Here is a 56,907-nt window from a genome sequence, read left to right on the forward strand (position 1 = left end):
TCTGCATGCTGCTCGGCTTCTACCTCGCCAGCTCCTCGATCGCCCCGACGATCACCGAGGTCACCTCGAACGTCGCGGGCATGATCGGCGACATCAACTTCTAACACTTTCCCGCACCGCGCGACCTGTCTCCCCGGTGGGGGAGACGGCCCCCTTCGCACGGGGTGCGGAGCACGGCGCGCGCGGTCTTCCAGGCCGTGCGCGCCGGGAGCACGGGGACGAGCGGGGCGCACGCCAGCGCAGTTGATCGCATCAGGATCACAACAAGATCCACCAACCCCACCGTTCTCCCCTCGGCGGCCGGCCGGTCCTCGTAGGCTGTCCACATGATGGAACTGCCCGCCCGGCGCCTGCTGCTCGTGCACGCGCACCCCGACGACGAGTCGATCACCAACGGGGCCACCATGGCCAAGTACGCGGCCGAAGGCGCCCGCGTGACCCTGGTCACCTGCACCCTCGGCGAGGAGGGCGAGGTCATCCCACCCGACCTGGCCCGGCTCACCGCCGACCGCGAGGACGCCCTCGGCGCCCACCGCGTGGGGGAGCTTGCGGCGGCCATGAAGGCACTGGGCGTACACGATCATCGTTTCCTCGGCGGACCCGGCCGCTACCGCGACTCCGGGATGATGGGCCTGCCCCAGAACCGTCGCGAGGGCTCCTTCTGGAGCGCCGACCTCGACGAGGCCGCGGCCCACCTCGTGGAGGTCATCCGCGAGGTCCGCCCCCAGGTCCTGGTCACCTACGACCCGGACGGCGGCTACGGGCACCCCGACCACATCAAGGCCCACCGGGTCGCCGTCCGTGCCGCCGAGCTCGCCGCCGAACGCGCCTACCGCCGCGACCTCGGCGAGCCGCACACCATCGAGAAGGTCTACTGGAACCGGGTGCCCCGCTCCGTGGTCGAGGAGGGCTTCGCCCGACTCGACCGGGCCCTGCCCGACCTGCCCTTCCCCCGGGCGGCGTCCGTGGACGACGTGCCCGGCGTGGTGGCCGACGAGCGGATCACCACCGTCATCGACGGCAGCGCCCACGCCGACGAGAAGGCCGCGGCGATGGCCGCCCACGCCACCCAGGTCGACGTCAGCGGCCCCTGGTTCGCCCTCTCCAACCAGCTCGCCCAACCGCTCTTCGCCGTCGAGTACTTCGAACTCGTGCGGGGCACCCCGGTCGGCACCCCGGAGACCGACCTCTTCGCCGGCCTCGCCCCCGCCCGGCCCCCGCGCGCCGCCGACACCATCGGCGCACCCCGCGCGGGCGGCACCGCCGACGAAGGGGCCGCGGCCCGATGAGCGCCACCCCCGGCGACGCCGCCCCCACCGGGCGCGCCGCGACGGCCGACCTCCCCGGCGGGTTCCTGCTCCAGGGCCCGCCGTCCGCCGGCCGGATCGCCGCCTACCTGCTGCTGTTCGTCCTCGGGCTGCTGATCGGCGGCGCCGGCTCGCTCGTCCAAGGCGCCTGGTTCCCCGGGGGGTTGCTGCTCGCGCTCCTCGGCACGGGCGGGCTGTTCCTGGGCGGCGGCCGTGCGGTCGGCACCCGGGGCGGGGCGGTCGCGCCCGCCGCCGGCTGGCTCGTCGCCGTCATCCTGCTCACCTCCAGCCGGCCGGAGGGGGACTTCCTCTACGCGACCGGCGCCGGCACCTACGTGTACCTGCTCGGCGGGATCGCCCTCGCTGTGATGTGCGCCACCCTCGTGCGGTCGGTGCAACCGGGCAGCGCTCCCGCCCGACTTGGCAAGTGACGTACCGGTTCGCCACCGCGGCGGACCGGGCCGCCATAGCACGGGAGAGCGGATGCGGTACGGGATTCCCCCGTGGCCGCAGCCGCGTGTCGGCGGTGGCCAGTAAGGTGGTGCGCGCCGCCGAACTACCCCAACCCACGACGGGGGAAACCCCGAGTGAGGTCGAGTCGGGCGGTGGAGCCAACCGGGAGAACCTGCCTTGAGTCGTGAAACTGACAGTTCGTCCTCCGGGCCGCACGGGCGCGGAGGAGCCGCCTACCCGTCGGGGACGCCGCCGTACGGCAGCGCCCCCGCGGCCGGAGCGGGCGAGCGCCCAAGTGCCGACGCCTCCGCAGAGGACCGCAAGACCGAGACGACCCTGACCACCCGGGTCCGCATCAACATCCCCGGGTCCCGGCCGATCCCCCCGGTCGTCATGCGCACACCGGTCGCCGAATCCGAGGGGGCCCCGCCGGCGGAGGCCGACACCGGCGCCGTCCGGCGGCCCGGTGCGCCCGACCCGGCCGCCGTCCCGCCGCCCCCCGTCCCGGGGGCTCCGGCCGGAGGGGAGGGGGAGCCGGACAAGGCCAGTGCGTGGTTCGCGCCCCGCAAGCCGTCGGCGCCGCGCCCCGGTCCGGGCGGGACCCCCGCGAACGGGACCCCCGTGCCCCAGGGCCCGACCGCCCCGCCGGGGGTCGGCGCCGCAGCGGCACCCACCGTCACGGGCGGCGGAACCCTGGGCGGGCTGCCCGTCGGCGGCCCCCAGGACACCCACGGTGACCTGCCGTACTTCACCCCCGGCGCGCCGCCCGCCGCCCCGCAGGGCCCCACGGCCCCGGGCGGGGCGCCCCGGATGAGCGACGACACCGCCATCCTCACCCCGCAGCAGCCGGTGCCCGCACCGCCCGCCGGCCCCGGCACCCCCGTGGGCGCGCCCACGGCCACCCCCGGCGGCAACGTCGTGGGCCCGACCCTCACCAGCGGTCTGCCCGTGGTGCCGCCGCCCGGCATCGCCGACGCCTTCCCGGACGACGGCCCCGACGCCCGCGAGGGCGACCGGCCCGCCCCGGCACCGAAGGCCCCGGCGAAGCCCGCCAAGAAGAAGGGCCGCAGCAAGCTCGTCCTCCTGGGCGGCCTGGTCGTCTTCGCCGCCGCCGGCACCTACGGCGCCGGTCTGTTGCTCAACCACTCCGACGTGCCCAAGGGCACCACCGTGCTCGGCGTGGACATCGGCGGCGGCACCCGTGACGACGCCGTCAAGAAACTCGACGCGGCGCTCGGCGAGCGGCTCGCCAAGCCGCTCCGGCTCTCCGTCGACGGCCGGACCGTGCAACTCCGCCCCGACCAGGCGGGCCTGACCTTCGACGCGGACGCCACCGTGGCCTCCGCGGCCGGCGGCGACTACCACCCGGTCTCGGTGGTCACCTCCCTGTTCGGGGAGAAGCGGGTGGTCTCCCCGTCCATGCCGGTGGACACCGAGAAGCTCCAGGTCCAGTTGGAACGGGCGGTCGGGGCCGGCAGCGGCTCCGGCGAGGGCACCATCCGCTTCGAGAAGGGCAAGGCGGTCGCCGTCTACGGCAAGCCCGGCAAGGGCGTCGACGTCAAGGGCTCGATGCCCGCCGTGGAGGAGGCGTACCGCAAGCAGGTCGAGACCGGGCAGTCCGCTCCCGTGCGGCTCGCCGTCACCGAGCAGGAGCCCTCGATCAGCCGGGCCGAGGTCGACCGGATGATGAAGGAGTTCGCCGAGCCGGCGATGTCCGGGAACGTCACGATCACCGCGGGAACGGCGGCCATCCCCTTCGGCCCCGAGGTGTCCCTGCCCCAGATCATCGGCGTCAAGGCGATCAACGGGAAGCTGGTCGACACCTATGACCAAGCGGCCCTGAAGAACCTGTACGGCGGCACCTTCGACGGCGTCCTGATCACCCGGGGCACCGGTGAGAAGACACCGGTCACCCCCCAGGACGTCGCCGCGGCCCTGAAGCAGGCGCTCACCGGCAAGACGGAGGCCGAGCGCACCGTGGCCATCCCGCTGGACCCGTCCTGACGGACCGCTCCGAGGCACTGTCCGGCCCGTGAACCGCTCTCGTCCGAGCGGTTCACGGGCCGGACGCCGCTAGTTCAACCGGGCCCGCGCCGCCCGGGCCTCGCCGCGCACCTGCTCGGCGGCGGTGGTGTCCACCGCCGCCACCACCTCGGCGTACGCCTCCAGTTCGGCGGCCCCCCGCAGGAAGTCCCCGCGCCGCACCAGCACCTGGGCCCGCTCGTGGCGCAGGCGGGCCGGGTGCGAGGGCAGCGCCAGGGCCAGGTCGATGGCCCACAGCGTCACGTCGGAGCGCTCCGGGCGGGCCTCGGCCCACGCCCGGATGTTGTTCAGCACGCGCACCACGGTCTCCAACGGGTCGGCCGGCCGCAGCACTTCGGGATCGAGCGGCGCCCCGCTCGCCCGGAGCACCAGGGACTGCGCGTCAGCCTCGGACAACACCCGTCCACCGTCGAACGGATCGACGAGCACCTGCTCCCCGGGTGCCCCGAAACCCACCACGAAGTGGCCCGGCAGGGCCACCCCGTACACCGGTGCCCCCGCCCGGCGGGCCACCTCCAGCCACACCACCGACAACAGGATCGGCAGACCCCTGCGACGCTCCAGCACCATGTGCAACAGCGAGGACTCCAGCCGCTGGTAGTCCGAGGGATCGCCGCGGAAGCCGTACCGACCGCCGAGGAGTTCGGCCAGTGCGTGCGCCCAGGCGGCGGGGTCGCCCGGACGGTACGGCACCTCACCGGCCAACCGGTCCAGCTCCGCCTGCGAGGCGTCCAGCGCCGCCTCCCCGCCGGCCGCGAACGCCGCATCGGCCTCCGCGCCGACGAGCAGGCACAGCACGGCCAGATCGGGTCGCTCCGCCCGCGCCTCCGCGGCGAACCTCCGTCGCCACCAGGTGTCCCGCACGTGTCCGCCCGCCCGCCTCAGGCGCCCGCGGGCGCCCGGTAGTGGTGATACGCGTGATGGGGGGTGAAGCCCATCCGCCCGTACATCGCCAGGGCGGGCCCGTTGTCCGCCTCCACCTGGAGCCAGGCCGCCGAGGCGCCCTCCGAGAGCGCCTGGCCCGCCAGTGCGGCCATCACGGCCGTGCCCAGTCCCCGCCGTCGGGCCCGGGGCGCCACCTCGACGGCCATGAACCCCGCCCACCGGCCGTCCACCACGCAGCGCCCGATCGCCAGCGGGGGCTCGTCGAGGGCGCCGTCCACCGAGGCGAACCACACCGAAGGGCCGGCCGCGAGCACCGCCCGCACCTCGGGTCCGGGCTCGCGGAAGCGCTGGTACCGGCCCAACCAGCCCTCGTCGAAGCCCCGCGCCAGCCGGACCCGCGCACCGGGGTCCTCCGGGGCCCCCGGGTCGGGGGCGGCGGCGGCCAGCGGCGCCAACGGGGCGATCCGCACCTCCGCGGAGACCTCCCGGAGCCAACCGCGCTCCGCCAGGGCGGCGCACAACTCCTCCTGCGCCCCGCGTGCGCCGGTGGCAGTCTGGAGGTAGGCGGGCAAGCCGCGCCCCGCGTACCACCGGCGCACCCGGGCGAGGGCCTCGTCCAGCGGCAGGCCCGGATCGCCCAGCGGGAGGACCGAGTTGGCCCGGCGGGTGAAACCGCCGGCCGCCCGCAACTGCCAGTCGCCGAGCCGCTCGCTCTCCACCGGTTGCCAGGCCCGGGCGGCCACCCGGGCGAGTTCCGGGTGGTCCGCGGCCGGGCCGCGCCGGCGGGCCGGCGCGGCCGGCACCACCTTGCCCGCTACCAGGGCGGTGGCGTCGACGTGCACCACCTCCCCGGTCCGCCGGGTGATGCTGAGCACACCCCCGTCCCAGGATGTGAGAACGCCGACCGTGTCGGTGAACTTCGCGGCGTCGTCCGTCGCCCGGTGGACCCGCCGAACGGAGACGCGTTTGCCCACGTCAGCCGGGCTGATGCGGATCTCCAGCAATCCTCGTGCGCCGAATTCCACGGTTCTGTCCACCCCTCCTGTTCGGATCATGCCCCAGAACGGAGATACTAGGTGCGGGCATCGACGACGCCGCGCTCCCGCGCGCCAGGCGGCGGAGCCTACGGAGGCCCGCCAGCGCCCTATCGAGGAGGAACGACAGCGTGACCTACGTCATCGCGCAGCCTTGTGTCGACGTCAAGGACAAGGCGTGCATCGAGGAGTGCCCGGTCGACTGCATCTACGAGGGCTCCCGGTCCTTGTACATCCACCCGGACGAATGCGTCGACTGCGGTGCCTGCGAGCCGGTGTGCCCGGTCGAGGCGATCTTCTACGAGGACGACACCCCGGACGAGTGGAAGGACTACTACAAGGCGAACGTCGAGTTCTTCGACGAGCTGGGCTCCCCCGGCGGTGCGAGCAAGCTCGGCCTGATCGAGCGCGACCACCCGTTCGTCGCCGCGCTCCCGCCGCAGAACCAGTAGGCGGCACCAGCAAGCGGCACGGTCCCGTGCGTCATCCGGTCCCGTACGGCAGCCGCCGTGCGGGACCGCGGTGTCGGTGGGGCCCGACGCCCCTCCCACCCGCTCCGCAGAAAGCGATCCGCACCGTGTCCGCGACCGAAGCGCCCGTCGACCGTCTCCCCGCCTTCCCCTGGGACAGGCTGGAGCCCTACAAGGCCACCGCCGCGGCCCACCCGGACGGTCTCGTCGACCTCTCCGTCGGCACCCCGGTGGACCCGGTGCCGGAGTTGATCCAGAAGGCCCTGGTCGCCGCGGCCGACTCGCCGGGCTACCCGACGGTCTGGGGCACCCCGGAGCTGCGCGACGCGCTCACCGGCTGGTGCGAGCGGCGGCTCGGCGCCCGCGGCATGACCCACCGGGGCGTGCTGCCGGTCGTCGGCTCCAAGGAACTCGTCGCCTGGCTCCCCACCCACCTGGGCCTGGGCCCCGGCGACCGGATCGCCTACCCCCGCCTGGCGTACCCCACCTACGAGGTCGGCGCCCGACTCGCCCGGGCCGTGCCGGTCACCTACGACGACCCGCGCGACCTCGACCCCACCGACCTCAAGCTGCTGTGGCTCAACTCCCCGTCCAACCCGACCGGGCGGGTGCTGTCGCGCACCGAACTCGCCGAGGTCGTGGCCTGGGCCCGGGCCCACGGCGTCCTGGTGTTCTCCGACGAGTGCTACCTGGAGCTGGGCTGGGAGGCCGACCCGGTGTCGGTGCTGCACCCCGATGTGTGCGGGGACTCCCACACCGGCCTGGTGGCCGTGCACTCGTTGTCCAAGCGCTCCAACCTGGCCGGGTACCGGGCCGCGTTCATCGCCGGTGACGAGGCCGTGCTCGGCCCGCTGCTCCAACTGCGCAAGCACGGCGGGATGATGACCCCCGCCCCCACCCAGGCCGCGGTGGTCGCCGCACTGGCCGACGACGCGCACGTGGCGGAGCAGCGCGAGCGCTACCTCGCCCGTCGGGCCGCGCTCCGCCCCGCGCTGGAGGCCCACGGCTTCCGCATCGACCACAGCGAGGCGAGCCTGTACCTGTGGGCCACCCGCGACGAACCCTGCTGGGACACCGTCGCCCACCTGGCGGCGCTGGGCGTCCTCGCGGCCCCCGGCGACTTCTACGGCGAGGCGGGCGCCCGCCACGTGCGGATCGCCCTGACCGCGACCGACGAGCGGATCGCCGCCGCCGTCGCCCGACTCGCCTGACGCACGGGAGCCCGGGGCGCGCATCCCGCGCCCCGGGCCCCGTCTCCTCCCGGGCCGGCGACCGTCAGCCGAGCGGCAGACCGCTCTTGCCGGCGGTGAGCCCGCCGAGCAGGCCGCCCGCGCCGCCGGTGGCCTTCTGCGCGGCCGGGGCGGCCTTCTTCGCGCCCTTGCCCACGGCCTTGCCGGCCTGGGGGACCGCCTTCTTGACGACCTTGCTGCCGGTGTTCCCGGCGACCCCGGTGGTGTTGGTCGTCGCCCCGTCCACGGTCTCGGCGACCTGGGCGCTGTCGAGCGCACCGAGGCCGCTGACGGGCGTGTTCATCGGGAGGTCCACCGCGCTCGCGGAGCCGGCCGCACCGACCACGGGCGCCGCTCCCGCCGCCACGAGCAGGGCGACACGGGCGATCCGGCGGGACAGGGGGAGGGACATGATGCTCCTTCGGCAGGCGTTCACGTAAGTCCGTCGACCCGGCGGGCCCTCGGACGCCGTGACTACCGAACGGACGCCCCGGGAGGTTGCGGCGACCGAAGGCAAAGAATCGGTAACGCATCGCATAATCCGGTGGACGCACGAACGGGCGCAGGCGAGCCGGAACGGGGCCGTCCAAGGGCGCGGGACCCGGTGTTCCCAAGGGGACCGACCGGTTCCCGGGGCGTGCGCGGGGCGCGGTTGCCGGCCCCCCGTCCGCCCGCCGTCCGAGCCGGTCCGGATCGCCCGCGCGAGTGAAGCGCGGCGCTACTGTCCGGTGACGATTCGGACGCGCGAGAGGTCCGCGCCGCCCACCGCGGGCCAGCGACCGGAGACCGTGCCGGGGGTCCACCGCCGTCCCGCGTAGGTCACCTCCTCGATGCCGAGCGCCGCCGCGTTGGCGACCGCCCAGTGCGCCAGCTCCCATCCCCGCTGCCGTACGCCGGCCGTGCCGCCGGGCCCGTCCGACACCGGGAGGACCACCTCCCGCGCGCCCGGCTCCGCCGGCGCGGGGGAGGGCGCGGCGGACCCGCCGCCCGCCCCCGGCACCTCTGCGCCCGCCGGCGCCAGCGCCTCCTGGCCGAAGTCCCGCACCAGCGCGGCCCGCACCCCGGCCGGCGAGCCCTTCGCCCGCACCCCGCCGTCGGCGCACGTCAAGGTGGCCTCGGAGCGTCCGGTGAGGGCCGCCGCCAGCAGGGTGGCGTCCGGCTCGTGCTTCGCGTACGCCTGGGGGTACCCGCTGCGCTGCACCCGCTGCGCGGCGACCGTCAGCGGCAGCCGCGAGTAGCCCGGAACCGCCTCCAGGTGCTCGTAGAACTCCGCCGAGGCGTACACCGGGTCCGTGATCTGTTCCGCGGTGCCCCACCCCTGGGAGGGCCGCTGTTGGAACAGGCCGAGCGAATCCCGGTCGCCGTGCTCGATGTTGACCAGCGCCGACTCCTGGAGTGCGGTGGCCAGCGCGATCGTCACCGCCCGCTCGGGCATCCCGAGGGCGGTCCCGACCGCGGCGACGGTCGCCGCGTTCACCGCCTGCTCGGAGGAGAACCGGTACGCCGCGCCGTCGCCCTTGCCCGACACCACGGTGCAGTACGCGCCGCCCCGGCCGCCGCTCGCCTGGTGCACCGCCAGGTAACCGGCCAGCGCGGCCAGCACGGTCACCGCCACCCCGAGGCGGGCCGGACGGCGGCGGCGCGGGGCACGGCGCCGGCCGGGACGATCAGGGGCAACAGGGGCGTCGAACACGCGCCCACCGTACCCGGCGGGGGAGCGCACCCCCAGATCCCGTGCGCCCCTCGCACCGTCCGCCGGGGCCGGGAGCCCGGGCACTAGGGTGGGGGTCCATGGACCGCACCCCTGCTGACCGCCCCGCCGACACCGCCCGCCCGCTCGGGGAAGCACCCCGCACCGCCCTCGACCTGGACCAGGACGCCGCGCTGCTCACCGCCCAACTCGTCGACTTCCCGTCCGAGAGCGGCACCGAGGAGCCGCTCGCCGACGCCATCGAGACGGCCCTGCGCGAGCTGCCGCACCTGACGGTCCACCGGTACGGCAACAACGTGATCGCGCGCACCGAACTGGGCCGCGCCGAGCGGGTGGTGCTCGCGGGCCACATCGACACCGTCCCCATCGCGGAGAACGTCCCCTCCCGGCTCGACGAGGAGGGCGTGCTGTGGGGGTGCGGCACCTGCGACATGAAGTCGGGCGTCGCCGTCCAACTGCGGATCGCCCGCACCGTCCCCGTACCCAACCGCGACCTCACCTTCGTGTTCTACGACAACGAGGAGGTCGCCGCGGAGCGGAACGGACTGCGGCACGTGGCCGAGGCCCACCCGGAGTGGCTGGAGGCCGACTTCGCGGTCCTGCTGGAGCCCTCCGACCAGCAGGTCGAGGGCGGCTGTCAGGGCACCCTGCGGGTGCTGCTGCGCACCCGGGGCGAACGCGCCCACTCCGCCCGCTCCTGGCTGGGCTCCAACGCGATCCACGCCGCCGCCCCGATCCTGGCCCGGCTCGCCGCCTACCAGCCGCGGTACCCGATCATCGACGGCCTGGAGTACCGCGAGGGACTCAACGCCGTCCGCATCGAGGGCGGGGTGGCCGGCAACGTCATCCCGGACCTCTGCACCGTCGCCGTGAACTTCCGCTACGCCCCCGACCGCAGCGAGGAGGAGGCCCTCGCCCACGTGCGGGAGGTGTTCGCCGACTGCGGGGTGGACGAGTTCGTGGTGGACGACCACAGCGGGGCCGCCATGCCCGGGCTCTCCCACCCCGCGGCACGGGCCTTCATCGAGGCGGTGGGCGGCACCCCGATGCCCAAGTACGGCTGGACGGACGTCTCCCGGTTCAGCGCGCTGGGGGTGCCCGCGGTGAACTACGGACCGGGCAATCCGCACCTGGCGCACAAGCGGGACGAACGCGTGCACACCGGGAAGATCCTGGCGGCCGAGGACCGGCTGCGGGGCTGGCTCACCGCCTGATCGGGGTGCGCGATCGCACAGCAGTCCCCCGGACACCCGGAATTCCGCCGCCGGTCATCCCCGTGGATCTAGGCTGAAGCAGCAACACCGTCAGCGGAAGGGGAGTTCAATGGGCGTTCCGGAAGCGCAGGGTCCGCCGGAGGAGCAGATCGTCGGCCCCGTGGTGCGCCGTCGAGGCCAGGTCCAGCCCGGCACCACCGACCAGCGGTTGCTGGACACCGGGCAGGACTCCGGGTGGGTGCACACCGATCCGTGGCGGGTCATGCGCATCCAGGCCGAGTTCGTCGAGGGCTTCGGCGCGCTCGCCGAACTCCCGAGCGCCATCAGCGTGTTCGGTTCCGCCCGCACCCGCCCCGGCACCCCCGAGTACGAGGCGGGGGTGCGGATCGGCCACGCCCTGGTGGACGCCGGTTTCGCGGTGATCACCGGTGGCGGCCCGGGGGCCATGGAGGCCGCGAACAAGGGGGCCCGGGAGGCGAAGGGCGTCTCCGTCGGCCTGGGCATCGAACTGCCCTTCGAGCAGGGGCTCAACCCGCACGTCGACATCGGGGTGAACTTCCGCTACTTCTTCGTCCGCAAGACGATGTTCGTGAAGTACGCGCAGGGCTTCGTCGTCCTGCCGGGCGGCTTCGGCACCCTCGACGAGCTCTTCGAGGCGCTCACCCTCGTCCAGACCGGCAAGGTCACCCGGTTCCCGATCGTGCTGTTCGGCTCCGCCTACTGGAACGGGCTGGTCGACTGGCTCCGCGACACCGTGATCGCCAGCGGCAAGGCCGCCGAGAAGGACCTCCTGCTCTTCCACGTCACCGACAGCGTCGAGGAGGCCGTGCAACTGGTCACCAAGGAGATCGCCCGCTGAGGTGCGGCCGCCCCCGGTACGGGCGTCCGTACCGGGAGGTCAGGCCAGCCCCCGCCGGGCGACCGCCGGCGGGCGGTGACCCGCGATGGACGCCACCATGTCGAGCACCTGCCGGGTCTGGGCCACCTCGTGCACCCGGTACACCTGCGCCCCCAGCCAGGCGGACACCGCGGTCGTGGCCAGGGTCCCGATCAACCGCTCCTTGACCGGGCGGTCGAGGGTCTCCCCGACGAAGTCCTTGTTGGACAGCGACACCAGCACCGGCCAGCCGGTCGCCACCATCTCGTCGAGCCGTCGGGTCGCCTCCAGGGAGTGGCGGGTGTTCTTCCCGAAGTCGTGCCCGGGGTCGATGAGCACCGACTCCCGGTCCACCCCGAGCGCCACCGCCCGCTCGGCCAGCCCCACCGTCACGTCGAGGACGTCGGCCATCACGTCCGGGTACTCCACCCGGTGCGGCCGGGTCCGCGGCTCGGCGCCGCCGGCGTGGGTGCACACCAGGCCCGCCCCGTACCGGGCGGCGACCTCCGCCAGGGCGGGGTCGACCCCGCCCCAGGCGTCGTTCAGCAGGTCGGCGCCGGCCTCGCAGACGGCCTCCCCGACCTCGTGCCGCCAGGTGTCCACGCTGATCACCACGTCCGGGAAGCGCCGTCGGACCTCGGCCACGAACCCGACCGTGCGCCGGGCCTCCTCCTCGGTCGTGACCTCCTCGCCCGGGCCGGCCTTCACCCCGCCGATGTCGATGATGGCGGCCCCCTCCTCGACGGCCTGCGCCACCCGCGCCAGCGCGGGCTCGTCCCGGAACGTCGCGCCCCGGTCGTAGAAGGAGTCCGGGGTGCGGTTGACGATCGCCATGATCACCGGCTCGTGCGCCTCGAACGTGCGCTGGCCCAGCCTGAGCATCTGTGGTGTCCCTCCGGTGCGTGCGGCCCGGGCGCGCGTCCGGCCGGGCCGTGGTGCCGTTGATCGTCGCCTGCGACCTTAACCGTCGGTGGCGCATGGCACGATCGGGGCCGACACCTTTCGTGCCGGCTCCGGGCCGGCGACCGGACCTGGGGCCGCCGAGATGGTCATGTTCTTGTTCCTGCTGCTCGCGCTCGTCGTCGTGGTCGGCGCGGTGACGCTCGCCGTGGTGGGGGGCGGCGAGGGCGGGCCCCTGTCCTCGGTGCCGCCCGAGCGGTACGCGCAACCGCTGCCGCCGGACCGTCCGGTGCGGCGCGCGGACGTGGACGCGTTGCGCTTCCCGCTGGCCCTGCGCGGCTACCGGATGGCGGAGGTGGACGAGGCGCTCGGTCGGCTCGGTGCCGAACTCTCCGAACGGGACGCCCGCATCCAGGAATTGGAGGCACGGCTGGCCGGTGCCCGGGCGGCACGCGCCGCCGGCCCGCAGGACCGGCGGCCCGAGGACCCCGCCGACGGGGGCCCCGAAGGGCCGGCCGCCGGCCCGACCCCCGAGGACGCGGCGTGAGCGCCGCGGCCGAGGGCGCGGTCCCCGGCCCGGACGGACGCCCCCGCTGCCCCTGGGGACTCTCCAGTGCCGACTACGTCGCCTACCACGACGAGGAGTGGGGCCGGCCGGTCCACGGCGACGACGCGCTGTTCGAACGGCTGTGCCTGGAGGCGTTCCAATCGGGGCTGTCCTGGATCACCATCCTGCGCCGCCGCGAGGGCTTCCGGCGGGCCTTCGCCGGCTTCTCGATCGAGGCGGTCGCGGCCTTCACCGACGCCGACGCCGAGCGGTTGCTGGGCGATGCGGGGATCATCCGCAACCGCGCCAAGATCGAGGCGACCCTCGCCAACGCCCGGGTCCTCGCCGGTTGGTTCACGGGCGAGCTGGACGCGCTGATCTGGTCCCACGCGCCCGACCCGACCGCCCGTCCGGCCCCCGGCTCGCTCGCCGACGTGCCCGCCGTGACCGACGAGTCCACCGCCCTGGCCAAGGCGCTCAAGGCCCGCGGCCTGCGCTTCGTCGGACCCACCACGGCCTACGCCCTGATGCAGGCGTGCGGGCTGGTCAACGACCACCTCGCGCAGTGCTGGGCGCGCTCCGGCTCGGGCCCCGCCGGCACCTGACGGGCCCGGGCTCGCTTCAGCGGCCGAGGAACCGCGGGGTTCGCTTGTCGACGAAGGCGGCCACGGCGCCGGCGTGGTCCTCGGAGGCACCGGCCCGGCTCTGGAGCTCGTCCTCCTTCTCCAGGGACTGGGCCAGGGTGTGCGACTGGGCGTAGGCCAGCGACTCCTTCAATGCGGCGTAGGCCAGGGTGGGCCCCCCGGCCAGTTCCCGGGCGACCCGCCGGGCCTCGGCGGCCAGGTCGGCGGCCGGGACCACCCGGGTGGCGATGCCCCAGTCGTACGCCTCCCCGGCGGTGATCGGCCGGGGCAGCAGCAGCAGGTCCGCGGCGCGGCCGGGCCCCACCACCCGCGGCAGCGTCCACGAGAGCCCGGAGTCGGCGCTGAGCGCCACCCCGGCGAAGGCCGTGGTGAAGGTCGCGGTGTCGGCGACCACCCGGACGTCCGCCGCCAGGGCGAATCCGAAGCCCGCCCCGGCCGCCACCCCGTTCACCCCCGCGACCACGGGCTTGGCCATCCCGGTCAGCGCCCGCAGGATCGGGTTGTAGTGGTCCCGCACGGTGCGCATGGACCCGCCGTCGCCGGCGGCCCGGCTCGCGGCGAGCGTCGCCACGTGCTCCTTGAGGTCCTGGCCCACGCAGAAGGCGCGGTCGCCGGCGGCGGTCAGCAGCACCGCCCGCACCCCGCCGTCCGCCGCGGCCTCCTCGGCTGCGTCCCGCAGCGCGACCTTGGTCACGGTGTCCAGGGCGTTCATCGCCCCGGGGCGGTTCAGGGTGATCGTCGCGAGTCCGTCGCTCACCTCGTAGAGCACGGTGTCGGCCATGGCGGGTCCTCTCCGAGTGGGGCTCCCGACGGGGCGCGGGGCGACCGGGGAGCGCGGTCCGAGGCCAGCATGACGGAGATCACCGCCCGTCTGCATGTGACCTGCATCAAAGAATCGCGCCCTCCCGACACCTCCGGGGGACGCCGTGGAGCGCCCGGTATCCCGCCCACGTCGCCGAATTGAGTGGTTTTGCGGGCGTGCGTTGCCCAAGCGATGCCGACCGATGTTGGTCATCGGGTCCTGCCATGCGGGATAATGGCCGGGAAGCAATGTGTTCGATGCCGGACGCCCGCCGTGGAAAAGGGAGCGCCGGCGGCTGACGATGAGCTGGTTTCAGGAAGGGGAACGAGCATGGCGGCCATGAAGCCGCGGACGGGTGACGGCCCGCTCGAGGTGACCAAGGAGGGGCGGGGCATCGTCATGCGCGTTCCGCTCGAAGGCGGCGGTCGGCTCGTGGTCGAGCTGACCCCGGACGAGGCCGACGCGCTCGGCGACGCCCTCAAGAAGGTCGTCGGCTGACACTGAGGCCCGGCCTGTGAAGTCTTCCGGTCGCCCCGGCATCGTACGCGGTGCCGGGGCGGCTGTTTGGGCGAAGTCCGTGCCCCGCGCCTGTGGCGTGCGCCACGGCCACCGCGCGGTGCGTACGGTGCGTCCGCGGCGCCCGCACCCGGTGCCTCAGGGGGCGGTGGTCACCGCTTCACCGCGCACAGCAGTCCGTCCCCCACCGGCAGCAGCGAGGGCACCAGGTCCGCGTTCTCCCGCACCCCGCGCACCAACTCGCGCAGCTTGAGCACCTCCGCCGGCTGCGGCCCCGAGTCCACGGTCCGCCCGTCGGCGAAGACCCCCTCGAAGCAGACCAGCCCGCCGGGTCGCAGCAACCGCAGCGACTCTTCGAGGTAGTCGAGGCACTCCAGTCGGTCGCCGTCGCAGAAGACCAGGTCGTAGCCGCTGTCCGCGAGCCGCGGCAACACGTCCAGCGCCCGCCCCGGGATGAACCGGGCCCGGTTGCTGGCGAACCCCGCGAGGCGGAACGCCTGCTTGGCGAACTGCTGGCGCTCCGGCTCCTGGTCCACCGTGGTGAGGACCCCGTCCGGACGCATGCCGTGCAGCAGGTGGATGCCGGAGACCCCGGTGCCGGTGCCGATCTCCGCCACCGCCTTGGCGGCCACCGTCGAGGCCAGCATCCGCAGGGCGGCGCCGGTCGAGGGCGACACCGGGCGCAGCGCGACCTCCCGGGCCCGGTCCCGGGCCCAGTGCAGCGCCTCTTCCTCGGCGACAAAGGCGTCAGCGAACGCCAAGCCCGTCTGCCGGTTGCCGGTAATGACCCTCTCCTGTCCCCCTGGGATGCCTGGCCGTGACTGTATCCGCTGGGGGCGGGAACCCGCAGATGGGACCAGGCGTTATGGAGGGTGGGGGACGAGGTGCGACGCGAATCACGGAACAACGGGGGTCGGGAATGGTTCGAACCGGGCGGCGGGCCCCGACGCATGACCAGAACCACGTACCAAATTCACGTAAAATTGCTTATCCGGAGCTAACGGGCGGGGTGGCTATGGTAGGGGCTCCACTGGACACCACCAGAGCCGACAGGGGAGGTGCGGCTGCGCCTGCGGATAGGGGAGGAGTGCTGCGGCGCCTTCTCAGATCGGTGGGTGAGCCGAAATCCGTGACCTACACCGCTGACCACGCCGACCGCTCCGCCTCGACCGCGACCTTCACCGCCGGCGCGGACGCCCCGGCGTGGACTCCGCCCACCTGGGAGGAGATCGTCAGCACCCACAGCGGTCGCGTCTACCGCCTCGCCTACCGCCTCACGGGCAACCAGCACGACGCCGAGGACCTCACCCAGGAGGTCTTCGTCCGCGTCTTCCGCTCGCTGTCCACGTACTCGCCCGGCACCTTCGAGGGCTGGCTGCACCGCATCACCACCAACCTCTTCCTGGACATGGTGCGCCGCCGGCAGCGCATCCGCTTCGACTCCCTCGGGGACGACGCCGCGGAGCGCCTGCCCAGCCGTGAGCCCTCCCCCCAGCAGGCGTTCAACGACACCCACTTCGACGCCGACGTCCAGCAGGCGCTGGACACCCTCGCGCCGGAGTTCCGTGCCGCCGTGGTCCTCTGCGACATCGAGGGCCTGTCCTACGAGGAGATCGCCGCCACCCTGGGCGTCAAGCTCGGTACGGTCCGCAGCCGTATCCACCGCGGCCGCTCCCAGCTGCGCAAGGCCCTCCAGCACCGGTCCCCGCAGGCCCGCGCCGAGCGGCGCCAGCCCGTGGCCACCGGTGTCCCCGCCCTGGGAGGAGGAGGCGCGTCCGCGTGAGTGGAACACGTCCCACACCCGTCGAGCAGCACCTCGGCGACCGGCTCGCCTCGTTCGTCGACGGCGAGCTGGGCCATGACGCCCGCGACCGCGTCCTCGCCCACCTCGCCACCTGCCCCCGGTGCAAGGCCGAGGCGGACGAGCAGCGCCGGGTGAAGTCCGCCTTCGCGCAGGCCGAGCCACCGCCGCTCTCCGACAGCTTCCTGGCTCGGCTCCAGGGCCTGCCCGGCGGCGGCCTGTCCGCCGGCCCCGTGTTCGAGTCGAGCGGTGACGCCTTCGGCTACGCCGCGGCGCTCCCCGGCGGCCCGGAGACCGGCTTCCGCATCCACCCCGTGGTCCGACCCGAGGGGGAGCGGCCCGCGGTGCGGGGCCGCCGCCGCTTCGCTTTCGCCGCCGCCGGGGCCGTCTCCCTCGCCGCGATCGCCCTCGGCGGGGTCAGCACCATCACCGCACCCGTCGACGGCGGTGACGCCCGGGGCCCCAGCAGCAACAACGTCACCCCCCTGCGCACCCAGGGCGGAGGCGTCCCGGTGGGTGACGCCCAGCGCCGCCGGGCCGCCACCCCGATGCTGGGCCAGCGCACCGGCGGGGCGCTCGCCGCGCCGGTGGCCCCCGCCTCGGTCACCGCACCGCTGCTGCCCGGGGTGCTCCCCCCGGGTCGTTCACTGGCTGCGGTCCAGGCACTGGCCGCGCCGCTGCTCGCGGGCGCCTCGGCGATCTCCCCGTTGCTGCACCCCGTCCCGGCGGTGCGCTCGCCCTTCCCGCTCGTCCCCCCGCCGGATCCCACCGATCCCCTGGGGAAGGTCAACGGTCCCCCCTCCCGGGCCACCCAGGTCGGGAACGGCACGGTCGGCGTCGACGGGCCCCTGCTCGGCATCCCCCGTTCCCCCCGGGCCACAGCCCCCGGACCCACCCCCGCCCCGGGACCCGGCACGCCCCGTTGACCGGGGCACCGAGCCGTCCCGGGGCCACCCCGGGACGGCCGAGCGCTTCAGGGCCGCGACGGGACCTGGTTGAATTCCGCACGGGACGTGCCGGGGAGGGCGAGCGTCCAGCGGAGAGCAAGCACCAGCGGTGACCGCCGCGCGGCCGGGTGGGGAGACGATGGACGAGGGCAAGCCGACGGGGTGGAACGGCCCCGCTGCCGAAGGAACCGGCGCGGGTCTACCCCCCGAGCCCCCGGCATCCACCGTGCCGCCCGCCCCCGAGGCGCCCCCGGTCGCTGACGGCCCGGGGCCCGCGCCCGGGCCCGCCGTCCCGGACCCCGCGCAGCCGCCCGGGGCCCACCCCCGCCCGCTGCACGCCCCGGACCCCTACGGCACCCCGCCCTACGGCGAGCCGGGCCCCTGGGCCCCGGCACCCCCCGTCCAACACCCCGCTGCCGCCCCGGCGCAGGGCGTCCCCGCGAGCCCACCGCCCCCGCCCGCCTCCACCGCGCCGACGGGGGCCCCGTACCCCGCCGAGGGCGGCGCCTGGGGGCGCTACGACCCCTGGGCCGCGGCCCCGCTCCAACACGCCGGCGCCCCCGCCCCTGGTGGCCGGCCGCCCGCCCGCCGCGGGCTGTGGGTCGGCGCCCTGGTGCTGGGCCTGGTCGCCGGCGCGATCGGCGGGGTGACCGGGGCGCACCTGGAGGCCCGTCGCACCACCCGGGTCGAACTCCCCCAGGCGGGCCCCGAGCCCACCGACCGCGCCCCGGACAGCGTCGCCGGCATCGCCGCCCGTTCCCTGCCCGGGGTGGTCACCCTGCACGTGCGGGGCGGCTCCGACCAGGGCACCGGGACCGGTTTCGTGCTGGACGGACGCGGCCACATCCTCACCAACAACCACGTGGTCGAACCCGCGGGGGCCGCGGGGGAGATCACGGTGACGTTCAGCGGCGGCGAGGTCGCCGAGGCGGAGGTCATCGGCCGGGACAGCGGCTACGACCTCGCGGTGGTCAAGGTCACCGGGGTCACCGGGCTCAAACCGCTGCCGCTCGGCAACTCCGACAACGTGCAGGTCGGCGATCCGGTGGTGGCCATCGGAGCCCCGTTCGACCTGGCCAACACCGTGACCTCCGGCATCATCAGCGCCAAGGAACGGCCCATCACGGCCGGCGGCGAGAAGGGCGACGGCAGCGACGTCTCCTACGTCGACGCCCTCCAGACCGACGCCCCGATCAACCCGGGCAACTCCGGCGGCCCCCTGATGGACGCCCGGGCCCGGGTCATCGGCATCAACAGCGCGATCCGCTCGGCCGACCGCGCGGCCTCCGAGCGCGGCCAGTCGGGTTCCATCGGCCTCGGCTTCGCCATCCCCATCAACCAGGGCAAACGGGTCGCCGAGGAGTTGATCAACTCCGGGAGGGCCACCCATCCGATCATCGGGGTGACCCTCGACACGGAGTTCACCGGCGACGGCGCCCGGGTCGGCGCCGAGGACGGTGCCGGCGGCTCCGCGGTGCTCCCGGGCGGCCCCGCCGCGAAGGCGGGCGTTCGACCCGGTGACGTGATCACCGAGGTCGACGGCCAGCGGGTGCACTCCGCCGAGGAACTGATCGTCAAGATCCGCGCGCACCGCCCCGGCGACCGGCTCCAACTCACCCTGGAACGCGGCGGCCGGGAGCACCGGGTGGCGCTCGTGCTGGGGGCGTCGGGCGGCGACTGACCGCGGCACCCTTCCGCCCCGCCGGCACGGAACGGGCAGTACCGGACGCACGGGGTGGGCGGGTACCGTGGGAGCGGTCCGGGACCAGGGGGACCGCTGCGGGCCCGAGGACTTCGCAAGGGAGCGCTAGGTGTTCAATGACATAGGTTGGGCCGAGGTCCTGACCATCGTGGTGCTCGGCATGCTCGTCCTGGGCCCCGAAAGGCTGCCGAAGGCGATCCAGGACATCTCGCGGACCATCCGCAAGATCCGCGAGTTCTCCGACAGCGCCAAAGAGGACATCCGTACCGAGTTGGGCCCGGAATTCAAGGACTTCGAGTTCGAGGACCTGAACCCGAAGACCTATCTGCGCAAGCAACTCGGCAATGACGACCTGGGACTCCAGGAGATCCGCAACAGTTTCGACCTCCGCAAGGAAATGGCGGAACTGTCGGATTCGGTGAACGGCTACGGCGACCGGTCCGACCGGCCCGACGTCGACGAGGGCTCCCGGACCACCCCGTCCGGGGCCCCCGGGCGGCCCGATCTGGTGAAGAAGCGGGACCTCACCGCCGGGGAGCGTCCCCCGTACGACATCGACGCGACCTGACGCCGTTCCTGACGCCCGCCCCGGCCCGCCCCGGGGCGGGCGTCGTGCGCCCCGGGCACGGAGCCGGCGCGCTCCCCGTGCTCCCCGAACGCCCCCGGTGCGTCCATCCGCGGCGCCGGGCCGCTGACATGGCCTCGACGTGCCGCCGCTCGCCCGGTCGTGCCCGGTTTGCCCGCCGGTTGGGCGATGGAACCGTGGGTGCGGCCGGCCGGGTGGCTATTCTGCCTAGGGCCTTTCTGGAGGGCCCAGCCGTCGTGCGGGCCGACACCAGGTCGCCCGAGGGGGGCGGGCCGCATCCGGTCCGACGAGTGCGAGGAGGCGTCCGCAGATGGAGACGACGAGTCAGGTGGGTGTGCAGACACCGGCCGGAGCGAGCGTGCGACCGAACGCGTCCGTGCGCCGCACGGTCGACGACTTCCTGATGGCGCCGTTCCCCTGGTACGGCCTCGACGGGGCGTTCACCGGCACCCGTTGGCTGCTCCAGGCCGGGGCCTCCGCCGAGGGCGTGGTGGAGCACGGCTCCATCGGCCACGGCGACCAGCCCGCACTGCGCGCCGCGGACGGCCGGGACGCGGGCGAACGGGACCGGTTCGCCGTCGTGGTGACCGTCGCGGCCAACCCGGTGCGCAAGACCGGCGACGGGACGGGGATCCTGGAGGCCACCTCGGTGTCGTCCGCGGCCTGGCTCGCCGGCTCGGGACTCCTCGCCGTCACCTGGCCCGCGCAGATGGACCACGGCCTGCGGGACGACTGGATGGCGCAGCAGACCGAAACGGCGTGGGTCCTCGCCGACGACCTCGACAGCGAGGACTGGGCCTCGCTGTCGCTGCCGGTCGACGGCGAGCCCACGCCCTTCCACTACCGGGAGTCCCCCTACGGCTGGGTGCTGGCCGGCACCACCCGCCGGGGCGTGCACCTGGGCGCCTACGGGCGCGGCATGAGCGCCTACGGGCTGGGCTTCTCGGCCGTCGAGGGCATCGAGGAGTACGCCTGACGCCCCGCCCGCGCCCGGACCGGGCGCGGGCGGAACCGGCTCAGAACTTGTTGCGGGGCGTGATGCCCAGCGTCATGCCGGCCAGCCCGCGCTGCCGGCCGCCCAGCTTGCCGGCGATGGAGCGCAGTGCGGCACCCGCGGGGGAGTCGGGGTCGGAGAGCACCACCGGCCGGCCGTCGTCGCCGCCCTCGCGGAGCCGGACGTCGATCGGGATGGAGCCCAGCACCGGCACGGTCGCCCCGGTGGTGCGGGTGAGCCCGTCCGCGACGGTCTGCCCGCCGCCGGTGCCGAACACGTCGACCATCTCCCCGCAGTGCGGGCAGGGCAGCCCGGCCATGTTCTCCACCACGCCGGCGATCTTCTGGTGGGTCTGCACGGCGATCGAGCCGGCCCGCTCGGCCACCTCGGCGGCGGCCTGCTGCGGGGTGGTCACCACCAGGATCTCCGCATTGGGCACCAACTGGGCCACCGAGATCGCGATGTCCCCGGTGCCCGGCGGCAGGTCCAGCAGCAGCACGTCCAGGTCGCCCCAGAACACGTCGGCCAGGAACTGCTGGAGGGCCCGGTGCAGCATCGGGCCCCGCCACACCACCGGGGCGTTGCCGGGGGTGAACATCCCGATGGAGATCACCTTCACCCCGTGCGCCGAGGGCGGCATGATCATGTTCTCGACCTGGGTGGGCCGCCCCTCGGCGCCCAGCATCCGCGGGACCGAGTGCCCGTAGATGTCGGCGTCCACCACGCCGACCTTCAGGCCGTCGGCGACCATCGCCGCCGCGAGGTTCACCGTCACGGACGACTTGCCGACCCCGCCCTTGCCGGAGGCGACCGCGTACACCCGGGTCAGCGAGCCCGGCTTGGCGAACGGCACCTCGCGTTCGGCCTGCCCGCCCCGGAGCGCCGCCGCCAGGTCCTTGCGCTGCTCGTCGCTCATCACGTCCAGGTGGACCTCCACCCGGGTGACGCCCTCGACCCGCTGGACGGCCTCGGTCACGTTGGTGGTGATGGTCTCGCGCATCGGGCAGCCGGAGACCGTGAGGTAGACGGTCACGGCGACGGCGCCGTCCGCGCCGATCTCCACCGATTTGACCATCCCCAGTTCGGTGATGGGTCGCTGGATCTCGGGGTCGTTCACCGTCGCCAGTGCCTCGCGCACCGCGTCTTCCGTAGCCATACCGTCGATGGTACGGCGCCCGGACGCGGGCCCGGCAAGACCGTCGGACCGGACCTACGGCTCCGCTCCGTCCCGCCCCGGGAGCCGCCCCTCCCCGGGGCCCGCGGCCCGGGGCCGGCGCTCGTCCAGCTCCCTCAGCAGCCCCTCCAGCTCGGAACGCATCCAGTCCCGGGTGGCGACCTCGCCGAGGCCGGTGCGCAGCGCCGCCACCTCCCGGCTCAGGTACTCGGTGTCGGCGATCGAGCGTTCGTTCTGCTTGCGGTCCTGCTCCAGGTTGACCCGGTCCCGGTCGTCCTGCCGGTTCTGCGCCAGCAGGATCAGCGGGGCCGCGTACGACGCCTGGAGCGACAGCGCCAGGGTCAGGAAGATGAACGGGTACTCGTCGAAGCGCAGCCCGGCCGGCGCCCAGATGTTCCACACCACCCAGCACAGGATGGTGAACGACATCCAGACGATGAACCGCCCGGTGCCCAGGAACCGGGCGATCCGCTCGGTCAGCCGGCCGAACGCGTCCGGGTCGTACTCGGGCCACAGCCGTCTGCGCGGCGCCAACGGCTGGTCCAGCCGCACCCGCGGCCGGGCCTGCTCCCGGTGCTCCCGCTCACTCGCCATGGCCGCGCGCCCCCTCGTCGTCCGCCCCGGGGCCCGGGGCCAGCTCGTGGAACTCCTGCTCGCGCCAGTCCTCGGGCAGCAGGTGGTCCAGCACGTCGTCCACGGTCACCGCGCCCAGCAGCGAGCCGTCGTCGTCCACCACCGGCGCGGCCACCATGTCGTAGGTGGCGAAGAACCCGGCGACCACCGGCAGCGAGTCCTGCGGGGAGAGCGCCTGGAGGTCGTCGTCGAGGATCGAGCTGACCAGCGTGTACGGGGGGTCCCGCAGCAGCCGCTGGAAGTGCACGGTCCCCAGGTACTTGCCGGTCGGCGTCTCGTCGGGCGGGCGGCACACGTACACCTGGGCGGCCAGCGCCGGCGAGAGGTCGGGGTTGCGCACCCGGGCCAGGGCGTCGGCGACCGTCGCGTCCGGCCGCAGCACCACCGGCTCGGTCGTCATCAACCCGCCCGCCGTGCGCTCCTCGTACGCCATCAGCCGCCGCATGTCCGCCGCGTCCCCCGGCTGCATCAGGCTCAGCAGCCGCTCCTGGTCCGACTCGGGCAGCTCGGCGAGCAGGTCGGCCGCGTCGTCCGGGTCCATCGCCTCCAGCACGTCCGCGGCCCGCTCCTCCTGGAGCTTGCCGAGGATCTCGATCTGGTCGTCCTCCGGCAACTCCTCCAGGACGTCCGCCAACCGGTCGTCGTCGAGGGCCGCGGCCACCTCGGCACGCCGCTTGGGCGACAGGTGGTGCAGCACGTTCGCCAGGTCGGCCGGGCGCAACTGCTCGAAGGTGGCGAGCAGCGTCTCCGCGCCCTGACCCTGCTCGTCCAGCGAGAAGCCGGTGACGGCGTCCCAGCCGACGGTCAGCGTCTCGCCCTTGCTCCGCCGGAAGCCCGCCGTGCGGTGCGGGGCGCCCCGCCGCACGAAGACCCGGTCCACCTCCCAGTCCCGACGGGTCGGCAACTGCCGCACCGACAGGTCGAGCACGGTGACCTCCTCGCCGGTCTCCACCAGCCGCACCCGCCGGTCCAGCAGCTCCCCGAACACCAGCCGCTCGGTCGGCCGCTGCTCGAAGCGCCGGACGTTCAGCACCCCGGTGGTGAGCACCTGGCCGGCCTGGATGCCGGTCACCCGGGTCATCGGCAGGAAGATCCGGCGCCGCGAGGTCAGCTCCACCACCAACCCCAGCAGCCGGGGCGGCCGGTGCGCCACCCGCACCATCGCGACCAGGTCCCGCACCCGGCCCACGTGGTCCCCACCGGGGTCGAAGACCGTGACGCCCGACAGGTGCGAGACGAAGATCCGGCGGGCGCCCGCTGCCATGACCGTGCCTCCCGGGTGAACGCGTGCCGCCGTGTCGAAGCGGCCCTTCTTGCTGTTTGTCCGGTAATTCGTGCTTCAGGCTAGCCCGTCCGGGTAGGCGCCGCCCGTCCACACGGCCGGTGAGGCTGGGTCCGGAGTGCGTGCACGACACCGGTACGCTGCGGTCCACCGCCCCTCATTGCGGCGGCCCCCGTACGAGAGGCAGCCCCGTCTGTGTCAGCGGTTCCCCTGCGCCGGGGTCGGCGCGCGGTGATGATGAGCGCGGCGAGCGCCGGCCTGGCGGCCGTCCTCGCCGGCCTCACGGGGTGCAGCAGCAGCGACCCGGTGGACCCCGACAAGGGCACCAACGGCGTCGGCAAGCTGACGCCCGCCGAGATCCAGAGCCGGACCCGGGCCGCCGCCGGGGCCGCGACCTCGGTGCGCCTGTCGGGCACCATCCTGGTCAAGGACGAGAGCTACCGCCTGGACATGCGGCTCTCCGAACGGGGCGGCACCGGCTCGGTGCGCTCCAAGGACAGCACCTTCCGCCTGCTCAAGGTGGAGGACCAGCTCTACCTGAAGGCCGACTCCTCGTTCTGGACCCACGAGGGGGACGGCGCCGGCCCCGCCGACCGGGCCGCCGCCGAGAAGCTGGACGGCAAGTACGTCAAGGTGCCCGACGACGACCCGACCTACCAACGGCTGAGCGGCTTCGCCGCGATGGACGTGCTGTTGGACGGGCTGGTCACCCTGCACGGCACCCTGGAGAAGGGCGAACGGGGCAGCACCGGCGGCACCAAGAGCATCCGGCTCACCGGGGACAAGGGCGCCGGCGGCACCCTCGACGTCTCACTGGAGGGCCGCCCCTTCCCGCTGCGCCTGGTGCGCGGCGGGAAGGCGGGCACCCTCAGCCTCACCGACTGGAACGCGGAGTTCCCGCTCCGGAAGCCCGAGCCGTCCGAAGTCGTCGACTACGGGCGGGGCCTGCCGGTCACCTGACGGGACCTCGGGGCGCCGCTCAGCGCCCGCGCCGGCCGAACAACAGCCGGGGCAGCCCCGCCGGCACCGGCCGACGGGTGGTCACCGGGCTCGCCGGCGGGGCCGCGGCCAGCGAACCGGTCGGCACCCGGGGGTCCACCGCGCCGGGCTCCAGGCGCACCACCCGGCACTCCCGCGCCCACCGCTCGGGCGCCGCCTCGCCGTCCGGCGCGTTCAGCCGCTTGCCCTTCAACGCGGCGACCGCGGCCGTCCACTCCTCGCCCCCGGGGCGCAGCTCCACCACGCGGGCGGACCAGGCGACCAGCCGCCCGCCCTTGTCCTTGCTGCGCACGGTGACGGTCACGGCGCCCCCGTCGACCAACCCCGGCAGCGGCTGCTCACCGGGTCCGTCGCCCAGCAGGTGCACGGCGCCCTCGTGCCACACGTGCCACAGCGGGCGGTCCGGGCCGGTGGCGCCCCGCACCCAGACCAGGCCGGACTTCTTCGCGCTCTCCTCGACGAGGGCCCGGTCCAGCGGTGATTGCGTCATGGGCCCAGGGTAGGCGGCACCCGCCCGCCGGGTCACAGCCAGCCGTTGCGCTTCAGGGTGCGGTGGATGGCGAAGCAGATCACGACCGTCACCCCGAGCACCATCGGATAGCCGTACTGCCAGCGCAATTCGGGCATGTGGTCGAAGTTCATGCCGTACACCCCGCACACCATCGTCGGCACGGCGATGATCGCCGCCCAGGAGGTGATCTTCCGCATGTCCTCGTTCTGCGCGACCGAGGCCTGCGCCAGGTTGGCCTGGAGGATCGAGTTCAACAGCTCGTCGAAACCGAGGACCTGCTCCTGGACCTGGGCCAGGTGGTCGGCCACGTCCCGGAAGTACTTCTGGATGTCCGGGTCGACGAGCCGCATCGGCCGCTCGCTCAGCAACTGCATCGGCCGCACCAGCGGGGCCACCGCCCGCTTGAACTCCAGCACCTCCCGCTTGAGCTGGTAGATCCGCCCGGCGTCCACGCCGCGGGCGGTCCCGCTCCGGCCCGGCGTGAACACCTCCGTCTCCACCTCGTCCACGTCGTCCTGCACCGCTTCGGCGACCGCGAGGTAGCCGTCCACCACGTGGTCGGCGATGCCGTGCAGCACCGCCGAGGGGCCCTTGGCGAGCAACTTCGGTTCGCTCTGGAGGCGGCTGCGCAGCGCCCGCAGCGAGCCCTGCCCGCCGTGCCGCACGGTGATGGCGAAGTCGGGGCCGGTGAAGCACATGACCTCACCGGTCTCCACGATCGCGCTGGTCGAGGTGAGTTCGTCGTGCTCCAGGTAGTGCACGGTCTTGAAGACCATGAAGAGGGTGTCGTCGTACCGCTCCAGCTTGGGCCGCTGGTGGGCGTGGACCGCGTCCTCGACGGCGAGCGGGTGCAGCCCGAACTCGGCCGCGATCACCGCGAACTCGGCTTCGGTCGGCTCGTGCAGGCCGATCCACGCGAAGCCGCCGTCCCGGCGCACCTGGAGCATCGCCCCGTGCGGGGTGAGGCACTCCGCCGAGTCGACGCGGCGCCCGTCGCGGTAGACGGCGCAGTCCACGATGGCGGAGGGCGTCGCGGGGTCCCGGGTGGTGTCGTAGGCGGTGTCGTCCTTGCGGTGGGCGGGCCGTACGGCGGCACGCAGATCACGGATCATCGACATGGGAAGGCTCCTTCGCACCGTGGCCGCGGGCGACGGGTGGAACTGCCCGGAATGGGGACGTCTCGATCCGGGAGGCTCCGCCGGCTCGTCTGACCGGCGGACGCTCGATGTCGGGCACGTCCACAAAGCGGGGAGCACCGCACCGTCGCGGGGCGGCTTCTTCGCTGGTCGCTACTGCTTCACAACTGCGGGTACTGCGGGGGCGCCGGCGAACGGGGTCACCGGCGCGGTCGTGCGGACACCGGGCCGAGCAGGCGGACGCGGACGGTCGGACCGTACGGGCCGGTGGGAACGGCGGCTCTTCCGGCACGCGATCGAGTGCCCGAGCGGGCGGGCCGGACGGTCGGGTCCGGGAACGCGGAAGGGGCCGGGAACCGGACGGCCCGTCGAGAGGGGACCGGACCGGCGGGAACCGCGAAGCTACCGACAGCGGCGGGAAGAGCGGGTCGTACTGCACGGTCGACTTCGATCCATGACAACCCCACCTCCTCCGGCCGGTCCCCCGTGAGGGATGTCCAAGGCGTCGGGGGCACGAGCGCGACGCCGATGCGTGCGGCTGGGAAGACCACCCCGAACAGCGGCCAAGACTAGCAGCCGGTTGACGTGTCAAGGGCCCTCGCCCGCCGTTCGCTACGCACCCCTGACACCCCGCCCGGGGCGCCCGCACCGGCCCGCGCCCCCGTGACGTGCGGATTCTGACGGTCCCTCACCGCGGGGCGACGCGCCTATGCTCACCGGCATGCCAGATGTTCTCGCGCTCGTCGACGCCCGTTTGCGCACGGTTCTCGGCGAACCGGACGCCCGGGCCGCGGTCACCTTCCTCGGCACCGACCGCATCGAGGTCCTCCGCTTCGCGGCCTCCGAGGCCGCCGACCCCGGCGCGCGGTACGTGCGGTACGCGACCCTCGGCATGTCCGCCCGGCCGATGACCGACCCGACCGCGGTGCTCGCCGACCCCGACCGCGGTCCCCGCGCCGAACTCGTCCTCACCGTGCGCGGCCAACGCGCCGACACCGACCGGGTGCTGCGCCCGCTGGCCGTGCTGGCCGCCAGCCCCCAGGTCGAGGGCGTGGTGGTGGCCCCGGGCGCCTCGCTGGACACCGGCGCCCCGCTCTGGCCGGGAGCCCCCTTCACCTCCGTCCTGGTGGCCGAACCCGGGGGGCTGGTCCCCGATCTGGAGCTCGACCCGCCGAGGGACCCGGTCGTCTTCCTGCCGCTGCTGCCGATGACCCCGAACGAGGCCGCGTGGAAGCGGGTGCACGGTGCGGGCGCCCTGCACGAACGCTGGCTGGCGCACGGCACCGACCTGCGGGATCCGTGGCGCGCGGGCGTTCCGCTGGACTGATCGCACCGCCCCGCCGGGCCCCCGCGCAGTCGGGTGATCATCCTTTGATCTTCCTTGACTCGCGGGCGGCCAAGGGGGACCGTTGGGCGGTATGAGGGGCGAACCCACTTGCCCGAAGTGCGGCGGCCGGGTCAGGGCTCCCGGACTCTTCGCCGATGCCTGGCAGTGCGCCGTGCACGGCGCGGTGCAGCCGTTCCAGCCCGTGATCCCGCCCAGTGTGGAAGCCCTCGGCGTGGTCGTGGACCGCGCCCGGGTCCCCGTCTGGATGCCGTGGCCGCTCCCGGTCGGTTGGCTGTTCACCGGAGTGGGCCACGCCGGCGACGACCGCGGCGGCGGCCGGGCCACCGTGGTGGCCTGCTCGGGCCCCGGACCGCTCGGCGGCATGGGGGAGTTGCTGCTCGTCGCCGAGGAGTTGGGCATCGGGCTCGGCGCCCGCTACGCCGGAGTGGACGGCCCCGACCCCGGTCCGCACATCAGCGTGGAGAAGCCCCCCGAGGCCAAGGTCCTGGCGTCCGGCCGGCCCACCCCGCTGTGGCACGTCCCGGGCGCGCCGCCGGACCGCGCGGTCTTCGCCGGGGAGGCCCGCGGACTGTGGCTGTGGGCGGTGGTCTGGCCGGAACAGTCCGGACTGCTGATGTACGAGGAACTGGTGCTGACCGACCTGCGGGACGCCGGCGCCGAGGTGGACCTGTTGCCGTGCGGGGCGCTCTCCCCGCGGCTGCTGTCGCGCTGAGCGGGCTCCCCCGGGCGTGTGGCCAGGGCGACAGTCCCGGGACGGCGCAGGGGGGTCGCGGACGGTTATCCTTGGGTGTCCGCGTGTCCTGCGTTCCCCGGGAACGGCCGAGTCGGTTGGGAGTCCGTCGTGCGCATCGACCTGCACACCCACTCCACCGCCTCCGACGGCACCGACACCCCCGCCGAGCTGGTCCGCAGGGCCGCCGCGGGCGGACTCGACGTCATCGCGCTCACCGACCACGACACCACCCGCGGCCACGCCGAGGCGGTCGCCGCCCTGGCGGAGGTCGAGGGGCTGACCCTGGTCCCCGGCGCCGAACTCTCCTGCCGGCTCGACGGCATCGGCCTGCACATGCTGGCCTACCTGTTCGACCCGGCCGAGCCCGAGCTGCTGGCCCAACGCGAACTGGTCCGCGACGACCGGGTGCCCCGCGCCCGCGGCATGGTGACCCGGCTCCAGGAACTCGGGGTGCCGGTGACCTGGGAACAGGTCGCCCGGATCGCGGGCGACGGCTCGGTGGGCCGGCCGCACATCGCGGAGGCGCTGGTCGAACTGGGAGTGGTGGCCTCGGTGTCCGAGGCGTTCGTCCCCCAGTGGATCGGCGACGGCGCCCGCGCCTACGTCGCCAAGCACGAACTCGACCCCTTCGAGGCGGTCCGCCTGGTCAAGGCCGCCGGCGGGGTCACCGTCTTCGCACACCCCGGTGCGGCACGGCGCGGGGCGATCGTCTCCGACGAGGTGATCGCCTCCCTCGCCGCCGCCGGCCTCGACGGCATCGAGGTCGACCACATGGACCACGAGCCCGCCACCCGGGCCCGGCTGCGCGGACTCGCCGCCGAACTCGGGCTGCTGGTCACCGGCTCCAGTGACTACCACGGCACCCGCAAGACCTGTGTGCTCGGGGAGTTCACCACGGACCCCGAGATCTACGGGGAGATCACCCGGCGCGCGACCGGCGCCTTCCCGGTGCCCGGCGCCGGGGGAGCCCCCCGCACCGTCGGCTGACACCGGTCCCGAGGACCGATGCGCCCGTAGCGCTCTCCGCCGTCCCGACCGTCCTTCCCCCCGCGCCGTCGTGCGCCGGGACGACCCGGTCCGGTGCGCCTGCGCTCCCCCCGCACTGCTCCACCCCCGCTCACGCGCCCACCCCCAGGGCGCGCGTACCGCTCCGAGCGCCGCCCGAGTGCGCCCGCTCCCTTCCGCAAGGCACTACGTACCGTGTTCGACCTCGCTGTGTTCGGATCCCTGTTCCTGACCCTCTTCGTGATCATGGATCCGCCGGGGATCACCCCGATCTTCCTCGCGCTCACCGCCGGACGCCCCGCCCGCGTCCAGAAGCGGATGGCCTTCCAGGCCGTCTGCGTGGCCCTCGGCGTGATCGTCCTGTTCGGACTGCTCGGCCACGAGATCCTCACCTATCTGCACATCTCCGTACCCGCGCTGATGATCGCGGGCGGACTGCTGCTCCTGCTGATCGCCCTGGACCTGCTCACCGGCAAGACCGACGAACCGAAGCAGACCAAGGACGTCAACGTCGCCCTCGTCCCGCTCGGGATGCCGCTGCTCGCCGGGCCCGGCGCCATCGTCTCGGTGATCCTCGCCGTGCAGAAGGCCGACACCGTGGGCGCCCAGGTGTCGGTGTGGACGGCGATCCTCGCCATCCACGCGGTGCTCTGGGTCGCCATGCGCTATTCGCTGCTGGTCATCCGGGTCATCAAGGACGGCGGCGTGGTCCTGGTGACCCGACTCGCGGGCATGCTGCTGTCCGCCATCGCGGTGCAACAGATCATCAACGGCGTCACCCAGGTCGTCCAGGGAGCCTGACGCCCCCCGCACCGCCCGAGGGGCCCGGTACGACGTCCGCCGGACGTCGGGCCCGGGGCCCCCGGGGGGGGGGGGCACCCCCCCCCCGAGGCGGACGGCTCGGCCGGGCGGATGTACAGGCGCTGCCCCACGGCTGCGGCCTGCTGCACGATCCGGTTGACGGAGGCGGCGTCCACGACGGTCGAGTCCTCGGCGGTGCCGTCGACGTCGTTCAGGCGCATGATCTCGAAGCGCATGGCTTCTCCCTTCGTCTGCGTGATCCTCCCCCGAGGGGGAGAACTGGTCTGCGGACCGGACAACCCATGATCCCCGCCGTTCGGCGACGGTGCCAGGCGAGCCGGTCCACCAAGAGGGCGACGCACGGTCCCGGCCCGTTTGAGCAGGGGGAACCGGCCGTGCGGTCACGAAGGGTCCAACACCCTGCGGGCCGGATTCATTCCCTACACTAAAGAAAATTTTCGATGGGCTAATGACCTGGTCGGAGGCGGCTTGTGTCCGCTCCGCGACCGCCCCGAGAATGAAGACGATGAGCAAGGAACAACCGGGCGCGCCCCGGCCAGCACCGCACGGCACGGAGCACGGATCCCCCGAGGCACGGAACGCGGACCCCCGCGCGAAGGGAGGCGCGGACGAGGAATCTGCGCTCGCCGTCGTGCTGGCCCGGCTCGACCACACCAACGACCTGCTGCGCCGCATGGTCGCCGAGGTCGCGAAGACCCCCGCCACGCACGCGATCTTCGTGGACGCCGGCTACGTCTACGCGGCCGCGGGCCGCCTGGTCGCGGGCACCGAGGACAGACGGGCCTTCGACCTCGACGCCGAGGGACTGATCGAAGCGCTCATCGACCGGGCCCGCACCATCTTCGCGGACAGCCGGCTCCTGCGCGTGTACTGGTACGACGGCGCCCGACGACGCATCCACACCACCGAGCAGCAGTCCATCGCCGAACTCCCCGACGTCAAGGTCAGGCTCGGCAACCTCAACGCCAACAACCAGCAGAAGGGCGTCGACTCCCTGATCCGCAGCGACCTGGAGTCCCTCGCCCGGCACCGCGCGATCAGCGACGCGGCCCTGATCGGCGGGGACGAGGACCTCGTCTCGGCGGTGGAGGCCGCCCAGGGGTACGGGGCCCGGGTGCACCTGTGGGGCGTCGAGGCACCCGAGGGACGCAACCAGGCCGAACCACTGTTGTGGGAGGTGGACAGCCAACGCGTCTTCGACCTGGAGTTCTTCAAACCGTACGTCTCCCGGCGGACCGTCGTCCCGCACGACCAGCCGAACGTCCCGCGCCCCACCCGGGAGCAGATGCGGTTCGCGGGGGCGCAGATCGCCGCCCAGTGGCTCCCCGCCCGGGGCCGGGACGCCCTGGCCGAACTGCTGCCCGGCCACCCCTACCTACCGGGCTCGGTGGACCAGGACCTGCTGGTGGAGGCCGAGCGACTGTTGCAGTACTCCCTGCGCGGCCAGTCGGACCTGCGGCGCAGCCTGCGCGAGGGGTTCTGGGAGCACCTGCGCACCCTGTACTGAGGCCGTCAGCCGGGGACGGCGTCCCAGAAGTCGGCGAGGGCGGCGGCCGTGGGCCCGGGGCGCTCCACGTTGGGGGAGTGCTCGGCCCCCGCGACGACCGTGCGCCGTGCGCCCATCCGGACCGCCATGTCGTCCATGAGCGGCACCGGCCAGGTGTCGTCCCGCTCGCCGGACAGCACGTGCCGGGGCAGTTCCAGCGCCGCCAACTCGGCGACCCGGTCCGGCTCGACGCACAACTGCCGACCGGCGGCGACGATCTGCGCGGGGCTGGTGCGCAGCCAACGGGTCCGCAGCGCCGCGGCCCGGGCGCCGTCCTCGGCCGTGGCGGGGCCGGCGTCCTCGGGGGGCGGGGCCTCCATGGACTGCATCGCCTCCCACACCCGTGCCATGTCCAGGGAGCCGAGGGCCTCCCGCAGCAGCGCCACCCGCTGCTGCTGGGGCGCGGATATCCCGGCGGGGCCGGACGCCATCAGGGTCAGCGAGGCGAACGCTCCGGGGGCGGCCAGCACTGCGGCCCGGGCGACGAGCCCGCCGAAGGAGTGCCCCAGCAGATGGAGCGGCCCGGCCCCTGAGAGGGCTTCCCGTTGGGCCAGTACATCGCGGATCAACTCCCCTTGGGCGTAGGGGGATTCGTCGTTCCGCGGCCCGTCCGTCTGGTACTGCCCGCGGCCGTCCACGGCGACGGTGCGGTAGCCGCGGGCGGCCAGCGGCAGCATCAGGTCGAGGAAGTCCTCCTTGCTGCCCATGTACCCGGGCAGCAGCAACGCCGTGCCGCGCGGCCGCCCGTCGGCGCCCTCCGCGTCGAGGACGGCGAAGTCGCCGCGGGAGGTGGCGAGCACCCGGGGGAGCACTCCGGCGGGCGGCGAGAACGACGAGGGCCTGCTCATACCCCGAAGGCTAACCGCCACGGGGAGCGACCGCCCCGCCACCCGGTCGGGGCCGGACGCACCGGTGGCCGGAACCGGGCGAGGGCCCGGTTCCGGCCACCGACGTGTGCCGTGCGCCTCGGACTCAGCCCTCGGGGGCCTCGGCCACCTTGCGGGTACGGCGCCGGCGCGGCTTCGCCTCCGGGTCCGCGGCCTCGTTGGCAGCGGGCTCGGCGACCGGCGCCGCGGCCTTCTTGGCCCGGGTGCGCCGGGGCGCCGCCGGGGCGCTTTCGGTGCTCTCGGCGGCCGGGGCGTCGGTACTCACGGCAGGGGCCTCGGCGGCCTTCTTGGCGCGGGTGCGGCGACGGGGAGCCGCGGCCGGCTCGGTCGCCTCCCCGTCCGTCCCGGTGTCCTGGGCGGGCACCACGGCGGCCTTCTTCCGGGTCCGACGGCGGGGAGCGGCCTCCGGCTCGACGACCGCGACCGCGTCCGCCACCGGAGCCTCGACCACGGTCGCTGCCGCCTCGGGGGCCTCGGCCGCCTTGCGGGTGCGACGACGCCGGGGCTTCGCCGGGGCGTCGGCCTCCACGGCGGGGGCCTCCACGGCGGGGGCCTCCACGGCGGGGGCCTCGACGGCCGGTGCTTCGGTCACCGCCGGGAGGGCGGTCGCCTCGGGCGCACCGGCCTGACCGGCGCCGCCGGCGCGGGTCCGACGACGGCGGCGGAGCGCCCGCGGCGCCTCCTCGCCGGCCTCGGTGCCCACCGGCGCGACCGGCTGCTCGACGGACCCGTCGGCCTCGGCCCCCAGCGCGGCGCCGCCCCGGGTGCGCCGGCGACTGCGGGGGGTGCGTGCGGGCCGCTCGCGCTCCGGCGCGGGAGCGCCCCGACCGCCCCGGCCGCGCGGACCCCGACCGGTCTCGCCGAGGTCCTCGACCTCTTCGGCGGCGAGCCCGGCGCGGGTGCGCTCCGAACGCGGCAGGATGCCCTTGGTGCCCTCCGGGATGCGCAGCTCGGAGAAGAGGTGCGGGGAGGTGGAGTAGGTCTCCGGCGGGTCGTTGAACGGCAGGTCCAACGCCTTGTTGATCAGCTGCCAGCGCGGGATGTCGTCCCAGTCGACCAGGGTGATCGCCGTACCGGAGGCACCGGCGCGACCGGTGCGGCCGATGCGGTGCAGATACGTCTTCTCGTCCTCGGGGGACTGGTAGTTGATCACGTGGGTGACGTTCTCGACGTCGATGCCGCGCGCGGCCACGTCCGTGCAGACCAGCACGTCGACCTTGCCGTTGCGGAAGGCGCGCAGCGCCTGCTCGCGCGCTCCCTGGCCCAGGTCGCCGTGGACGGCGCCGGAGGCGAAGCCGCGGCGCTGGAGCTGCTCGGCGATGTCGGCTGCGGTGCGCTTGGTGCGGCAGAAGACCATCGCCAGCGCCCGGCCCTCGGCCTGAAGGATGCGCGCGACCATCTCCGGCTTGTCCATGGAGTGCGCCCGGTACACGTGCTGCGAGATGTTCGCGACGGTGGCGCCCTCGTCGTCGGGGGCGGTGGCGCGGATGTGCGTCGGCTGCGACATGTAGCGGCGCGCGAGGCCGATCACGGCACCCGGCATCGTCGCGGAGAACAACATCGTCTGGCGCTTCGCCGGAAGCATGTTGATGATCTTCTCGACGTCCGGCAGGAAGCCCAGGTCCAGCATCTCGTCCGCCTCGTCCAGGACGAGACAGCGGATGTGCTTCAGGTCGAGCTTCTTCTGGCCGGCCAGGTCGAGCAGCCGTCCGGGCGTGCCGACGACCACGTCGACGCCCTTCTGCAGGGCCTCGACCTGCGGCTCGTAGGCCCGGCCGCCGTAGATCGCGAGGACCCGCACGTTGCGGACCTTGCCCGCGGTCAGCAGGTCGTTGGTGACCTGCTGGCACAGTTCGCGGGTGGGGACGACGATGAGCGCCTGCGGGGCGTCGGTGAGCTGCTCGGGAGCGGCCCGACCGGCCTCCACGTCGGCGGGGACGGTGACCCGCTCCAGCAGCGGCAGGCCGAAGCCCAACGTCTTGCCGGTGCCGGTCTTGGCCTGGCCGATCACGTCCGTGCCGGAGAGGGCGACGGGGAGGGTCATCTCCTGGATCGGGAACGGGGTGACGATGCCGACGGCTTCCAGCGACTCGGCCGTCTCGGGCAGGATGCCGAGCTCTCGGAACGTCGTGGGCTGTGTGTGCGTAGTCAGGGTGGTGCCTCTTCTGTGAGAGGCGGTACCGAGTGAGCGCTGGGGGTCGTGACCGTGCCGGTGTACCCCCGGCCGCCTTCGCGGGCCGGATGGCGCGGGACCACAGCCGGCGCTCGGAACTCTCGTACCGCTTGAGGGCCCCTCCCACTGCGGTGCGCGCGGTGGCGCACCCTCCGGGAGGGCTGTCTGGTCGGAGCCGATCGGGCCAGCGACCGGGCATCCTCATTCCTGTGCCCGTCGGGTTCACCGGCCCCACCCGGGCCCGGTCACCGTGTGGGTGACCCCCGGGGGTACGTCGGCGCGCTCGGCGGGCGCATTACCACCATACCGCGGAATCGTGCGGGTGCGATGGCCGAATTCATCACCCCGTGGTCCGCAACCGGTCGCGCGGCCGCCCGCAGGTCACCGCCGGGAGCGGCGCGGCGGTCGGTGACCAGGGCCTTCCCGCGGTCGCCGCGGGGACTATTGTGCGCTTCATGACGACGCCTGACCACGCCGCTGACACGCCCGCCGAACCCACCGGGGTCGCCGCCCAGGACTGGGACCGGGCCTCCGCGGACCCCCAGTACCGGGCCGCGGTCGTCGACCTGCTGGGCGCGCTCGCCTACGGCGAGCTGGCGGCGTTCGAACGGCTCGCGGAGGACGCCAAGCTCGCCCCGACCCTCGCCGACAAGGCGGCCCTCGCCAAGATGGCGTCCGCGGAGTTCACCCACTTCGAGCGGTTGCGGGACCGGCTCGCGGCGATCGGCGCCGAGCCCACCGAGGCGATGGACCCGTTCGTCGCCGCGCTCGACGGCTTCCACCGCCAGACCGCCCCGTCCGACTGGCTGGAAGGGCTGGTCAAGGCGTACGTCGGCGACTCCATCGCGAGCGACTTCTACCGGGAGGTCGCCGTCCGGCTTGACTCCGACACCCGGGCCCTGGTCCTCGCGGTGCTCGACGACACCGGCCACGGCGGGTTCGCCGTGGAGAAGGTGCGGGCGGCGATCGACGCCGACCCCCGGGTCGGCGGACGGCTCGCCCTGTGGGCCCGGCGGCTGATGGGCGAAGCGCTCTCCCAGTCCCAGCGGGTGGTCGCCGAACGCGACGCCCTGTCGACGATGCTGGTGGGCGGTGTCGCGGACGGCTTCGACCTCGCCGAGGTCGGACGGATGTTCTCCCGGATCACCGAGGCCCACACCAAGCGGATGGCCGCACTGGGCCTCGCCGCCTGAGCCGCTCCGGGCGCGGCCCTCAGACCGGGGCCGACCGGCGCACCTGGTGGGGTCGGCGCAGCAGGAGGGACAACAGGGCCGCGGCCAGCGCCCCGGCACCCACCAGGGTGGTGGCGGCCCCCGGGTCCCCCAGCGCGGTGCGCGTCACGAAGACGCCGAGCAGACTGCCCACCACCCCCGTCACCACCACCAGACGGGCCGCCGGCAGCCGCTCCGCCCGCAGTCGCAGCACGGCCAGTGCGAGACCCAGTCCGATCACCGCGGCGCCCGCCGTCATCCACACCATCGAGGCCCCTCCCGCACGTCCACCGCGTCCGTCACGCGTGCACCCGGTCTACCCCCCTCGACCTGCGCGCAACCCTGTGCGCCCCCCGGCACGGACCCCCAACGTGCGAAGGCGGTGCGGCCCGGGAGACGTCCCGGACCACACCGCCTCCGCACCCGGTGCGGCAGTCGCCTACAGGGCGCTGAAGCCCACCTTGCGCTGCGTCGGCTCGCCGATCTCCACGTACGCGAGCCGGTCCGCCGGCACGAGCACCTTGCGGCCGTGGTCGTCCACGAGGCTCAGCAGTCGCGCCTTGCCGGACAGCGCCTCGGCCACCGCGGTCTCGACCTCCTCGGCGGTCTGGCCGCTCTCCAGAACGATCTCGCGGGGCGCGTGCTGCACGCCGATCTTGACCTCCACGGCCTGTCCCTCCGACGGTCATTGAAGTGCGCGACCCTCCGCGCCGTACCTGGCACACCCTAGCCCGGTGCAGCCAGGGGCAAGCCACGACGTCGGCACGCCGGTAGCGAACAGCGGACGGGAACATCCGAGCGGGCCGCCGGTGTTCCCGGCGCCCCCACCGGGCCGCGACCGCCCCGCGACCACGCGGTGGGGAGAGGGGATCAGGACGCCGCCGCCTCCGTGCCGTGGAGCGGGAAGCCCGCGATGCCGCGCCAGGCCAGGGAAGTGATCAACTGCACCGCCGCGTCCCGCGGGATCTCGCTCCCGCTGGCCAGCCAGTAGCGGGCCACCACCTGCGAGACGCCGCCGAGCCCCACCGCGAGGAGCATCGACTCCTCCTTGGACAACCCGGTGTCCTCGGAGATCACCTCGGAGATGGCCTCCGCGCACTGGAGGCTGACCCGCTCCACCCGTTCCCGCACGGCCGGCTCGTTGGTCAGGTCCGACTCGAAGACCAGCCGGAACGCACCGCCCTCGTCCTCCACGTAACCGAAGTAGGCGTCCATCGTGGCCGCCACCCGCTGCTTGTTCTCCGAGGTCGAGGCGAGCGCCCCGCGCACGGCGTGCAACAACGCCTCGCAGTGCTGGTCCAGGAGGGCCAGGTACAGCTCGAGCTTGCCCGGGAAGTGCTGGTACAGCACCGGCTTGCTGACACCCGCGCGCTCGGCGATGTCGTCCATCGCGGCGGCGTGGTACCCCTGGGCGACGAACACCTCCTGCGCGGCACCCAGCAGCTGGTTCCGCCGGGCCCGCCGCGGCAGGCGGGTGCCCCGCGGGCGGGCCGCGTCTGTCTGCTCGATGGCTGTCACGCCGCCTCCCAAGATCGATCATGTGCGGTGTGCGCCGCGGCGCCCATCGTACTTTCGGGTAACCCCGGACCGCGCGGCGCGGACGCAGGATTTCACGTACCGGACGGGGCACGGAACGTCCCGGACGCAAGGGGGAACCGTACACAGGCCCGCTGCCGCGCGGGGCACGCTCGGGTACGCCGGGCACCCGCCGACCCGGTCGCGGCGGACCCGCCCCGGGGTCAGCGGTACTCGTCCTCGTTCAACTCCACGACCCGGGCCTGCTCCGCCCGGTCGCCCTCGTCGGCCGAAGCGGGATCGGCCCCCAGACGCGGATCGTCCCGCTCCGGCGCCAGGTCCGCACGCTGCTCCGCGGCGTCCGCCTCCGGCGCCTCCACCCCCAGGTCCTCCGGGGCGTCGGCGCGCCCGGCGGTGTCGGTCGGGTCCTCGGAGCCGTCCCGGGAACCATCGGAACCCGCGCGCCCGCGGTTGGTGGGGTCGGACATGCCGTCCTCCTCTTCTCCGTCGAACTCCCGGCCGGAGGGCCTCCGGGCGCTCCTCCCGCACCACGATCCAGACGGGCCCGCTCCGGTCCGGCCCCCGGCAGCGAGGGCGCACGCCCTCCGCTCGTCGGGAGCACTGAGCGCTCGTACGCCCACGCTACGCCGATCTGTGACGCCGAACACGCCGAGCCAGGCGTGATCCTCTCGTAACATTGCCGCATGTCTACGTCCGAGCCCCCGCAGCTGGCCACTGCGGCCGTGCCCCGGGTCGGTGCGGTCAGGGCCGGGGAAGGGGAACGGCTGCGCGCCGTCGAACTCCCCGGACTCTCCCTCACCGTCCGCTCGCGGTCCACCGCCGGACCCGGTCGCCCGCCCGCCCTCTACGTGCACGGACTCGGCGGTTCCTCGCAGAACTGGTCCGCGCTGATGCCGCTGCTCGACGACGTGGTGGACGGAGAGGCACTCGACCTCCCCGGCTTCGGCGATTCTCCGGCACCGTCCGACGGCGCCTACTCCGTCACCGCGCACGCCCGTGCCGTGATCCGGTACCTCGACTCCGCCGGACGGGGCCCCGTCCACCTCTTCGGCAACTCGCTGGGGGGCGCGATCAGCACCCGGGTGGCCGCCGTCCGCCCCGACCTGGTCCGCTCGCTCACCCTGGTCTCCCCGGCACTGCCGGAACTGCGCGTCCAGCGCACCGCCCTCCCCACCGCGCTGCTGGCCGTCCCCGGCGCCGCCGCCCTGTTCACCCGACTGACCAGGAACTGGACGGCGGAACAACGGGTGCGCGGGGTGCTGGACCTGTGCTGGGGCGACCCGGGGCGGGCCACGCCCGAGGGCTTCGCCGCCGCCGTCGCGGAGATGGAGCACCGGCAGACGCTGCCGCACTTCTGGGACGCCATGGCCCGCACCACCCGGGGCCTCGTCGACGCCTACACCCTCGGCGGACAGCACGGGCTGTGGCGGCAGGCCGAGCGGGTGCTCGCGCCGACCCTGCTCGTCTACGGCGGACGCGACCGCATGGTGGCGCCGCGCATGGCCGAACGGGCGGCCCGCACCTTCCGCGGCTCGCGCCTGCTGACCCTGCCGGACGCCGGGCACGTCGCGATGATGGAGTACCCCGACCACGTCGCCGCCGCCTTCCGCGACCTCCTCAAAGACATCGCGCGGGCCCCGGACGCACCCGGTCCGGGGCCCCGTCACGACGGGAACCGCACCGTTGTGGCACCCTCCGGTAGGGACGAGTCCGCCGACGCGCAGACGGGGAGCTGAGACGCCGCGTGGGACGCCACAGCCGCAAGGGACCTCCGGCGAAGCCCGGGAGGACCACCACGCCTCCCGCCGCCCCGCCGACCCCGGAACCCCCGGCCGGCGGGACGGGCGCCGCCGCGCCCCGGTACGCCCCGCGGCCCGAGCCCCGACCGATGACGCCGTACCCCCCCTACGCGGGCCCGCACGGCACCCCGGCGCAGGGCGTCCCCCGGCATCCGGACGTGCGGGGCGGGCACCCCGAACAGCACGAGGCGGGAGGCGGTTGGGGCGCCCTGCCCGACCCGCCCGGCACCGCAGGGCACCAGCACCGCGTCCCCGGCCCGCGGCAGGAGTACCTCGACGCCTTCGCCGCCACCCCCCACGACGGCCGGGGCGGACCGGGCCGGGGGGCCCCGCTGCTCCGGGCGCCCTACAGCTCTGGCCCGTACGCACCCGCCGCCGGCGCGCCCCCCGCCGGCGCACAGGCTCGGCGCGCGCCCGGCACCAGCGCCCCCGCCGATCCCTACGCCTCCGTCACCCAGTGGGACCCCGTCGACCCGGCGGAGGTCCACGGGGACCACGAGGGCGACCCGAGCGAGGGGCCCGGCGGGTCGGGTCGGGGCGGCTCCGGCGGACGGGGCGGACCCCGCGGCGCGGTGCCACCGCCCCGGCACCCCGAGGACGAGCCCCGGCGCCGCCCCGCGGGCACCCCGAGCCGCGGCGGCAAGGGCCGCACCTTCACCGGGATCGCCGCCGCCGCGGTGACCACGGTCCTCGCCGTGGTCGTCGCCGGCCAGGTCACCGAGCAGAACGGGGTGCGCACCGACCGCACCAGCACCACCGGCGGGACCGACCGTCAGGACGGTGACCCGCCCTCGCGCTCCGACACCCGCTCCGTCCCCGCCGACCGGCCCGCCGCCGCGGACCCACCGGTCGCCCGGAAGCCGACCTACGGCCAGCAGATGGGGCGCACCTACGAGCTGGACCCGGAACTGGCCGGCTCGGGCGCCTTCGAGGCGGTCTCCGGCTTCGCGAAGGCACCGGGCCGGGGGAAGCTCTTCCGCTACCGGGTGGACGTGGAGGAGGGACTCGGCCTGGACGGCGGGCTCTTCGCCGAGGCGGTGCACAAGACCCTCAACGACAACCGCAGTTGGGCCCACGGGGGCGGTCGCGCCTTCGAACGGGTCTCCTCCGGGACGGCCGACTTCGTGATCACCCTGGCGAGCCCGGGAACCACAGGAGCCTGGTGCGCCAAGTCCGGCCTCGACGTCACCATCGACAACGTGTCGTGCGACTCGGCCTCCACCGAGCGCGTGATGATCAACGCCTACCGCTGGGCGCAGGGCTCCGAGACCTACGGCGACGACCGCATCCACGCCTATCGTCAGATGCTCATCAACCACGAGGTCGGCCACCGGCTGGGCTTCAACCACGTGAGCTGCCAGACGGACGGCGCCCTGGCTCCCGTGATGCAACAGCAGACGAAGTTCCTGGAGCACGAAGGCATCCGTTGCCGGGCCAACCCCTGGGCCTTCCCGGAGGGTTGAGCACCCGTCAACAACACGCCGCAGGGGGTCCGAACGTGACCCCTCGTGGTCGAGAAGATCCATAGCGCGAGAAAACGCTTCCCGCCCAGGAAAGTTACGTCCGTTCACCCCTTTTGGTGGTGCGACGGACAACCGTCCGCCGTACGGCCCGCCCGTCCGCATACGTTCGTCCCGCTGCGGGCCGCCGAACGACGGAGGCCCCCCAGACGGGAACCGGGGGTGTACGGGTGCGGATCGGAAGGCTCGTCGAGGACGACACCCCGTCGGCGACCGCTGCGCGGCGGCCCGTCCCCCCCCGCCCGGTCCGTGACGCCTCCGTGCCCGGCGAGGGGAACGCGCAGCGGCACCGCGGAGTGCCCCGGCGGTTCGTTCGGCGCCCCCGCGCACACCCGGCAGCGGCGTGCGCACCCGGCGCGGGCCACCCGCAGGGCGCGAACGGCACGATCCTCCGCACCCCTGCGCCCGGCACCGCCCGGGTGCAGGCGGGCCGGCGGCCCGTGCCGGCGGCGGGAAGGGGCACCACCGGCCCGGGGCAAAGGGGCGGACCACCGGAGGCGCCGACCGCCGAACGGGTGGCACGGCTGAGGTCCACCCTTCAGAAGGACCGTTTCGGCAATGCCGGCCCCCGGACCGGTGGGCCGGGCCCCGTCCGCGTTCCGCGCCCCTCCCGCACTCGCCAGGCCCCTCCCGGCACCCCCGGACTCCACCCCCCACCCCCTCCCGCGTGGCCGACACCGCGGGCGTTCCCGTACGGCACCACCCCTGAAGGAGAAAGCGAGATGACCACCCTCCGATCCGGAGACCACGTACCTGGAGGCGCCCGATGAGAGTGCTGCTGATCGGAGCCGGCGGGTACCTCGGGCGCTTCGTCGCCGACCGGCTCATCGCGGACCCGGCCGTCCAGCTCACCGCCCTCGGGCGCGGCGACGACGCCGATGTGCGCTTCGACCTCGCCACCGGTAGCCCCGGGGCGCTGACCAGGTTCTTCGACGCCGTCCACCCCGGAGTCGTCATCAACTGCGCCGGTGCGACCCGGGGCGGCGCCCGCGAGCTGATCCGACACAACACGGTCGCCGTCGCCACCGTCTGCGAAGCCCTGCGGCGCAGCAGGTGCGGTGCCCGACTGGTGCAGATCGGCTGCGGCGCCGAGTACGGCCCCAGCCAGCCCGGCTCCTCGACGGCCGAGGACGCCGTGCCCCGGCCGGGCGGCCCGTACGGCGTCAGCAAGCTCGCCGCCACCGAGCTGGTCCTCGGCTCCGGCCTCGATGCCGTGGTCCTGCGGGTCTTCTCGCCCGCCGGGCCCGGCACCCCCGCGGGTTCGCCGCTCGGACGGCTTGCGGAGGCCATGCGGCGGGCCATGCAGGCCGGGGACGGCGAGTTGAAGCTCGGCGGCCTCGGCGCGCAGCGCGACTTCGTGGACGTGCGCGATGTGGCGCGGGCCGTGCACGCCGCCTCCCTGTCCGCGGCGCAGGGCGTGGTCAACATCGGCTCCGGTCGTGCCGTGCGGCTGCGGGACGCCGCCGCCGTCCTCGCCCGGGTCGCCGGGTACGGGGGGGCGCTCCACGAGCTGGACGCGCCGTCGGTGCCGCTGCGCTCCCCCCTCGGGCACCCGCGCTCCGACCCGGACCACCAGCTCCTCCCGGCCGCCTACCCCTATCCGGACGGGTGCGGGAGCTGGCAGCAGGCCGATGTCCGTACGGCTCGCGACCGGCTGGGCTGGCGGCCGCGGATCAACCTGGAGGAGTCGCTCGCCGACATCTGGATGGAGGCGGCGTGCCGCATCTGACCGGGGCCCGGCGGGGGGTCGTCGGCTCTGCCCGCGCGGCGGGCCCGTCCGTCCGCCACGGCCGGGCGGGGGACCGCATGCCGGTCGGCGGTCGCGGCGCGGTCGTGGTCGTGGTCGGGCACGGGCACGGGGTGTGCGGGCGGGGGAGTGCCCGCCGGAACGCTTCTGCCGCTCCGGCGTCTCCGGCCCGCCGCCGCACGGCGACCGGTCCGGGGACGTCGCGTCCCGTCCACGACTGCGTCCCCGCAGCGCTCACCGGCCCGGTTCCGGCGTGGCGACCGGGCCGTTCGACGGGGTGCGACGGGGTGCCGCCGGGGCGTGCCCGGAGACTGGGACGGAATCGTCTCGCGGGTCGGAACAGGTGTCTCGGAATGAAGAAGCGCGTGGCAGTGTTACTCGCAGAACAACCTTCCGAAATATCGACCAACGGAGTGTCCGTGTCGTTGCCACCCCTGGTAGAGCCAGCTTCTGAGCTCACCGTCGACGAGGTCCGCAGGTACTCCCGCCACCTGATCATTCCGGATGTCGGGATGGACGGGCAGAAGCGGCTGAAGAACGCGAAGGTGCTCTGTGTCGGCGCCGGTGGGCTCGGTTCCCCGGCGCTCATGTACTTGGCCGCGGCGGGCGTCGGCACGCTCGGCATCGTGGAGTTCGACGAGGTCGACGAGTCGAACCTGCAACGTCAGATCATCCACAGCCAGTCGGACATCGGCCGTTCCAAGGCGGAGTCCGCCCGCGACAGCGTCCTGGGCATCAACCCGTACGTCGAGGTCGTCCTCCACGAAGAGCGGCTCGAAGCCGACAACGTGATGGACATCTTCAGCCAGTACGACCTGATCGTGGACGGCACGGACAACTTCGCCACCCGCTACCTGGTCAACGACGCGTGCGTGCTGCTCAACAAGCCGTACGTGTGGGGCTCGATCTACCGCTTCGACGGCCAGGCCTCGGTCTTCTGGAGCGAGCACGGCCCGTGCTACCGGTGCCTGTACCCCGAGCCGCCGCCGCCGGGCATGGTGCCCTCCTGCGCCGAGGGCGGCGTGCTGGGCGTGCTGTGCGCGTCCGTCGGTTCGATCCAGGTCACCGAGGCGATCAAGGTGCTGACCGGCACCGGCGAGCCGCTGGTCGGCCGTCTGATGATCTACGACGCCCTGGAGATGCAGTACCGCCAGGTCAAGGTCCGCAAGGACCCCAACTGCGCGGTCTGCGGCGAGAACCCCACCGTCACCGAACTCATCGACTACGAGGCCTTCTGCGGCGTCGTGTCCGAGGAGGCCCAGGCGGCGGCGGCCGGTTCGACGATCACTCCCAAGCAGTTGAAGGAGTGGATCGACGAGGGCGAGGACATCGAGATCATCGACGTCCGCGAGCCGGGCGAGTACGAGATCGTCTCCATCCCGGGCGCCAAGCTGATCCCCAAGAACGAGTTCCTGATGGGCTCCGCCCTGGAGTCCCTGCCGCAGGACCGGAAGATCGTCTTGCACTGCAAGACGGGTGTCCGCAGTGCGGAGGTCCTCGCCGTGCTGAAGTCGGCCGGTTTCGCGGACGCCGTCCACGTCGGTGGCGGGGTCATCGGTTGGGTCAACCAGATCGAGCCCAGCAAGCCGGTGTACTGACCCCTCCGTCCGCCGCCCGGACCGGGCCCGGCGGGCACCGGACCGCGGGGCGGGCACCGCGCCATGACGAGCATCGGGTCCCCACAGCTTCGGGTGTGGGGACCCGATGCCGTTGTCGTTGGGGTGGGGGCCCTCCCCCTCCCCTCCCCTCCCCCCCACCCCCCCCGTTTGCGGTGGTGACCCGCTCGTGCGGCAGCCCGTCCGGGCCGGGCGGGCCCGCCCCGCCCGGCCCGCCGGCCCGGGCGTGTGTCGGGACCCGCGCTCCGACGGGGTTCGGCGCGGTCGGGTCAGGAGCAGACGGTGCCGTCCTTCGGCGCCCGCCCGTCCAGCAGGTAGCCGTTCACCGCGTCGTCGACGCAGCTGCTCCCGTTGCCGTAGGCGCCGTGTCCTTCGCCCTTCCAGGTCATCAGTACGCCGACGTCCTCGCCGAGCCCGTCCGCCATGCGGGCCGCGCCCTCGTACGGGGTCGCCGGGTCTCCGGTGTTGCCGATCACGAGGATCGGCGCGGCTCCCGGGGCGCTCACCTCGGACCGCTCCTGGAGACCGGGCACCGGCCACTGGTGGCACCAGCCGGCGGTGTCCCAACCGAGGAACTCGCCGAACACCGGCGATATCTTCCGGAACTCCTCCAGCGAGGCCCGGGCCTGCTCCGCGGTGGTGCGGTCCTTGGCGTCGCGGCAGGAGATGGCGCGCTGGGAGTGGCTCTGGGTGCTGTAGCGCCCCGCTTCGTCGCGCTCGTTGTACATGTCGGCCAGGGCGAGGAGGGGGGCTCCGTCCCCCTCCTCGGCGGCCTCCAGGGCCTCGGTGAGCGCGGGCCACGACTGCTCGCTGTAGAGGGTGATGACGATGCCTATCGTCGCCAGGGTCTGGGTCAGCTCGCGTTCGCCGCCGGTGGGGAGCGGGTCGGCGTCGATGCGGCGCAGCAGGTCCGCTATCGCCCGGCTGCCTTCCGCGGGGTCCTCGCCCCGGTCCTCAAGGTAGTTGTCCAGGGCGCGTTGGAAGCCCCGCGCCTGGTTCTTCGCCTGGGTGACGCCGTCCGCGGAGGGGTCCACCACCGCGTCGAAGACCAGTCGTCCCACCCGCTTCGGGAAGAGGTGGGCGTAGGCGCCGCCGAGTTGGGTGCCGTAGGAGACGCCGAAGTAGTGGAGTTCCTCGTCGCCCAGGACCTGGCGCAGTAGGTCCATGTCCCGTGCCGTGTTGTCGGTGGACAGATGGGCGAGCAGGGGGCCGGCGCCCTGCTCGCAGCCGGCTGCGAAGTCGGCCGCGTCCGCGAGGAAGGCCTGCTCCTCGGGGCCGTCGTCGGGGGTGAGGTCGACCCGTTCGGCGGCGCCGATCTTCTGGTCGGACCGGCAGCGCACGCCCTCGCTGGCGCCGACCCCGCGCGGGTCGAAGCTGACCAGGTCGTACCGCTGCTGGAGGGCTTCGTAGCCGGGGGCGAAGCCCGGCAGCATGGAGACGCCGGAGCCGCCGGGCCCGCCGAAGTTGAAGACCAGGGAGCCGATGCGGGAGTCCTTCTCCCGGGCGGCCGTGCGGATCAGGGCGATGTCGATCGTCGGGCCGTCGGGGTGGGCGTAGTCCAGCGGGACCTTGAGGTCGGCGCACTGCCAGGAGTCGTCGGGTGCCGGGGCGTCCCCGGAGGCGGGGCAGTCGGACCACGCCGGTTGCTGTCCGGTCAGGGCCGCGGGCAGTCCGCCGCCGGCCGGATCGGCGGCGGAGGGGCGGGCGGACCGGTCGTCGCCCGCGCCGGTGCCGCTGCACCCGGCGATCATCACGGCACCGGCGAGCAGCGCCGTCGACCGTACCCAACGGGTCATGACCTTCCCCCTCCACGAACGGTCCGGCCATAGTAGGCAGGAGCGGGCGGCGCCCGCTGGGCCTGTGGATAACTTCTGGCATGTCCAGGTAAGTCCTGGTGGGGCGGGGCCGGACGCCCGCGGGACAGGCGGGCCGGGGGTGCGGTGGCTCACGGGCAGACCGTGCCCTTCGGGGGAACAGTCCCGTTCAGCAGGTAGCCGTCCACCGCCTCGCGGACACAGGGGTCCCCGCTGTCGTACGCCCCGTGTCCCTGCCCCCGGTAGGTGAGTTCGACGCCGACGCCCGGGCCGAGGGCCTCCACCATCCTGCGGGTTCCCTCGTACGGGGTGGCCGGGTCGCCGGTGTTGCCGACGACCAGGATCGGCGCCGCCCCGGGCGCACTCACCTCGGGGTGGTCCGCCGCGCCCGGGACGGCCCAGTCGGTGCAACTGACCATGGACCAGGCGAGGTAGTCCCCGAACACCGGGGAGGCGGCGCGGAACGCCGGCAACCTGGCCTCGACGTCCGCCGGGGCGTACCGGGGCTTGTCGTCGGCGCAGTTGATCGCCACGTTGGCGGCCTGGATGTTGCTGTAACGGCCGTCCTCGTTGCGCCCGTTCATCGCGTCGGAGAGCGCCAGCAGGAGCTTGCCGTCCCCGTCGTACGCCTGTTGCAGCCCTTCCGTCAGGTACTCCCAGAAGTCCTGCGAGTACAGGGCCTGGGCGATTCCGCCGGTGGCGGCGGTCTGGGTGAGCTCACGGGGGAACAGCGCCGGCAGGGGCTTCTCCTCCAGGTCCCGCAGCAGTCGGGCGATGCGGTCCTGCACGTCCTGTGCGCTGTCGCCGACGGGGCACTCCTCGACCTGGGAGGTGCAGTGCTCGGCGAAGTTGTCGAGGGCCCGCTGGAAGCCCCGGGTCTGGCCGAGCGCGCCCTGCTCGGGGTCCTGCGTCGGGTCGACCACCGCGTCGAACACCGCCCGGCCCACCTCCTTCGGGAACAGGTGCGCGTACACCCCGCCCAGTTCCGTGCCGTAGGAGATGCCGAAGTAGTGGAGTGCGTCGTCGCCGAGCACCCGGCGCATCAGGTCCAGGTCGCGGGCCGCGTCCGGGGTGCCCACGTGCGGCAGCACCCTGCCGGACCGGTCCTCGCAGGCGGTGTTGAAGGTGCGGGTGCGCGCCACCAGCTCCCGCTGTTCGGTCGGATCGTCGGGGGTGGCGTCCTGCTGGAAGTACCGGTCGAGCTGCTCGTCGTCCTCGCAGGTCACCCCGGCGCTCCGGCCGACCCCGCGCGGGTCGAAGCTGACCAGGTCGTAGCGGGTGCGCAGGGTCTCGTACTCGCCTTCGAAAGCGGGCAGGGCGGTCACCCCGGAGCCGCCGGGCCCGCCGAAGTTGAAGATCAACGATCCGATGCGTTCGCTCGGCGGGCCGCTCGTCCGGGCCCGGATCAGGGCGAGGTCGACGGTGTCGCCGCCGGGGTCGTCCCAGTCGAGCGGGGCCTTGAGGGCGGCGCACTGCCACAGCTCCCCGTCCGGCAGCGGGGACGGTGCCGGACCGCCGCCTTCGGCCGCGGAGGGCTTGGGGCAGTCGGCCCACCGGAGCTGCTGCGCCGCGGGGTCGTCCGGGGGGTCCTCGTCGCCGCAGGCCGTGGCCGTCGCGGAGAACAGCACGACGCACGCGGCCAGCGCGACCGCCCGCCGGGGGAGGGGCTTGGGCATGCTCCCATCCTGGGCGCGCGGCCCACGGGGCGCGCGGGGCGGGAGCCGAGCGAGTGACCCGCGCCCGACAACCCGTCGGGCGCGGGCGCGCGCTCCGCTGCCCGGGCGCCCGACCGTGGGCACCCGCCGGAGCGGTCGTCCCCGTGCGCCGGCGGGTGCGGTGCCGATGCGGACGGGAGACGGGTCAGAGCGCGCCCTTGCGGGTCAGATGGTTGAAGAACAACCAGCCCGGCAGCACCGGCAGCCACAACGTCAACAACCGGTACAGCAGCACCGCGGGGGCGGCCACCTCCGGGGCCAGCCCCACCGCGATCAGGCCGAACGTCAGCGTCGCCTCCACCGCCCCCACACCGCCCGGGGTCGGTGCCGCGGACCCCAGGGCGTTGCCGGCCAGGAACACCACCGCCACGCTGGCCAGGCTCAGCGAGGCGGTGTCGCCGCCGAAGGCCCGGATCGAGGCGTCCAGGCACATCACGAAGCACGCGGTGAGCAACAGCATCCCGCCGATGCCGGTGACCAGCTTCTGCGGGCGCTGGAGAACGTCCAGCATGCGCGGCACCACCCCCGCGAACAGCGACCGCAGCCGGGTGAGCACGAACTTCCGCAGGAACGGGATCGAGGTCACCACCAGCACCAGGACGGCGACCGTCAACAGCCCGGCGATCACCGTCCGCGAGGGCGACAGCGAGGGCGTCTTCTCGGTGCCCGTCAGATAGCCGAAGGCCAGCAGCAGCAGGATGTGCGCACCGAGCCCGAACAGCTGCGAGGCGCCCACACTGGCGACCGCGAGCCCCGGTCGCACCCCCGAGCGCTGGAGGAAACGGGTGTTGAGCGCCACCCCGCCGACCGCGGCCGGTGCCACCAGCTTCACGAACGACCCGGCGACCTGGGCGGCGACGGTGCGCAGGAACGGCACCCGCTCCGGGACGAAGCCGAGCAGGCTCATGGCCGCGGCGAAGTAGCTCAACGCCGAGAAGAGCACGGCCGCCGCGACCCACCCCCAGTGCGCTTCGACGATCGTCCCGAAGTCGGTCTGAGTGAGCTGCGACAGCAGGAAGTAGGCGCCGACCGCACCGGCCAGGATGCTGATCAGGGTGCGCGCTCTGATGCGCTCCAGACGCGCCGGCTCCACCGGCGCCTGCGGGCGGATGCGCAGCACCTGGTGGCGGATCTGGGTGAGCAGGTCCTCCTCGCGGGCCTCCTCCAGGGCGTCGTCCAGGGCCCGCTTCTCGGCCTGCTTCTCCGCCCGCAGCGACTTCTTCTGCGCCAGCCGGTCGGCGGGTCGGGCGGGCTTCCCGTCCCGTCCCGGCGCACCCCCGCCCGGTTCCGTGCCGGAGACCTCCCCGGTCGGGCCCCCGGCGGCCGCGGCGGCGGCCTCCACCCGTTCCTGCTTCGCCCTGCGGGAGGCTTCGAGGACGGCCTCGCGCTCCCGCTGGGAGCGTTCCCTGGCGAGCTTGCGCAGCGTGCCGCGGGTGCGGCGGGTCAGGGCGATGGGCTGGAGCAGCGGCAGGCAGTCCGCCACCAGGTCCGGCCCCAGCACGGCGACCGCCGAGGCCACCGACCGCTCGGCGCCCACCCGCAGCCCCAGGGTCGTCAGCAGCTGCGCGACGTCCATCCGCAGCACCAGATCGCCCGCCGCGATCTCACCGCCCCGCAGGTCGGACAGGATCACCGTGCCGGAACGATCCACCAGGATCGCGTCACCCGCCAGCCTGCGGTGCGCGATCCGACGCGACTGGAGCGCCCGCACCTGACGCCAGGTGTCGTGCAGCAGGGCGTCGGTGATGTCCGCGTCGGGCAGCGAGTCCAGGGTCCGCCCACCGGTGTGCTCGTACACCAGCATCACCGCGTCCGGACCCAACTCCGAGGTGGCGATCAGCTTCGGCGCGTTGGCCCCCGCGGCGATCGCCGCGTACGCCAGCAGGGCCTCCTGCTCCAGGGCCTGGCGCAGCGACTGGAGGCTGCGCCGCGTGGTGATGCCCCGCAAGGTCATCCGCCGCCACACCCGGTAGAAGAACCCGTGCGCCTGCTGCTCCCGGTCCACCACGGTGACGTCGAGCGGCCGGCCCTCCTCCAGGGTGACGAAGTACCGTCTGCCGCGGTCCCCGCTGTCGGAGCCCTCGCCGTCCGCGCCCACCTCCTCGCGGGCCGCGCTCACCGGACGGAAGCCGACCCGGCGCAGCCCCGCCAGCAGCGTCTGCCCGGTGGGACGGACATTGGGCGAGCCGACCGTGTACAGCGTCCCGTAGGCGACGGTCCAGCCGATGAGGACCGTCAGGATGATCGAGAACGGGGTGGTGTAGCCGGTGACGAGCATGGCGAACGCGTCGAGCAGCAGCACCACCCACAGCACCACCCGCCACCGGGGCCGGCGGGACATCCCGACCGCCGTCATGTAGGCGATGACCGGGGCCAGGTAGCCGTGCACCGGATCGGTGAGCGCGGTGAGGTCGGCGGGCGACGGCCGGGTCAGCGCGTCCTGGATGGTCCGCGGCGCCGCCTCGGCGACCCACAGGTCCGTGGCGAGGGTCACCCCGTGCGCGAGCACCGCGGCCAGCACCCCGTCGGCGATCCGCAGCCCGTCCCGTTTGACCAGCCGCTCGACGGCGAAGGCGACCGGCACCAGCAGGACCGCGATGCTGGACGCCAAGCCGGCGAACTTGATCAGCAGGTCGGGCGCCTCGTCGGTGCCCTTGCTGATGTCCTGTTCGAGTCCCGCGGTGGTGCCGTGCGCGAACGTGGCGATCGCCAGCACCACCGCGATGGCGAGGACCCCGACGAGCAGCCGCATCAGATCGGACGGACGATGCACCCGGGCGGGGAGCAACGGCTCGTCGCCCTCCACCTCGTCCGCGTAGGTGCCGGCGGCCCGGGCCAACGCGTCCGCGTCGGCCCCCTCCGCCGTGTCGTCGCGGTCGGCGGACCCGGGCTCCGCGCCCTCGGGCGCCCCGGCCGCGTCACCGGCCCCGCCCTCGCCCCCGGGCGGGTTCTCGTCGGAATCCTCGTGCGCCTTCAGGGGCCGCTCTCCGGTGTCGGGGCGCGCCGACCCGCCGGAGGTGCCCGACCCCTCGGGGTGCACATCCGGACGTTCCGCCGCGCCTTCTTGTTCTCGTATCACCAGTCACCGCCCCCTCGATCCTGGCATGCCCGCACGTCGGAACGGGGCATCAGGGTGCGATCGGGGGGCACGCGGGCCTCCTCACCCGCCGTCCGTGGGCCGTGCGCCCGGACGCCCGCGCGCCCGCCGCACTGTCGGTGGTGTGGGGCAGGATAGGGCGGATGAACGAGGAGAGCCGCCCGGCGGACGCACCCGCCGAACCCCCCGAGGTCCCCCCGGACGGCGGGGACGCGGCCGACGGCACGCACCCCCCGTACGCGGACCGGGTCCTGGACGTCGCCGACCTGATCCCGCCCGGCCGGGTGATGACCTACGGCGACGTCGCCGAGTGGCTCGACGAGGGCGGCCCGCGCCAGGTCGGCCGGGTCATGGCCCGCTACGGCGACGCCGTGCCCTGGTGGCGCGTGGTCCGCGCGGACGGCGTGCCGCTGCCCGGCCACGAACGGGACGCCCTCGGCCACTACCGCGCCGAAGGGACCCCGCTGCGCACCCCCGGCGGCTCCGCCACCGGACACCCCCGGATCGACATGCGGCGCGCCCGCTGGGACGGGCGCCCCACCGATGCGCCCGCGCACCCGACGTGAGGGCCGCGCACCGGTGACGGCGCCTCCGCCCCGGGCCCCGGCCGGGCCGAACGCCCCCGGCCGCACCCCCATCAGCACGACCACCAGGACCGGCGAACCACGTGAGCTCTCCCTCTTCCACCAGACGGCCGCCACAACCCCGCGCACGGCGCACGGGCAACGGAACCTACCGGCTGGTGCACACCGCACCCGCCCGGACCGCGCCCCCTCGTCTGGACGCAGCCCAGCGCGCCGTGGTTGATCACGGGACGGGCCCGCTGCTCGTCCTCGCCGGCCCCGGCACCGGCAAGACCACCACCCTCGTCGAAGCGGTCGCCGCCCGCACGGCCCGCGGCGACGACCCCGCACGCATCCTGGTGCTCACCTTCAGCCGCAAGGCCGCCGTCGAACTGCGCGACCGCATGGCCCTGCGCATCGGCGCCGCCCGCGCCCCGCAAGCCACCACCTTCCACTCCTTCTGCTACGCCCTGGTCCGCGCCCACCAGGACGCCGACCTGTTCGTGGAACCCCTGCGGCTGCTGTCCGGCCCCGAACAGGACGTCGCCGTCCGCGAACTCCTCGCCGGACAGATCGACCTCGAACGGGCCGGACTGCGCCACGTGCGCTGGCCCGAGGAGCTGCGCGCCTGCCTCACCACCCGGGGCTTCGCCGACGAGGTGCGCGCCGTCATCGCCCGCACCCGGGAACTCGGCCTGGCCCCCGCCGCCCTCGGCGACTTCGCCGCCCGCACCGGCCGCCCCGACTGGCGCGCCGCCGCCGCGTTCCTCGCCGACTACCTGGACGTCCTCGACCTCCAGGGCGTCCTCGACTACACCGAACTCGTCCACCGCGCGGTCCTCCTCGCCCGGCGCCCCGAGGTCGCCGCCGCCCTCGCCGCCCAGTACGACGCCGTCTACGTCGACGAGTACCAGGACACCGACCCCGCCCAGGTCCGCCTGCTCGACGCGCTCGCCGGCGGCGGACGCACCCTCGTCGCCTTCGGCGACCCCGACCAGTCGATCTACGCCTTCCGGGGCGCCGACGTCAACGGCATCCTCGACTTCCCCACCGCCTTCCGCCACCCGGACGGCACCCCCGCCCGCGTGCAGGTGCTCACCACCTCCCGGCGCTCCGGCACCGCCCTGCTCGCCGCCACCCGGCTGCTCACCCGACGCATGCCGCTGCCCCGACTGCCCGCCGACCGGGTGCGCGCCCACCGGGAGCTCACCGCGGTCCGCGACGGCGGCCGCGTCGAGGCGTACACCTACCCCACCCCCGGCACCGAACTCGACAACGTCGCCGACATCCTGCGCCGCGCCCACCTGGAGGACGGCGTGCCCTGGCGGGACATGGCCGTCCTGGTACGGGCCGGCGGACGCGGCATCCCCGGCCTGCGGCGCGCCCTCACCGCCGCCGGCGTGCCCCTCGACATCGACGGCGACGACCTGCCGCTGCGCCACGAACCCGCCGTCGCCCCCCTGCTGACCGCCCTCAAGGCGGTCGCCGAGGCCGCCCTGGGGGACCCCGCCGCCGACCAGGACCCCGCCCCCTGCTGGCTCGACACCGAGACCGCGCTCACCCTCCTCGCCTCCCCCCTCGCCGGCATGGACGCCGCCGACCTGCGCCGCCTGGGCCGCGCCCTGCGCGACGAGGAACGGGCCGCCGGCAACGCCCTGCCCGAACCCTCCGACGTCCTGCTCACCCGGGCGCTCGCCGCCCCCGAACGGCTCGTCGCCCACGACCCGGCGTACGCCCGCGGAGCACAGCAACTCGGCGCGCTCCTGCGCACCGCCCGTGAACGCCTCGCCGCCGGCGGCACCGCCGAGGAAGCCCTCTGGGACCTGTGGCAGGGCACCGGCTGGCCCGCACGCCTGGAACGCGCCGCCCGCCGCGGCGGCGCCGCCGGGCGCAACGCCGACCGCGACCTCGACGCCCTCTGCGCCCTCTTCGCGACCGCCGCCCGCGCCGAACGACGCACCGGCGGCCGCGGCGCCCTCAACTTCCTCGCCGAGACCGAAGCCGCCGACATCGCCGCCGACACCCTCACCCGGCGCGCGGTGCGCCCCGACGCGGTGCGCCTGATGACCGCCCACCGCGCCAAGGGCCTGGAATGGCGGCTCGTCGTCGTCACCGGGGTGCAGGAGGGGCTCTGGCCCGACCTGCGCCGCCGCGGCTCCCTCCTGGAAGCCGACCGCATCGGCCGCGACGGCCTCGCCGAACCCCTGCCCGCCGGCGCGCTCCTCGCCGAGGAACGCCGCCTGTTCTACGTGGCCGCCACCCGGGCCCGCGAACGCCTCGTCGTCACCGCCGTCAAGGCACCCGCCGACGACGGCGACCAGCCCTCCCGCTTCCTCACCGAACTCGGCGTCGAACCCCGCGACGTCACCGGCCGCCCCCGCCGCCCCCTCGCCGTCGCCCCGCTCGTCGCCGAACTGCGGGCCACCACCGTCGACCCGCACGCCTCCCCGGCCCTGCGGCAGGCCGCCGCCCGCCGCCTCGCCGCCCTCGCCGCCCTCGACGACGGCGAGGGCCGCCCCCTGGTGCCCACCGCCCACCCGGACCGCTGGTGGGGCATGGACGACCCCACCGACAACGCGGTGCCGCTACGGGACCGGGACCGTCCGGTCGCCCTCTCCGGCAGCGCCCTCGACCAACTCGCCCACACCTGCGCCCTCCAGTGGTTCCTGGGCCGCGAGGTCAAGGCCGACGCCCCCGCCACCGCCGCCCAGGGCTTCGGCAACGTCGTCCACGTCCTCGCCGACGAGGTCGCCTCCGGCCGCACCCCCGCCGACCTCGACGTCCTCATGGAACGCCTCGACTCCGTGTGGGACGCCCTCGCCTTCGACGCGCCCTGGAAGTCCGACCAGGAGCGGGAACACGCCCGTGCCGCCCTCGAACGCTTCCTCCACTGGCACGTCACCGACCGCGGCGGGCGCACCGCCGTCGCCAGCGAACACGACTTCGACGTGGTCCTCGACGCGGGCCCCTTCAGCGTCCGCGTCCGCGGCTCCATGGACCGCGTCGAACGCGACGACCGGGGCCGCGCCTACGTCGTCGACTTCAAGACCGGCAAACACGCCCCCTCCGCCGCCGACGTCGCCCGCCACCCCCAGCTCGCCGTCTACCAGCTCGCCGTGGCCGAAGGCGCCGTCGACGACGTCTTCGACGGGGCCCGCCCCGCCCCGGGCGGCGCGGAACTCGTCCACCTGCGGCAGGGCGCCGCCACCCGCGCCGGCGGCGACGGAACACCCAAGGTCCAGACCCAGGAACCGCCCTCCGGCCAGTGGATCGGCGACCTCCTGGCCACCGCCGCCGGCAAGGTCCTCGACGAACGGTTCTCCCCGACCACCGGCCAGCACTGCGGCCACTGCGCCTTCCGCGCCTCGTGCAGCGCCCGGCCCGAAGGACGGCACGTCGTGGAGTGACCGCGCCCCGCGGACCCCGGGACGGTCCGGGACGTCAGCGCCCGCGGTTAGCCTGATGCGTGTGCCCGCACGCATCACCGACCCCGAGCAGCTCAAGCGACTGCTCGGCATCCCGTTCACCCCGGAGCAGACGGCCTGCATCATCGCGCCGCCCGCCCCGCAGGTCATCGTGGCCGGAGCAGGCTCGGGCAAGACCACCGTCATGGCCGCCCGGGTGGTGTGGCTCGTCGGCACCGGACAGGTCGCCCCCGAACAGGTCCTCGGCCTGACCTTCACCAACAAGGCGGCCGGCGAACTCGCCGAACGCGTCCGCAAGGCCCTCGTCGCCGCCGGCGTCACCGACCCCGACACCCACCCCCCCACCGACCACCCGCCCGGCGAACCCGTCATCTCCACCTACCACTCCTTCGCCGGCCGCCTCCTCACCGACCACGGCCTGCGCATCGGCCTGGAACCCAGCACCCGGCTCCTCGCCGACGCCACCCGATTCCAACTCGCCGCCCGCGTCCTGCGCGAAGCCCCCGGCCCCTACCCGGCACTCGGCCGCTCCTTCCCCGACCTCGTCAGCGACCTGCTCGCCCTCGACGCCGACCTCGCCGAACACCTGGTCACCCCCGAAGCGCTCCGCGCCCACGACGCCGCCCTGCTGCACGCCCTCGACGGAACCCCGCTCACCAACGCCGACCTGCGCAAGGTCCCCGAAGCCGCCGCCGCCCGCCGCGACCTCGCCGCACTCGTCCTGCGCTACCGCACCGCCAAACGCAGCCGGGACCTCCTCGACTTCGGCGACCAGATCGCCCTCTCCGCGACCCTCGCCCGCACCCGCCCCGAAGTGGGCGGCATCCTGCGCGACGAGTTCCGCGTCGTCCTCCTCGACGAGTACCAGGACACCTCCGTCGCCCAGCGCATCCTGCTCTCCCACCTCTTCGGCGGCGGCACCGGACACCCCGTGACCGCCGTCGGCGACCCCTGCCAGGCCATCTACGGCTGGCGCGGGGCGTCCGTCGCCAACCTCGACGACTTCCCCCAGCACTTCGCCCACGCCGACGGCCGCCCCGCCACCCGCCACTCCCTCAGCGAGAACCGGCGCAGCGGCGGACGCCTGCTCGCCCTCGCCAACGACCTCGCCACCCCCCTGCGTGCCCGCCACGCCGGCGTCGAAGCCCTCCGCCCCGCCCCCGGCGCCGAACGCGACGGCACCGTCCGCTGCGCCCTGCTGCCCACCCACGCCGACGAGATCGCCTGGATCGCCGACACCCTCGCCCACCTGGTGCGCACCGGCACCCCGCCCGGCGAGATCGCCGTGCTGTGCCGCACCGCAGCCGACTTCGCCGACATCCAGGGCGCCCTCGTCGCCCGCGAGGTCCCCGTCGAGGTCGTCGGCCTGTCCGGACTGCTCCACCTGCCCGAGGTCGCCGACCTCGTCGCCGTCTGCGAAGTCCTCCAGGACCCCGGCGCCAACGCCTCCCTGGTCCGCCTGCTCACCGGCCCCCGCTGGCGCATCGGCCCCCGCGACCTCGCCCTCCTCGGACGCCGCGCCCGACTCCTGGTGCGCCGCACCGGCCCGGACGACACCGGCCCGGACCTCGACCGGCGCCTCGCCGAGGCCGTCGAAGGCGTCGACCCCGCCGAGATCATCTCCCTCGCCGACGCCCTCGACACCTTCCTCGAACAGCCCGCCGGCACCCCCGACGACGGGCTGCCCTTCTCCGCCGCCGCCCGCGTCCGCTTCGCCCGCCTCGCCACCGAACTGCGCGACCTGCGACGCTCCCTCGCCGACCCCCTCATGGACGTGCTGCACCGGGTCCTCGCCACCACCGGACTGGAAGTCGAACTCTCCGCCTCCCCGCACGCCCTGGCCGCCCGCCGCCGCGAGACCCTCGCCAACTTCCTCGACACCGCCGCCGCCTTCGCCGCCCACGACAAGGACGCCACCCTCCTCGCCTTCCTCGGCTTCCTGCGCACCGCCGC

General features: G+C 74.4%; 51 protein-coding genes and 1 pseudogene (2 of these 52 only partly in view). 30 read left to right on the forward strand and 22 right to left on the reverse strand.

All coding sequences use genetic code 11. From position 1 onward, the window contains the following. The 4 genes from ABT092_RS07565 to ABT092_RS07580 all read left to right on the forward strand — a co-directional run. A protein-coding gene (locus ABT092_RS07565; RefSeq protein ID WP_351240863.1) for a hypothetical protein crosses the window boundary here: on the forward strand, positions 1-104 show its 3' portion. It extends 91 nt beyond the left edge of the window; 104 of the gene's 195 nt are visible here — the last part of the coding sequence; the start codon falls outside the window, past its left edge; it ends in the stop codon at positions 102-104. Positions 105-326: 222 nt separating this feature from the next. Further along, the gene (gene mshB, locus ABT092_RS07570; RefSeq protein WP_351240865.1) at positions 327-1,289 is read left to right on the forward strand and encodes an N-acetyl-1-D-myo-inositol-2-amino-2-deoxy-alpha-D-glucopyranoside deacetylase; all 963 of its coding nucleotides are present in this window, start codon (positions 327-329) and stop codon (positions 1,287-1,289) included. Then, positions 1,286-1,738, forward strand: a complete 453-nt coding sequence (locus ABT092_RS07575; protein WP_351240867.1) for a DUF6113 family protein — start codon at positions 1,286-1,288, stop codon at positions 1,736-1,738. The genes mshB and ABT092_RS07575 overlap by 4 nt, the downstream gene beginning before the upstream one ends. 199 nt (positions 1,739-1,937) lie before the next feature. Next, the gene (locus ABT092_RS07580) at positions 1,938-3,764 is read left to right on the forward strand and encodes a hypothetical protein (protein ID WP_351240869.1); all 1,827 of its coding nucleotides are present in this window, start codon (positions 1,938-1,940) and stop codon (positions 3,762-3,764) included. Between the two features lie 69 nt (positions 3,765-3,833). Here ABT092_RS07580 and ABT092_RS07585 read toward each other — a convergent pair whose 3' ends face one another. Both ABT092_RS07585 and ABT092_RS07590 read right to left on the reverse strand, forming a co-directional pair. Then, positions 3,834-4,688: a transglutaminase-like and tetratricopeptide repeat-containing protein gene (locus tag ABT092_RS07585; protein ID WP_502968403.1), complete on the reverse strand. Its 855-nt coding sequence runs from the start codon at positions 4,686-4,688 to the stop codon at positions 3,834-3,836. After that, positions 4,685-5,713, reverse strand: a complete 1,029-nt coding sequence (locus ABT092_RS07590) for a GNAT family N-acetyltransferase (RefSeq protein WP_351240973.1) — start codon at positions 5,711-5,713, stop codon at positions 4,685-4,687. The genes ABT092_RS07585 and ABT092_RS07590 overlap by 4 nt, the downstream gene beginning before the upstream one ends. Before the next feature lie 140 nt (positions 5,714-5,853). Between ABT092_RS07590 and fdxA the strand changes: the two genes are divergently transcribed. Together fdxA and dapC are read left to right on the forward strand one after the other, a co-directional pair. Continuing rightward, entirely contained in the window at positions 5,854-6,174 is a 321-nt protein-coding gene (gene fdxA / locus ABT092_RS07595) for a ferredoxin (protein WP_351240873.1), read from the forward strand. A 125-nt stretch (positions 6,175-6,299) separates the two neighbouring features. After that, positions 6,300-7,403, forward strand: a complete 1,104-nt coding sequence (gene dapC, locus ABT092_RS07600; RefSeq protein WP_351240875.1) for a succinyldiaminopimelate transaminase — start codon at positions 6,300-6,302, stop codon at positions 7,401-7,403. 64 nt (positions 7,404-7,467) lie between these two features. Here the strand turns inward: dapC and ABT092_RS07605 are convergent, their stop codons facing one another. Next, complete coding sequence (locus ABT092_RS07605; protein WP_351240877.1) at positions 7,468-7,833, reverse strand: ATP-binding protein; 366 nt, start codon at positions 7,831-7,833, stop codon at positions 7,468-7,470. A 306-nt stretch (positions 7,834-8,139) separates the two neighbouring features. Beyond that, complete coding sequence (locus tag ABT092_RS07610; protein WP_502968399.1) at positions 8,140-9,114, reverse strand: heavy metal transporter; 975 nt, start codon at positions 9,112-9,114, stop codon at positions 8,140-8,142. Between the two features lie 98 nt (positions 9,115-9,212). Here ABT092_RS07610 and dapE point away from each other — a divergent pair, with 98 nt between their 5' ends. Together dapE and ABT092_RS07620 are read left to right on the forward strand one after the other, a co-directional pair. Beyond that, positions 9,213-10,346, forward strand: coding sequence for a succinyl-diaminopimelate desuccinylase (gene dapE / locus ABT092_RS07615; protein ID WP_351240879.1), 1,134 nt, complete (start codon positions 9,213-9,215; stop codon positions 10,344-10,346). A 109-nt stretch (positions 10,347-10,455) separates the two neighbouring features. Further along, positions 10,456-11,205: an LOG family protein gene (locus ABT092_RS07620; protein ID WP_351240881.1), complete on the forward strand. Its 750-nt coding sequence runs from the start codon at positions 10,456-10,458 to the stop codon at positions 11,203-11,205. 39 nt (positions 11,206-11,244) lie between these two features. On the opposite strand, the gene folP is transcribed toward ABT092_RS07620, so the two are convergent. Beyond that, positions 11,245-12,105 (reverse strand): dihydropteroate synthase, encoded by an 861-nt coding sequence (folP, locus tag ABT092_RS07625; RefSeq protein WP_351240883.1) that lies wholly within the window; start codon positions 12,103-12,105, stop codon positions 11,245-11,247. Positions 12,106-12,268: 163 nt separating this feature from the next. On the opposite strand from folP, the gene ABT092_RS07630 reads away from it, so the two are divergent. Further along, the gene (locus tag ABT092_RS07630) at positions 12,269-12,670 is read left to right on the forward strand and encodes a DivIVA domain-containing protein (protein ID WP_351240885.1); all 402 of its coding nucleotides are present in this window, start codon (positions 12,269-12,271) and stop codon (positions 12,668-12,670) included. Beyond that, on the forward strand, positions 12,667-13,275 hold the full coding sequence (locus tag ABT092_RS07635; protein ID WP_351240887.1) for a DNA-3-methyladenine glycosylase I: 609 nt from the start codon (positions 12,667-12,669) through the stop codon (positions 13,273-13,275). The genes ABT092_RS07630 and ABT092_RS07635 overlap by 4 nt, the downstream gene beginning before the upstream one ends. 16 nt (positions 13,276-13,291) lie before the next feature. On the opposite strand, the gene chcB is transcribed toward ABT092_RS07635, so the two are convergent. Next, positions 13,292-14,095, reverse strand: a complete 804-nt coding sequence (gene chcB / locus ABT092_RS07640) for a 2-cyclohexenylcarbonyl CoA isomerase (protein ID WP_351240889.1) — start codon at positions 14,093-14,095, stop codon at positions 13,292-13,294. 351 nt (positions 14,096-14,446) lie between these two features. On the opposite strand from chcB, the gene ABT092_RS07645 reads away from it, so the two are divergent. Beyond that, the gene (locus tag ABT092_RS07645) at positions 14,447-14,614 is read left to right on the forward strand and encodes a DUF3117 domain-containing protein (protein ID WP_003966491.1); all 168 of its coding nucleotides are present in this window, start codon (positions 14,447-14,449) and stop codon (positions 14,612-14,614) included. Positions 14,615-14,784: 170 nt separating this feature from the next. Here the strand turns inward: ABT092_RS07645 and ABT092_RS07650 are convergent, their stop codons facing one another. Continuing rightward, positions 14,785-15,441 carry an O-methyltransferase gene (locus ABT092_RS07650; RefSeq protein ID WP_351240977.1) on the reverse strand — a complete coding sequence of 219 codons (657 nt, stop codon included), beginning with the start codon at positions 15,439-15,441 and terminating at the stop codon, positions 14,785-14,787. A gap of 206 nt (positions 15,442-15,647) precedes the next feature. Here ABT092_RS07650 and sigE point away from each other — a divergent pair, with 206 nt between their 5' ends. From sigE to ABT092_RS07675, 5 genes are all read left to right on the forward strand, one after another. Continuing rightward, complete coding sequence (gene sigE, locus ABT092_RS07655; RefSeq protein WP_351240891.1) at positions 15,648-16,415, forward strand: RNA polymerase sigma factor SigE; 768 nt, start codon at positions 15,648-15,650, stop codon at positions 16,413-16,415. Then, complete coding sequence (locus tag ABT092_RS07660) at positions 16,412-17,359, forward strand: anti-sigma factor family protein (protein WP_351240893.1); 948 nt, start codon at positions 16,412-16,414, stop codon at positions 17,357-17,359. The genes sigE and ABT092_RS07660 overlap by 4 nt, the downstream gene beginning before the upstream one ends. Before the next feature lie 160 nt (positions 17,360-17,519). Then, complete coding sequence (locus tag ABT092_RS07665) at positions 17,520-19,061, forward strand: S1C family serine protease (protein WP_351240979.1); 1,542 nt, start codon at positions 17,520-17,522, stop codon at positions 19,059-19,061. Positions 19,062-19,191: 130 nt separating this feature from the next. Then, the gene (locus ABT092_RS07670; protein ID WP_351240895.1) at positions 19,192-19,650 is read left to right on the forward strand and encodes a sec-independent translocase; all 459 of its coding nucleotides are present in this window, start codon (positions 19,192-19,194) and stop codon (positions 19,648-19,650) included. A gap of 328 nt (positions 19,651-19,978) precedes the next feature. Further along, positions 19,979-20,644 carry a hypothetical protein gene (locus ABT092_RS07675; protein ID WP_351240897.1) on the forward strand — a complete coding sequence of 222 codons (666 nt, stop codon included), beginning with the start codon at positions 19,979-19,981 and terminating at the stop codon, positions 20,642-20,644. Positions 20,645-20,684: 40 nt separating this feature from the next. Here ABT092_RS07675 and ABT092_RS07680 read toward each other — a convergent pair whose 3' ends face one another. The 3 genes from ABT092_RS07680 to ABT092_RS07690 are packed head-to-tail and all read right to left on the reverse strand — an operon-like array spanning position 20,685 to position 23,733. Next, positions 20,685-21,818, reverse strand: coding sequence for an Mrp/NBP35 family ATP-binding protein (locus ABT092_RS07680; RefSeq protein ID WP_351240899.1), 1,134 nt, complete (start codon positions 21,816-21,818; stop codon positions 20,685-20,687). A 54-nt stretch (positions 21,819-21,872) separates the two neighbouring features. Beyond that, positions 21,873-22,430 (reverse strand): DUF1003 domain-containing protein, encoded by a 558-nt coding sequence (locus tag ABT092_RS07685; protein ID WP_351240901.1) that lies wholly within the window; start codon positions 22,428-22,430, stop codon positions 21,873-21,875. After that, positions 22,420-23,733 carry a magnesium transporter MgtE N-terminal domain-containing protein gene (locus tag ABT092_RS07690; protein ID WP_351240903.1) on the reverse strand — a complete coding sequence of 438 codons (1,314 nt, stop codon included), beginning with the start codon at positions 23,731-23,733 and terminating at the stop codon, positions 22,420-22,422. Before ABT092_RS07690 ends, ABT092_RS07685 begins: the two co-directional genes overlap by 11 nt. Before the next feature lie 213 nt (positions 23,734-23,946). Between ABT092_RS07690 and ABT092_RS07695 the strand changes: the two genes are divergently transcribed. After that, positions 23,947-24,711 (forward strand): hypothetical protein, encoded by a 765-nt coding sequence (locus ABT092_RS07695; RefSeq protein ID WP_351240905.1) that lies wholly within the window; start codon positions 23,947-23,949, stop codon positions 24,709-24,711. A gap of 19 nt (positions 24,712-24,730) precedes the next feature. Here the strand turns inward: ABT092_RS07695 and ABT092_RS07700 are convergent, their stop codons facing one another. Both ABT092_RS07700 and ABT092_RS07705 read right to left on the reverse strand, forming a co-directional pair. Then, a complete protein-coding gene (locus tag ABT092_RS07700; RefSeq protein WP_351240907.1) occupies positions 24,731-25,240 on the reverse strand; it encodes a hypothetical protein in 510 nt (169 codons plus the stop codon). Positions 25,241-25,272: 32 nt separating this feature from the next. Beyond that, complete coding sequence (locus ABT092_RS07705; RefSeq protein ID WP_351240909.1) at positions 25,273-26,379, reverse strand: magnesium and cobalt transport protein CorA; 1,107 nt, start codon at positions 26,377-26,379, stop codon at positions 25,273-25,275. A gap of 739 nt (positions 26,380-27,118) precedes the next feature. Here ABT092_RS07705 and ABT092_RS07710 point away from each other — a divergent pair. From ABT092_RS07710 to ABT092_RS07725, 4 genes are all read left to right on the forward strand, one after another. After that, positions 27,119-27,724 (forward strand): suppressor of fused domain protein, encoded by a 606-nt coding sequence (locus ABT092_RS07710; RefSeq protein WP_351240911.1) that lies wholly within the window; start codon positions 27,119-27,121, stop codon positions 27,722-27,724. Between the two features lie 91 nt (positions 27,725-27,815). After that, complete coding sequence (locus ABT092_RS07715; protein ID WP_351240913.1) at positions 27,816-28,457, forward strand: DUF6758 family protein; 642 nt, start codon at positions 27,816-27,818, stop codon at positions 28,455-28,457. 129 nt (positions 28,458-28,586) lie between these two features. Beyond that, the gene (locus tag ABT092_RS07720; protein WP_351240915.1) at positions 28,587-29,465 is read left to right on the forward strand and encodes a PHP domain-containing protein; all 879 of its coding nucleotides are present in this window, start codon (positions 28,587-28,589) and stop codon (positions 29,463-29,465) included. 213 nt (positions 29,466-29,678) lie between these two features. After that, positions 29,679-30,284 (forward strand): MarC family protein, encoded by a 606-nt coding sequence (locus ABT092_RS07725; RefSeq protein ID WP_351240917.1) that lies wholly within the window; start codon positions 29,679-29,681, stop codon positions 30,282-30,284. 86 nt (positions 30,285-30,370) lie between these two features. Here the strand turns inward: ABT092_RS07725 and ABT092_RS31005 are convergent. Beyond that, positions 30,371-30,520: pseudogene (locus ABT092_RS31005) on the reverse strand (DUF8834 family protein); the annotation flags it as partial. Positions 30,521-30,810: 290 nt separating this feature from the next. Between ABT092_RS31005 and ABT092_RS07730 the strand changes: the two are divergent. Then, the gene (locus ABT092_RS07730; protein ID WP_351240919.1) at positions 30,811-31,812 is read left to right on the forward strand and encodes an NYN domain-containing protein; all 1,002 of its coding nucleotides are present in this window, start codon (positions 30,811-30,813) and stop codon (positions 31,810-31,812) included. Between the two features lie 5 nt (positions 31,813-31,817). On the opposite strand, the gene ABT092_RS07735 is transcribed toward ABT092_RS07730, so the two are convergent. Together ABT092_RS07735 and ABT092_RS07740 are read right to left on the reverse strand one after the other, a co-directional pair. Beyond that, positions 31,818-32,699, reverse strand: a complete 882-nt coding sequence (locus tag ABT092_RS07735) for an alpha/beta fold hydrolase (protein WP_351240921.1) — start codon at positions 32,697-32,699, stop codon at positions 31,818-31,820. Between the two features lie 124 nt (positions 32,700-32,823). Beyond that, a complete protein-coding gene (locus ABT092_RS07740) occupies positions 32,824-34,782 on the reverse strand; it encodes a DEAD/DEAH box helicase (RefSeq protein WP_502968400.1) in 1,959 nt (652 codons plus the stop codon). Positions 34,783-35,366: 584 nt separating this feature from the next. Here ABT092_RS07740 and ABT092_RS07745 point away from each other — a divergent pair. Continuing rightward, complete coding sequence (locus tag ABT092_RS07745; RefSeq protein WP_351240923.1) at positions 35,367-36,104, forward strand: ferritin-like fold-containing protein; 738 nt, start codon at positions 35,367-35,369, stop codon at positions 36,102-36,104. Positions 36,105-36,123: 19 nt separating this feature from the next. Here ABT092_RS07745 and ABT092_RS07750 read toward each other — a convergent pair whose 3' ends face one another. From ABT092_RS07750 to ABT092_RS07765, 4 genes are all read right to left on the reverse strand, one after another. Then, complete coding sequence (locus ABT092_RS07750; protein WP_351240925.1) at positions 36,124-36,390, reverse strand: hypothetical protein; 267 nt, start codon at positions 36,388-36,390, stop codon at positions 36,124-36,126. 171 nt (positions 36,391-36,561) lie between these two features. Continuing rightward, the gene (locus ABT092_RS07755; RefSeq protein WP_351240927.1) at positions 36,562-36,789 is read right to left on the reverse strand and encodes a DUF3107 domain-containing protein; all 228 of its coding nucleotides are present in this window, start codon (positions 36,787-36,789) and stop codon (positions 36,562-36,564) included. Positions 36,790-36,992: 203 nt separating this feature from the next. Then, positions 36,993-37,640 (reverse strand): TetR/AcrR family transcriptional regulator, encoded by a 648-nt coding sequence (locus tag ABT092_RS07760; RefSeq protein ID WP_351240929.1) that lies wholly within the window; start codon positions 37,638-37,640, stop codon positions 36,993-36,995. 221 nt (positions 37,641-37,861) lie between these two features. Beyond that, a complete protein-coding gene (locus ABT092_RS07765) occupies positions 37,862-38,125 on the reverse strand; it encodes a hypothetical protein (protein ID WP_351240931.1) in 264 nt (87 codons plus the stop codon). A gap of 216 nt (positions 38,126-38,341) precedes the next feature. Here ABT092_RS07765 and ABT092_RS07770 point away from each other — a divergent pair, with 216 nt between their 5' ends. From ABT092_RS07770 to moeZ, 4 genes are all read left to right on the forward strand, one after another. Next, on the forward strand, positions 38,342-39,394 hold the full coding sequence (locus ABT092_RS07770; protein WP_351240933.1) for an alpha/beta fold hydrolase: 1,053 nt from the start codon (positions 38,342-38,344) through the stop codon (positions 39,392-39,394). Between the two features lie 152 nt (positions 39,395-39,546). Next, positions 39,547-40,920 (forward strand): DUF3152 domain-containing protein, encoded by a 1,374-nt coding sequence (locus ABT092_RS07775; RefSeq protein WP_451364141.1) that lies wholly within the window; start codon positions 39,547-39,549, stop codon positions 40,918-40,920. Between the two features lie 823 nt (positions 40,921-41,743). Continuing rightward, positions 41,744-42,706, forward strand: coding sequence for an NAD-dependent epimerase/dehydratase family protein (locus tag ABT092_RS07780; RefSeq protein ID WP_351240935.1), 963 nt, complete (start codon positions 41,744-41,746; stop codon positions 42,704-42,706). A 437-nt stretch (positions 42,707-43,143) separates the two neighbouring features. Beyond that, positions 43,144-44,322, forward strand: coding sequence for an adenylyltransferase/sulfurtransferase MoeZ (gene moeZ, locus ABT092_RS07785; protein WP_351240937.1), 1,179 nt, complete (start codon positions 43,144-43,146; stop codon positions 44,320-44,322). A 287-nt stretch (positions 44,323-44,609) separates the two neighbouring features. Here moeZ and ABT092_RS07790 read toward each other — a convergent pair whose 3' ends face one another. The 3 genes from ABT092_RS07790 to ABT092_RS07800 all read right to left on the reverse strand — a co-directional run bounded on the left by ABT092_RS07790 (position 44,610) and on the right by ABT092_RS07800 (position 50,948). After that, complete coding sequence (locus ABT092_RS07790; protein WP_351240939.1) at positions 44,610-46,136, reverse strand: alpha/beta hydrolase; 1,527 nt, start codon at positions 46,134-46,136, stop codon at positions 44,610-44,612. Positions 46,137-46,285: 149 nt separating this feature from the next. Then, positions 46,286-47,830, reverse strand: coding sequence for an alpha/beta hydrolase (locus ABT092_RS07795; protein ID WP_351240941.1), 1,545 nt, complete (start codon positions 47,828-47,830; stop codon positions 46,286-46,288). A 184-nt stretch (positions 47,831-48,014) separates the two neighbouring features. Further along, positions 48,015-50,948 (reverse strand): lysylphosphatidylglycerol synthase domain-containing protein, encoded by a 2,934-nt coding sequence (locus tag ABT092_RS07800; RefSeq protein WP_351240943.1) that lies wholly within the window; start codon positions 50,946-50,948, stop codon positions 48,015-48,017. 161 nt (positions 50,949-51,109) lie between these two features. On the opposite strand from ABT092_RS07800, the gene ABT092_RS07805 reads away from it, so the two are divergent. The 3 genes from ABT092_RS07805 to ABT092_RS07815 all read left to right on the forward strand — a co-directional run. After that, positions 51,110-51,532 carry an MGMT family protein gene (locus ABT092_RS07805; RefSeq protein ID WP_351240945.1) on the forward strand — a complete coding sequence of 141 codons (423 nt, stop codon included), beginning with the start codon at positions 51,110-51,112 and terminating at the stop codon, positions 51,530-51,532. Positions 51,533-51,633: 101 nt separating this feature from the next. Beyond that, a complete protein-coding gene (locus ABT092_RS07810) occupies positions 51,634-54,936 on the forward strand; it encodes an ATP-dependent helicase (protein ID WP_351240947.1) in 3,303 nt (1,100 codons plus the stop codon). Positions 54,937-54,997: 61 nt separating this feature from the next. Continuing rightward, positions 54,998-56,907: the 5' portion of an ATP-dependent helicase gene (locus ABT092_RS07815; RefSeq protein ID WP_351240949.1), read on the forward strand. 1,525 nt of this gene lie beyond the right edge of the window; 1,910 of the gene's 3,435 nt are visible here — the first part of the coding sequence; its start codon is at positions 54,998-55,000; its stop codon lies off the right edge, out of view.

It is taken from the genome of Streptomyces sp. NPDC002490 (genome assembly GCF_040296045.1).
In the GTDB taxonomy this organism is placed as follows: Bacteria; Actinomycetota; Actinomycetes; order Streptomycetales; family Streptomycetaceae; genus Streptomyces.

What these genes read in the sequence shown, in the direction of transcription:
- ABT092_RS07765 (WP_351240931.1), bottom strand. Translation starts at nt 38,125, where the DNA reads ATGTCCGACCCCACCAACCGCGGGCGCGCGGGTTCCGATGGTTCCCGG.
- ABT092_RS07620 (WP_351240881.1), top strand. Translation starts at nt 10,456, where the DNA reads ATGGGCGTTCCGGAAGCGCAGGGTCCGCCGGAGGAGCAGATCGTCGGC.
- ABT092_RS07730 (WP_351240919.1), top strand. Translation starts at nt 30,811, where the DNA reads ATGAGCAAGGAACAACCGGGCGCGCCCCGGCCAGCACCGCACGGCACG.
- dapE (WP_351240879.1), top strand. Translation starts at nt 9,213, where the DNA reads ATGGACCGCACCCCTGCTGACCGCCCCGCCGACACCGCCCGCCCGCTC.
- ABT092_RS07740 (WP_502968400.1), bottom strand. Translation starts at nt 34,782, where the DNA reads ATGACCCTCCCCGTCGCCCTCTCCGGCACGGACGTGATCGGCCAGGCC.
- ABT092_RS07745 (WP_351240923.1), top strand. Translation starts at nt 35,367, where the DNA reads ATGACGACGCCTGACCACGCCGCTGACACGCCCGCCGAACCCACCGGG.
- mshB (WP_351240865.1), top strand. Translation starts at nt 327, where the DNA reads ATGATGGAACTGCCCGCCCGGCGCCTGCTGCTCGTGCACGCGCACCCC.
- ABT092_RS07700 (WP_351240907.1), bottom strand. Translation starts at nt 25,240, where the DNA reads ATGACGCAATCACCGCTGGACCGGGCCCTCGTCGAGGAGAGCGCGAAG.
- ABT092_RS07675 (WP_351240897.1), top strand. Translation starts at nt 19,979, where the DNA reads ATGGAGACGACGAGTCAGGTGGGTGTGCAGACACCGGCCGGAGCGAGC.
- ABT092_RS07790 (WP_351240939.1), bottom strand. Translation starts at nt 46,136, where the DNA reads ATGACCCGTTGGGTACGGTCGACGGCGCTGCTCGCCGGTGCCGTGATG.
- ABT092_RS07775 (WP_451364141.1), top strand. Translation starts at nt 39,547, where the DNA reads ATGACGCCGTACCCCCCCTACGCGGGCCCGCACGGCACCCCGGCGCAG.
- chcB (WP_351240889.1), bottom strand. Translation starts at nt 14,095, where the DNA reads ATGGCCGACACCGTGCTCTACGAGGTGAGCGACGGACTCGCGACGATC.
- sigE (WP_351240891.1), top strand. Translation starts at nt 15,648, where the DNA reads ATGGTAGGGGCTCCACTGGACACCACCAGAGCCGACAGGGGAGGTGCG.
- ABT092_RS07735 (WP_351240921.1), bottom strand. Translation starts at nt 32,699, where the DNA reads ATGAGCAGGCCCTCGTCGTTCTCGCCGCCCGCCGGAGTGCTCCCCCGG.
- ABT092_RS07645 (WP_003966491.1), top strand. Translation starts at nt 14,447, where the DNA reads ATGGCGGCCATGAAGCCGCGGACGGGTGACGGCCCGCTCGAGGTGACC.
- ABT092_RS07795 (WP_351240941.1), bottom strand. Translation starts at nt 47,830, where the DNA reads ATGCCCAAGCCCCTCCCCCGGCGGGCGGTCGCGCTGGCCGCGTGCGTC.
- ABT092_RS07685 (WP_351240901.1), bottom strand. Translation starts at nt 22,430, where the DNA reads ATGGCGAGTGAGCGGGAGCACCGGGAGCAGGCCCGGCCGCGGGTGCGG.
- ABT092_RS07710 (WP_351240911.1), top strand. Translation starts at nt 27,119, where the DNA reads ATGCCAGATGTTCTCGCGCTCGTCGACGCCCGTTTGCGCACGGTTCTC.
- ABT092_RS07750 (WP_351240925.1), bottom strand. Translation starts at nt 36,390, where the DNA reads ATGGTGTGGATGACGGCGGGCGCCGCGGTGATCGGACTGGGTCTCGCA.
- ABT092_RS07715 (WP_351240913.1), top strand. Translation starts at nt 27,816, where the DNA reads ATGAGGGGCGAACCCACTTGCCCGAAGTGCGGCGGCCGGGTCAGGGCT.
- ABT092_RS07690 (WP_351240903.1), bottom strand. Translation starts at nt 23,733, where the DNA reads ATGGCAGCGGGCGCCCGCCGGATCTTCGTCTCGCACCTGTCGGGCGTC.
- ABT092_RS07770 (WP_351240933.1), top strand. Translation starts at nt 38,342, where the DNA reads ATGTCTACGTCCGAGCCCCCGCAGCTGGCCACTGCGGCCGTGCCCCGG.
- ABT092_RS07605 (WP_351240877.1), bottom strand. Translation starts at nt 7,833, where the DNA reads ATGTCCCTCCCCCTGTCCCGCCGGATCGCCCGTGTCGCCCTGCTCGTG.
- ABT092_RS07805 (WP_351240945.1), top strand. Translation starts at nt 51,110, where the DNA reads ATGAACGAGGAGAGCCGCCCGGCGGACGCACCCGCCGAACCCCCCGAG.
- ABT092_RS07705 (WP_351240909.1), bottom strand. Translation starts at nt 26,379, where the DNA reads ATGTCGATGATCCGTGATCTGCGTGCCGCCGTACGGCCCGCCCACCGC.
- ABT092_RS07780 (WP_351240935.1), top strand. Translation starts at nt 41,744, where the DNA reads ATGAGAGTGCTGCTGATCGGAGCCGGCGGGTACCTCGGGCGCTTCGTC.
- ABT092_RS07665 (WP_351240979.1), top strand. Translation starts at nt 17,520, where the DNA reads ATGGACGAGGGCAAGCCGACGGGGTGGAACGGCCCCGCTGCCGAAGGA.
- ABT092_RS07680 (WP_351240899.1), bottom strand. Translation starts at nt 21,818, where the DNA reads ATGGCTACGGAAGACGCGGTGCGCGAGGCACTGGCGACGGTGAACGAC.
- ABT092_RS07575 (WP_351240867.1), top strand. Translation starts at nt 1,286, where the DNA reads ATGAGCGCCACCCCCGGCGACGCCGCCCCCACCGGGCGCGCCGCGACG.
- folP (WP_351240883.1), bottom strand. Translation starts at nt 12,105, where the DNA reads ATGCTCAGGCTGGGCCAGCGCACGTTCGAGGCGCACGAGCCGGTGATC.
- ABT092_RS07630 (WP_351240885.1), top strand. Translation starts at nt 12,269, where the DNA reads ATGGTCATGTTCTTGTTCCTGCTGCTCGCGCTCGTCGTCGTGGTCGGC.